Annotated in this window: 46 protein-coding genes and 3 pseudogenes (1 of these 49 running past the window's edge); 29 read left to right on the top strand and 20 right to left on the bottom strand. The window is 69.1% G+C overall.

Annotated elements, in window-relative coordinates; translation table 11 throughout:
* Window positions 1-211, top strand: a pseudogene (locus HCC78_RS33185) (hypothetical protein); the annotation flags it as partial.
* Window positions 212-872: 661 nt separating this feature from the next.
* Complete coding sequence (locus tag HCC78_RS15675) at window positions 873-1667, top strand: hypothetical protein (RefSeq protein ID WP_172329737.1); 795 nt, start codon at window positions 873-875, stop codon at window positions 1665-1667.
* Here the strand turns inward: HCC78_RS15675 and HCC78_RS15680 are convergent.
* A complete protein-coding gene (locus HCC78_RS15680) occupies window positions 1615-2532 on the bottom strand; it encodes a hypothetical protein (RefSeq protein WP_172329738.1) in 918 nt (305 codons plus the stop codon). The two genes, HCC78_RS15675 and HCC78_RS15680, sit on opposite strands and share 53 nt — an antisense overlap.
* 456 nt (window positions 2533-2988) lie before the next feature.
* Window positions 2989-4293 (bottom strand): peptide antibiotic transporter SbmA, encoded by a 1305-nt coding sequence (sbmA, locus tag HCC78_RS15685; RefSeq protein ID WP_172329739.1) that lies wholly within the window; start codon window positions 4291-4293, stop codon window positions 2989-2991.
* Window positions 4294-5244: 951 nt separating this feature from the next.
* Here sbmA and HCC78_RS15690 point away from each other — a divergent pair.
* The 5 genes from HCC78_RS15690 (at window position 5245) to HCC78_RS15710 (ending at window position 9891) form a co-directional block, all read left to right on the top strand.
* Window positions 5245-6078 carry a MurR/RpiR family transcriptional regulator gene (locus tag HCC78_RS15690; RefSeq protein ID WP_172329740.1) on the top strand — a complete coding sequence of 278 codons (834 nt, stop codon included), beginning with the start codon at window positions 5245-5247 and terminating at the stop codon, window positions 6076-6078.
* 182 nt (window positions 6079-6260) lie between these two features.
* The gene (locus HCC78_RS15695; protein WP_172329741.1) at window positions 6261-7289 is read left to right on the top strand and encodes a TRAP transporter substrate-binding protein; all 1029 of its coding nucleotides are present in this window, start codon (window positions 6261-6263) and stop codon (window positions 7287-7289) included.
* 43 nt (window positions 7290-7332) lie between these two features.
* Window positions 7333-7890, top strand: coding sequence for a TRAP transporter small permease subunit (locus HCC78_RS15700; protein WP_172329742.1), 558 nt, complete (start codon window positions 7333-7335; stop codon window positions 7888-7890).
* Complete coding sequence (locus HCC78_RS15705) at window positions 7887-9188, top strand: TRAP transporter large permease (RefSeq protein ID WP_172329743.1); 1302 nt, start codon at window positions 7887-7889, stop codon at window positions 9186-9188. Before HCC78_RS15700 ends, HCC78_RS15705 begins: the two co-directional genes overlap by 4 nt.
* A 1-nt stretch (window position 9189) precedes the next feature.
* Window positions 9190-9891: an aspartate/glutamate racemase family protein gene (locus tag HCC78_RS15710; RefSeq protein WP_172329744.1), complete on the top strand. Its 702-nt coding sequence runs from the start codon at window positions 9190-9192 to the stop codon at window positions 9889-9891.
* Window positions 9892-9947: 56 nt separating this feature from the next.
* Here HCC78_RS15710 and HCC78_RS15715 read toward each other — a convergent pair whose 3' ends face one another.
* From HCC78_RS15715 to HCC78_RS34830, 4 genes and pseudogenes are all read right to left on the bottom strand, one after another.
* Window positions 9948-10556, bottom strand: a complete 609-nt coding sequence (locus tag HCC78_RS15715; RefSeq protein ID WP_172329745.1) for a pyridoxamine 5'-phosphate oxidase family protein — start codon at window positions 10554-10556, stop codon at window positions 9948-9950.
* Window positions 10553-10978 (bottom strand): nuclear transport factor 2 family protein, encoded by a 426-nt coding sequence (locus HCC78_RS15720; RefSeq protein ID WP_172329746.1) that lies wholly within the window; start codon window positions 10976-10978, stop codon window positions 10553-10555. Before HCC78_RS15720 ends, HCC78_RS15715 begins: the two co-directional genes overlap by 4 nt.
* 284 nt (window positions 10979-11262) lie before the next feature.
* Window positions 11263-12230 (bottom strand): annotated as a pseudogene (locus HCC78_RS15725) (transposase); the annotation flags it as partial.
* 1095 nt (window positions 12231-13325) lie between these two features.
* Window positions 13326-14629: pseudogene (locus tag HCC78_RS34830) on the bottom strand (transposase); the annotation flags it as partial.
* Window positions 14630-14888: 259 nt separating this feature from the next.
* On the opposite strand from HCC78_RS34830, the gene HCC78_RS15730 reads away from it, so the two are divergent.
* Complete coding sequence (locus HCC78_RS15730; protein WP_172329747.1) at window positions 14889-16931, top strand: hydantoinase/oxoprolinase family protein; 2043 nt, start codon at window positions 14889-14891, stop codon at window positions 16929-16931.
* Window positions 16932-16936: 5 nt separating this feature from the next.
* The gene (locus HCC78_RS15735) at window positions 16937-18910 is read left to right on the top strand and encodes a hydantoinase B/oxoprolinase family protein (protein WP_172329797.1); all 1974 of its coding nucleotides are present in this window, start codon (window positions 16937-16939) and stop codon (window positions 18908-18910) included.
* Window positions 18911-18959: 49 nt separating this feature from the next.
* On the opposite strand, the gene HCC78_RS15740 is transcribed toward HCC78_RS15735, so the two are convergent.
* The 8 genes from HCC78_RS15740 to HCC78_RS15775 all read right to left on the bottom strand — a co-directional run bounded on the left by HCC78_RS15740 (window position 18960) and on the right by HCC78_RS15775 (window position 29399).
* Window positions 18960-19727 (bottom strand): SDR family oxidoreductase, encoded by a 768-nt coding sequence (locus HCC78_RS15740; protein ID WP_216671182.1) that lies wholly within the window; start codon window positions 19725-19727, stop codon window positions 18960-18962.
* The gene (locus HCC78_RS15745; protein ID WP_172329748.1) at window positions 19724-21721 is read right to left on the bottom strand and encodes a hydantoinase B/oxoprolinase family protein; all 1998 of its coding nucleotides are present in this window, start codon (window positions 21719-21721) and stop codon (window positions 19724-19726) included. Before HCC78_RS15745 ends, HCC78_RS15740 begins: the two co-directional genes overlap by 4 nt.
* Window positions 21722-21724: 3 nt before the next feature.
* On the bottom strand, window positions 21725-23761 hold the full coding sequence (locus tag HCC78_RS15750; protein WP_172329749.1) for a hydantoinase/oxoprolinase family protein: 2037 nt from the start codon (window positions 23759-23761) through the stop codon (window positions 21725-21727).
* A gap of 84 nt (window positions 23762-23845) precedes the next feature.
* The gene (locus HCC78_RS15755) at window positions 23846-24877 is read right to left on the bottom strand and encodes an ABC transporter ATP-binding protein (protein ID WP_172329750.1); all 1032 of its coding nucleotides are present in this window, start codon (window positions 24875-24877) and stop codon (window positions 23846-23848) included.
* Window positions 24874-25875, bottom strand: coding sequence for an ABC transporter ATP-binding protein (locus tag HCC78_RS15760; protein ID WP_172329751.1), 1002 nt, complete (start codon window positions 25873-25875; stop codon window positions 24874-24876). The genes HCC78_RS15755 and HCC78_RS15760 overlap by 4 nt, the downstream gene beginning before the upstream one ends.
* Complete coding sequence (locus HCC78_RS15765) at window positions 25872-26771, bottom strand: ABC transporter permease (RefSeq protein WP_172329752.1); 900 nt, start codon at window positions 26769-26771, stop codon at window positions 25872-25874. Before HCC78_RS15765 ends, HCC78_RS15760 begins: the two co-directional genes overlap by 4 nt.
* Window positions 26768-27745, bottom strand: a complete 978-nt coding sequence (locus tag HCC78_RS15770; protein WP_172329753.1) for an ABC transporter permease — start codon at window positions 27743-27745, stop codon at window positions 26768-26770. Before HCC78_RS15770 ends, HCC78_RS15765 begins: the two co-directional genes overlap by 4 nt.
* 70 nt (window positions 27746-27815) lie before the next feature.
* Window positions 27816-29399 (bottom strand): ABC transporter substrate-binding protein, encoded by a 1584-nt coding sequence (locus HCC78_RS15775; protein ID WP_172329754.1) that lies wholly within the window; start codon window positions 29397-29399, stop codon window positions 27816-27818.
* A 397-nt stretch (window positions 29400-29796) separates the two neighbouring features.
* On the opposite strand from HCC78_RS15775, the gene HCC78_RS15780 reads away from it, so the two are divergent.
* The 13 genes from HCC78_RS15780 (at window position 29797) to HCC78_RS15840 (ending at window position 43224) form a co-directional block, all read left to right on the top strand.
* A complete protein-coding gene (locus HCC78_RS15780; protein WP_172329755.1) occupies window positions 29797-30810 on the top strand; it encodes a GntR family transcriptional regulator in 1014 nt (337 codons plus the stop codon).
* Entirely contained in the window at window positions 30810-31508 is a 699-nt protein-coding gene (locus HCC78_RS15785; RefSeq protein ID WP_172329756.1) for a creatininase family protein, read from the top strand. Before HCC78_RS15780 ends, HCC78_RS15785 begins: the two co-directional genes overlap by 1 nt.
* Window positions 31505-32545, top strand: a complete 1041-nt coding sequence (locus HCC78_RS15790; RefSeq protein WP_172329757.1) for a ketopantoate reductase family protein — start codon at window positions 31505-31507, stop codon at window positions 32543-32545. The genes HCC78_RS15785 and HCC78_RS15790 overlap by 4 nt, the downstream gene beginning before the upstream one ends.
* Before the next feature lie 230 nt (window positions 32546-32775).
* Window positions 32776-33699 (top strand): ABC transporter permease, encoded by a 924-nt coding sequence (locus HCC78_RS15795; RefSeq protein ID WP_172329758.1) that lies wholly within the window; start codon window positions 32776-32778, stop codon window positions 33697-33699.
* Window positions 33700-33702: 3 nt separating this feature from the next.
* A complete protein-coding gene (locus tag HCC78_RS15800) occupies window positions 33703-34590 on the top strand; it encodes an ABC transporter permease (protein WP_172329759.1) in 888 nt (295 codons plus the stop codon).
* Between the two features lie 48 nt (window positions 34591-34638).
* The gene (locus tag HCC78_RS15805; RefSeq protein ID WP_172329760.1) at window positions 34639-36195 is read left to right on the top strand and encodes an ABC transporter substrate-binding protein; all 1557 of its coding nucleotides are present in this window, start codon (window positions 34639-34641) and stop codon (window positions 36193-36195) included.
* A gap of 65 nt (window positions 36196-36260) precedes the next feature.
* Window positions 36261-37514, top strand: a complete 1254-nt coding sequence (locus HCC78_RS15810) for an amidohydrolase family protein (RefSeq protein ID WP_172329761.1) — start codon at window positions 36261-36263, stop codon at window positions 37512-37514.
* Entirely contained in the window at window positions 37511-38479 is a 969-nt protein-coding gene (locus HCC78_RS15815) for an ABC transporter ATP-binding protein (protein WP_172329762.1), read from the top strand. Before HCC78_RS15810 ends, HCC78_RS15815 begins: the two co-directional genes overlap by 4 nt.
* Window positions 38472-39452: an ABC transporter ATP-binding protein gene (locus tag HCC78_RS15820; RefSeq protein ID WP_172329763.1), complete on the top strand. Its 981-nt coding sequence runs from the start codon at window positions 38472-38474 to the stop codon at window positions 39450-39452. The genes HCC78_RS15815 and HCC78_RS15820 overlap by 8 nt, the downstream gene beginning before the upstream one ends.
* Window positions 39453-39460: 8 nt before the next feature.
* A complete protein-coding gene (locus HCC78_RS15825) occupies window positions 39461-40195 on the top strand; it encodes an SDR family NAD(P)-dependent oxidoreductase (protein ID WP_172329764.1) in 735 nt (244 codons plus the stop codon).
* Window positions 40195-41604, top strand: coding sequence for a dipeptidase (locus tag HCC78_RS15830; protein ID WP_172329765.1), 1410 nt, complete (start codon window positions 40195-40197; stop codon window positions 41602-41604). Before HCC78_RS15825 ends, HCC78_RS15830 begins: the two co-directional genes overlap by 1 nt.
* Window positions 41601-42491, top strand: a complete 891-nt coding sequence (locus HCC78_RS15835) for a polysaccharide deacetylase (RefSeq protein ID WP_172329766.1) — start codon at window positions 41601-41603, stop codon at window positions 42489-42491. The genes HCC78_RS15830 and HCC78_RS15835 overlap by 4 nt, the downstream gene beginning before the upstream one ends.
* The gene (locus HCC78_RS15840; protein WP_172329767.1) at window positions 42481-43224 is read left to right on the top strand and encodes an SDR family NAD(P)-dependent oxidoreductase; all 744 of its coding nucleotides are present in this window, start codon (window positions 42481-42483) and stop codon (window positions 43222-43224) included. The genes HCC78_RS15835 and HCC78_RS15840 overlap by 11 nt, the downstream gene beginning before the upstream one ends.
* Window positions 43225-43236: 12 nt before the next feature.
* On the opposite strand, the gene HCC78_RS15845 is transcribed toward HCC78_RS15840, so the two are convergent.
* From HCC78_RS15845 to HCC78_RS15860, 4 genes are all read right to left on the bottom strand, one after another.
* On the bottom strand, window positions 43237-44652 hold the full coding sequence (locus tag HCC78_RS15845; protein WP_172329768.1) for an FAD-binding oxidoreductase: 1416 nt from the start codon (window positions 44650-44652) through the stop codon (window positions 43237-43239).
* Window positions 44649-45572, bottom strand: a complete 924-nt coding sequence (gene dapA / locus HCC78_RS15850; RefSeq protein ID WP_172329769.1) for a 4-hydroxy-tetrahydrodipicolinate synthase — start codon at window positions 45570-45572, stop codon at window positions 44649-44651. The genes HCC78_RS15845 and dapA (HCC78_RS15850) overlap by 4 nt, the downstream gene beginning before the upstream one ends.
* A gap of 127 nt (window positions 45573-45699) precedes the next feature.
* On the bottom strand, window positions 45700-46866 hold the full coding sequence (locus HCC78_RS15855) for an alpha-hydroxy acid oxidase (RefSeq protein ID WP_172329770.1): 1167 nt from the start codon (window positions 46864-46866) through the stop codon (window positions 45700-45702).
* Complete coding sequence (locus tag HCC78_RS15860) at window positions 46863-47498, bottom strand: helix-turn-helix domain-containing protein (protein ID WP_172329771.1); 636 nt, start codon at window positions 47496-47498, stop codon at window positions 46863-46865. The genes HCC78_RS15855 and HCC78_RS15860 overlap by 4 nt, the downstream gene beginning before the upstream one ends.
* Before the next feature lie 307 nt (window positions 47499-47805).
* On the opposite strand from HCC78_RS15860, the gene HCC78_RS15865 reads away from it, so the two are divergent.
* The 5 genes from HCC78_RS15865 (at window position 47806) to HCC78_RS15885 (ending at window position 53104) form a co-directional block, all read left to right on the top strand.
* A complete protein-coding gene (locus tag HCC78_RS15865) occupies window positions 47806-48831 on the top strand; it encodes a TRAP transporter substrate-binding protein (protein WP_172329772.1) in 1026 nt (341 codons plus the stop codon).
* 97 nt (window positions 48832-48928) lie between these two features.
* Window positions 48929-49444 (top strand): TRAP transporter small permease, encoded by a 516-nt coding sequence (locus HCC78_RS15870; RefSeq protein ID WP_172329773.1) that lies wholly within the window; start codon window positions 48929-48931, stop codon window positions 49442-49444.
* 3 nt (window positions 49445-49447) lie between these two features.
* Window positions 49448-50749, top strand: coding sequence for a TRAP transporter large permease (locus HCC78_RS15875; protein ID WP_172329774.1), 1302 nt, complete (start codon window positions 49448-49450; stop codon window positions 50747-50749).
* A gap of 31 nt (window positions 50750-50780) precedes the next feature.
* Window positions 50781-51683 carry a 4-hydroxy-tetrahydrodipicolinate synthase gene (dapA, locus tag HCC78_RS15880; RefSeq protein ID WP_172329775.1) on the top strand — a complete coding sequence of 301 codons (903 nt, stop codon included), beginning with the start codon at window positions 50781-50783 and terminating at the stop codon, window positions 51681-51683.
* Window positions 51680-53104, top strand: a complete 1425-nt coding sequence (locus HCC78_RS15885) for an FAD-binding oxidoreductase (RefSeq protein ID WP_172329776.1) — start codon at window positions 51680-51682, stop codon at window positions 53102-53104. The genes dapA (HCC78_RS15880) and HCC78_RS15885 overlap by 4 nt, the downstream gene beginning before the upstream one ends.
* A gap of 123 nt (window positions 53105-53227) precedes the next feature.
* On the opposite strand, the gene HCC78_RS15890 is transcribed toward HCC78_RS15885, so the two are convergent.
* Window positions 53228-54127, bottom strand: a complete 900-nt coding sequence (locus HCC78_RS15890; protein WP_253949196.1) for a LysR family transcriptional regulator — start codon at window positions 54125-54127, stop codon at window positions 53228-53230.
* Between the two features lie 161 nt (window positions 54128-54288).
* Here HCC78_RS15890 and HCC78_RS15895 point away from each other — a divergent pair, with 161 nt between their 5' ends.
* The gene (locus HCC78_RS15895; protein WP_172329777.1) at window positions 54289-55671 is read left to right on the top strand and encodes a VOC family protein; all 1383 of its coding nucleotides are present in this window, start codon (window positions 54289-54291) and stop codon (window positions 55669-55671) included.
* A gap of 25 nt (window positions 55672-55696) precedes the next feature.
* On the top strand, window positions 55697-57220 hold the full coding sequence (locus tag HCC78_RS15900) for an aldehyde dehydrogenase family protein (RefSeq protein ID WP_172329778.1): 1524 nt from the start codon (window positions 55697-55699) through the stop codon (window positions 57218-57220).
* A 3-nt stretch (window positions 57221-57223) separates the two neighbouring features.
* Here HCC78_RS15900 and HCC78_RS15905 read toward each other — a convergent pair whose 3' ends face one another.
* A protein-coding gene (locus tag HCC78_RS15905; RefSeq protein ID WP_172329779.1) for a pyrroline-5-carboxylate reductase crosses the window boundary here: on the bottom strand, window positions 57224-57671 show its 3' portion. It continues 344 nt past the right edge of the window; 448 of the gene's 792 nt are visible here — the last part of the coding sequence; the start codon falls outside the window, past its right edge; its stop codon occupies window positions 57224-57226.

Consider the following 57671-nt stretch of genomic DNA (forward strand, 5'->3'; position numbering starts at 1 on the left):
GCGGCAGACGGTCGAGCATCCGTTCGGCACGATCAAGGCCTGGATGGGCGCCACGCATTTCACGATGAAGCGCCTGAAGAACGTGGCAACGGAGATGGCGCTGCACGTCCTCGCCTAAAACATGAAGCGGGCGATGAAGATCCTCGGGGTTCAGGCCATGCTGGCGGCGCTGCAAGCCCGCACCGCCGCCGCGATACACGCTGCCGGGTGACACGGGACACCGGCCAAGGCTGTTCCGGCAAGCCGCGCACTGTCGGCAAAACCCGAGTCTTCACACAGCCTGGGCGGCTCATCAAGCATCAAGCGGTCTGGAACAATCCGGCCCGGATGTGCCGATGGAGCCGCCATCGCCGGGCACATTCCGTCCGGGCGGGACCAGTGCTCCGGCGACGCGCCGAGAGAGGCGGCCGGTCCGCGACGGGGCTCCCCGGACCCCGCTGGGGCTCGGCCGCGGACGCGGCCTCCAGACCTGCGGGACCTTCCCGGCATGCCGCGAGGGCTGTCCTGCAGCGAAGACCTTCCCGTCTTTCCTGCGCTTGCGAGAGGCGAGCAATGCAAGGAAGGAGACCCGGCCGCGGCCACGTTCGAGCCTGCCGGAAAGGGCCATGCCGGCGACTCCGGCATCTGCATGCGCCTGCTGCTTTCCGTCTCCGCCGCCGCGCTGCTTGCTGCCGCACCGGCGGTGGCCGACGATGCGCATGACTGCGGCAATCCCCCGGACGGCCAGACCATTATTCTGCTGCCGTCTCCCAGCGTCGGGGCGGGCTACAGCTGCGGCGGCCCGGTAGCGGAGAACAGGGTCTGGCGCAGCTTCGGCAATGGCGCAGTCCAGACCGCGGACGCGGGGGCGACATACACGGTCGTCAAGCCGCATGCCGATAGCAAGGCCGGCAGGGCATCTACGCCCCCACTGTCTGGGTCGAAAATTCAGTCGATTTCACTTTCAACTGCGACAGCTCGGGCAGTCCGGACAATGCCTCGCACGTCTACGGGCTGTAGGTCTCGGCCAAGGGGCGCCCGGCAGGGACGCGGACGGGCACGGCAAGGACGGTCACCGCGGCGGCTATGTCACCATCGGCAACGGCGGTGCCATCACGATCGAGGCCAGCGCGCCCGACGGATTGGAGGCCGGCGCCAATGCGATCAACGTCTCCGCCAATGGCGGCGATCTGGGCTACGAGAATGAAGGGTCCGGCAACCAGAACGGCGGCGACGGCGGGGATGCCAAGGAAATCGCCATCATCGATCAGGGTGGATTCAGCATCGGATCGGCCAGGTCCCGCTTCACCGCCTTTCTGGCGGGCAAGGCGATCAACGCCCGCGGAAAAGGCGGCGCCGACGGCCTGTACAACACCGATGGCGGCTCGGGCATGCAGACCAATGTCTGCAATTGCGGCGATATCTGCATCCGCTGGAATGCCGGTGACAGTACGGCAAACCGGGTCGACGGAATCCATGTCCAGAGCCAAGGCAGCAACCGCAGCGACGCCAACGCCAACGACAACTCCTGTGACGGCGGCAAGGACGAGCAGGGCAAGCAGGTGACGATGGAGAACCGCGGCGGCATCGCGATCGACGTGGAGCTCCTGGCCGGAATCAGCGGCCTGAATGGCATCAACGCGGCCGCCGCGCGGCATCGATCGGCGGCGCCGGCGATCTGGCGCTGAGCTTGGACAGCAAGACGGCCGGGGCGCAGGCGGCGACAGCTCCGAAACGGAGAGCGTGACCCCGGGCGTCAGCACGGTGTCGAATTCGGGCGGCATCGCGGCCAGCGGCCCGGGCGTGATGGGCATCGCGGTGCGCAGCCTTGGCGGCGACGGCGGCGCGGGAGACGGCGAAAGCGGCTCGGCGGGCGGCGGCGGCGGGACCGGAGCCGACTTCACGCAAGTGCTGGCCGGGAATGGCGGCCGGGGCGGTCAGACGCAGATCACCTCGGACATGGCTGTCGCCACCGAAGGCGATTGCGCCAATGGCATGCTCGTCCAGTCCGTGGGCGGCGGCGGGATCGGTGCAGGGCTGGTGCTCGGCTTCGGCGAAGATGGCGGCGAAGGGGACGAAGCGATCACCAACAATTCGGGGAATGTCGCGACGTCGGGCCATGGCGCGAACGCAGTGGTCGCGCAGACCCTTGCGGGCGGCGGCGGCGGCGCGGCAGGCATGTCGGGCGGCATCCTGACCGTCGGCGGCGATGCGGGCGGCAGCGACAGCGACGGCCAAAACACGCCCTTCGACGGCTGCACCGAAATCACCGGCAACGGCAATGTCACCTCCACCGGAGACGCCGCGGACTGTGTCCTGGCGCAGGCGATCGGCGGCGGCGCGGATGCAGACGGCAATTTCGGCTTCGTGGCGGCTACGGTCACCCGGCAGCTGGGCGGTTTCCCGGTCCCGGAAGCGGCCAGCGGCAGCCATGATGTCGACCGCCGCGTCCGCGTTCCGTCCCAATCCGGAACGGCCTCGGCGGATTGCGGCCTCGATGCGCCGGGGGCGCGGCTGCGGCTGGCCTCTTCCGCTGCCTTCGAGAGGGTCCACCTGAAGCCCTCCTTCGATCTCGACATGATCTGCACCCACGCCTCGGGCCGCACGGAAACCGGGGCGGGGATGTTCGATCCCCCGGTGGAGGAAAGCGATCAGCCCACCGTCCTCGCGGCCCCGCGCTGGAGGTCGCAATCCGCTGCGCGACGGAGAACGGCTGGCAGGGGCGGCTCTTCGCGGCGGCGTGCGCCAGCTTCTCCAGCCGGGATGCCTGGACCCGCAGCGCCAGCTTCGACAGCGGACTCGGGCTCAGGGCGCTTCAAGACGGAGCTGCCGATGCAGCTCCAGCCGGGCCGGAGCTGCGCCGGAATCGAGCTGTCTGGCGGCGGCGGGCTGGCGCTGCGGGCCGGGTATTCCGGCAGCATCGGCGAGGACTGCCGGAGCCGCAGCGGCACGGGCTGGCTGGTCAAGCGCTTCTGGCCCGCGGCCCCGGCGACCTCCGCCGGGGCCGCGTCAGCGTTCGATGTCGTGGACCCGCTGGTGGCCGCCCTCCCCGGGTTCGGGATCTGGCAGGTGCTGGGCGAAGCCGCCCTCGGCCTCCTGCTCGATCGGTGCCAGCGCCTCGCCCTTGAAGGCGGCCTCGAAGGCCCGCAGGCGCTTGTAGATCGACAGCATCTCGACGATCGTCGTCCAGGAATTCACCAGGAACTGGAACGAGTTGCTGACCTGGCCGAAAGCCGTCAGGATCTGCTGCCAGATCCCCAGCGTGATCTTGCCCGCCACGATTGTCGGCACCAGGATGATGTTGACGTAGATATTGTCCGCCTGCAGGTAGAAGCCGCGGGCGATGTTGAAATACATGTAGTGGAAGTAGAGCCGGAAGTAGTTCCGGCGCACGTCCGAGAACAGTGCCGCGACCGTCGGCGGTCCTGCGCGGGACGGATCGTCCTCGCCGTGGACCAGCTCCTTGCGGTAGGCCGCCTCGACCCGCTGGTTGAGGAATTCCAGCCCCGGCAGCTTCACCCCGACCGCGGCCAGCAGCACGGTGCCGAAGGCCGCCCAGAAGACCAGCGCGACGAAGAGCGGCTCGGGGATGGCGCCGACCAGCGGCAGCTCGGTGACGTATTGCGACAGGTCCCACAGCACCGGCAGGAAGGCGATCAGCGTCATCAGCGCATCGACCACCGAGACGCCCAGCCCCTCCATGATCGAGGCGAAGCGCATCGTGTCCTCCTGCACCCGCTGCGAGGCACCCTCGATGCCGCGGATCGTCGGCCAGCGGGACATGTAGTAGTCGTTCATCGCGGTGCGCCAGCGGAACACGTAGTGGCTGACGACGAAGCGGGTGATCACGTAGACGAAGGTCGAGACCAGCGCGATCTCGGCGAAGATCACGATCAGCCCGTAGAGCTCTCCCGCGGTCACGGTGCCGCTGCCCGACAGCGCTTCCTGGAACTTGTCGAAGAACGGGCGGCGCCAGTTGTTGATGGCGACGCTGACCTGCACGCCGAAATAGGTGGTGAAAAGGATGAAGGACGAGCCGAGGATCGACCAGACCTGCCAGCGGTGCGGCGAAAGGACGAACCAGGCCGCCGCGAACAGCGCCACCCAGATCACGTAGAAGACGTAGAACCACAGGAAGGACGGCGTCAGGAAATAGCCGATGCCGACGACGGGCCCGGCCTGGCCCGGCAGGTCGAAGCCGAGCGCCGCGCCGATCCGGTCGCCGGGACCGTACCAGATCGCCATGCCGACCGCCGTCCAGGCGAGGACGGACAGGAAGAAGATCCTAGGTTTCGGAAAGAAGGACTCGAACACGCGGACGCCTTCCGGAAAGGGGAGCCTCGAGCGCTCCGGGTTGTGCGGGAAGAGGCGCTTGCCGGGCCCCCGCGGACGATCCTGCCTATTCCGCGGCACTGTCCCAAGTCAAACCGGCTCGCCCGTCACGCCTGCGCAAAGATTCGGGATCAGGGCCTGCCTTCCCGGCAGTGCCGTTCCCTGTCGCCGCGACATTCGGCAGGCCGCGTCCGCTGCCGCAGGGCTGCCCGGTTTTGTCGGCACGGCCCGGGGGAGCACTTGTACCTCCTGAGCCACGTTGCGCCCGGCATGGGCGCCGCCCGCATAGCCGTCCGGAGCGATTTGCACTGTCCGTCCTCTCGCTAGGGATGCGGCAAGGGCGGCGAGGGGTAGTTTCGCGGCGCACCGGGCCCGGACCGTGCCGCGCAGCCTTTTTGCCCTGTCTTGGGCTCGGCGTCCCGTGCCGGGCGACATTGCCGGCGGAACGATCATGCGGCCGACGCAATGCGTGGCGGGGCAAGCCGGTCCCGCCCCGGCTGCTGTCCCAGCCGGGAGGCCTCAGGGAAACCGTAAAGGAAAAATCCGGGTTGCGGCGACCGGCAGGGACGGGCGGAAGAGGGCCCGTTTCAGCGGAGGTGCCCCCGTCCGGCTCGCGGTCGACCCGCCGGACAGCCGTGCCTGGCATGTCGCTGCCAACCGTCCGCAGCCCCCTGGGCAGCGCCGTCCGCTGGGCCGCCGGACTTGCGGCCCGAGCCGTGTCCGCAGGGTCTGCCGGTGCAGCTGCCGCCAGGGCCGGAACGCGTGTGCCCGGCGGATCGGGACCGGAACGGTCCTCCCGGAGAGCCCGCCGCACTTGCGGGCAAACCGGCTCGGGGAAGGCGGCAGGGCGGACCCGTGCCGACGGGGAGATCCGGGCTTTGCAACCCGGCCGCAATGGCATATCCATGAAAATGTGTTTTCCTGGAGCGTGCCATGCAATCCCACTCGTTCCTGTCCCGCGTCCGGCGGAAGCTGCCCGATCTGCACCCGGCCGAGCGCCGCCTCGGCGACCTCATCTGCGACTTCCCGGGAGAGGTCGCCAGCTACTCCGCCTCCGAACTGGCCGCCCTGGCAGGGGTGTCGAACGCCACCGTCAGCCGGTTCGTGAAGCGCCTCGGCTACGCGTCCTACGAGGATGCCCGGCGCGACGCCCGGACCGAAAGCAGCAGCGGGTCGCGCCTCTATACCCGCCAGACCGGGACCGAACCGGCAGCGGCACCCGACTCCTTCATCGAAACCGACATCCGCAATGTCCGCGAGAGCCTCGAAGGCATCGACCGCGCCGCCATCGACGCCCTGGCGGCGCGGATCCTCGACGCGCGCAAGGTCTGGTGCGTCGGCTACCGTGCGTCGAATCCGCTTGCAAGCTACCTGTGCTGGCAGCTTCTCCAGGTGGTCGACGAAGCCGTTCCGGTGCCCGGGGGCGGCCAGACCATGGGCGAACATGTCGCCCGCATGGGGCCCGACGATCTGGTGATCGCGTTCGGCCTGCGGCGGCGCATTGCGGCCTTCGGCGGCCTCCTTGACGCCATCCGCGGCACGGGCGCCCAAGTCGCGCTGATCACGGACGAGGGCGCCCCAGAGGACAGGCAGGTCGACTGGCATTTCCGCTGCGAGACCCGCTCCTCCGGACCGCTGTTCAGCCATGTCGGCGTCATGGCCCTCCTGAACCTCGTGACCAACCGCACGATCGAGTTGGCGGACGATTCGGGCCGGCAGCGCCTGCAGGCGATCGAGAGCATGAACGACCTTCTGAACGAGCTCTGACCGGGCGGACTGCCCGGATCGGAGCGCCCGGCACGAAAATCTGATTACGCATTGTGCAACGAGATTTTCTCCATCAGGAAAATCCGCGGAAATTATGAAAAAATTTTTGCGTCGATATGAAAACATGTTTTCTTGCATCCCAGAACTTTTCCGATCCAACGTCTTCCAGAAAGGACATGCCGATGCGCACCTTCTTCGCCACGACCGCCCTGATCTGCCTTGCCCATGCCGCCGCTGCCGAAACCGCGACGCTGCGCGTCCTGGGACAGCCCGTCGGCTCCGGACTCATCCAGCAGCAGAAGGAACAGCCCTTCTTCGAGAATTTCGCGGAAAACGCCGACATGGACATCCAGGTTGAATACCTGCCGGTCGATGTCGCGGGCATTCCCGATACCGACGGCATGCGCGTGCTGCGCACCGGACTGTTCGACATCGTCTCGGTCCGCAGCCCGCAGGTCAGCCGGGACGAGCCGACCATGCTGGGGCTCGACCTGGTCGGGCTGAACCCAGATTTCGCCGCCGGCAGGGCACATACCGAGGCCTTCCTGCCGACCGTCGACGCGGCCGTCCAGAAACGCTTCAACGCCAAGCTGCTCGGTGTCTGGCCCGCGGGGCCGCAGGTGATCTTCTGCAAGCCCGAAATCGGCGGTCTTGCCGACCTCCAGGGGCTGAAGGTCCGGGTGGGCGACCAGTCCGCCGCCGCCTTCGTTGCCCAGTTCGGCGCCACCGGCGTGCCGATGCCCTTCGGCGAGGTGCAGCAGTCGCTGGCCCGCGGCGTGGTCGACTGCGCGATCACCGGCCCGGCCTCGGCGAATGCGGCGGGCTGGCCCGAAGTCACCACGACCGTGCTGCCGCTGGCGCTCCAGCTCGCGGTGAACGGCTACGCGATCAACCTCGACAGCTGGGACAGGCTGGATGCGGAGCAGCAGGCCAAGCTGCAGGGGGCCATCGGCGCGCTGGTCGACTCCGTCTGGGCCTATTCCGAGGAGCTCTACCAGGACGCCATGAACTGCAATACCGGACAGGAGCCCTGCGAGCACGGCACGCCCTATGCGCTGGAGAGCGCCGAGGTGACCGATGCCGACATCGAGGCGGTCGCCGGTGCCCTGGTCGGCTCGTCGCTTCCGGCCTGGACCAAGCAGTGCAATGCGGTGAACGCAAGCTGCGAGGCCGACTGGATGGCCACGGTCGGCGCGAAGCTGGGCCTCTGATCCCCGCCCGTCCCCTGATCCCCCGCCTAGGAAAGACGACTCCATGCAGACCTACAAACGCGCCTGCGCGATCGTCTTCGGCCTGATGATGACGGCGCTCTGCGCCGTCGTCGCGGCCGAGACGGTGATGCGCAAGCTGCTGAACCATTCCCTCGCCGGCGTCGACGAGCTGTCAGGCTATGCCATCGCCATCGGCGCGCCGCTCTGCTTCGCCGTGACCGCGATCGAGCGCAGCCATATCCGGATCAACCTGCTGCACATGCGCATGCCGCGTGCGGCGCAGGCGGTCCTGAACCTCCTGTCGGCCCTGGCGCTGGCCGCGCTGGCGGTCTTCCTGCTGACCTTCGCCTTCCGCACCCTGCACGAGACGCAGATGTTCGGCTCCGTCGCCCAGACGCCGTGGATGACCCCGCTGATCTGGCCGCAATCGGCCTGGCTAATAGGCATGGCGGTGTTCACGCTGGCCGCGGTCATCCTGGCCGTGCAGGCGGTGCTGCACGCCCTGCGCCGCGACGCGGGGGCCCTTGTGCGGGAGTTCGGCCCCGAGACGGTCGAGGACGAGCTCAGCTCCGAGCTGTCCGACCTGGAGGCGAGGGCATGAGCATCGCCGTCATCTTCGCCGGATTCCTGTGCATGCTCGGGCTGATGTTCCTCTCCATGCCGGTCGCCGTGTCGATCCTCGCGGTCGGCGGCATCGGCGGCTATCTCGCCTATGGCATGCCGCTGGTGGAAACCATGGGCGGGGTTGTCTGGGGCACGCTCAACAACCCGGTGATGACCGCCATCCCTCTGTTCATGCTGCTCGGCGAGCTGCTGCTGCGCGGCGGCATCGCCGACCGGATGTTCGACACGCTGGCCGCCTGGCTGGGGCGCCTGCCGGGCGGGCTGCTGCACACCAATATCGGCACCTGCGCGCTGTTCTCGGCAACCTCCGGCTCTTCGGTCGCCACCGCCGCCACCGTCGGCACCATCGCGCTTCCCGCCCTGGGCGAGCGCAACTACCCGGTCCGCCCCGCCCTGGGCACCCTGGCCGCGGGCGGCACGCTCGGGATCCTGATCCCGCCTTCGGTCAACCTGCTGGTCTACGGCTCGCTGGCCAATGTCTCGGTCGGGCAGCTCTTCATCGCCGGCGTCCTGCCGGGCATCCTGCTGACGCTGCTGTTCTCGGCCTATGTCATGATCCGCTATCCCGATGCCGGGCGAGACAGTTCGGTGCCGGACCTGCCCCCCGCGGAGAAGCGCCGCCTGCTGCGCCACCTGGTCCCTCCGGCCGTCATATTCGGCATCGTGATGGGCTCGATCTACGGCGGTTTCGCCACCCCTACGGAAAGCGCCGCGCTCGGCGTCATGGCGGCCTTCTTCTTCGTCTGGCGCGGCCGCCGCCTGAGCTGGGACCTGCTGGTGAACTGCTTCGTCCAGTCGGCGCGCACCACCGGCATGGTCATCCTGGTGATCGTCTGCGCGCTCCTGCTCAACGTCACGCTGTCGATGACCGGCGGCACCCAGGCAGTCACGCGCTGGGTCACCGGGCTCGGCCTGTCGCAGACCGCGCTGCTGCTTCTGCTGGTCGTCTTCTACGTCATCCTCGGCATGTTCATGGACGCGATGTCGATGCTGGTCCTGACCGTGCCGATCGCCGTGCCGATGATCGCGGCGCTGGGGGTCGATCCGGTCTGGTTCGGGGTCTTCGTCGTGGTGATGTGCGAAATCGGCCTGATCACGCCGCCGGTCGGGATGAACCTCTTCGTGGTTCAGGGCGTGCGCAAGGGCGGGGGCGACTTCAACGACGTGATCCGCGGCGCCACGCCCTTCGTGGCCATCATGATCCTCTTCGCCGGTCTTCTCGTGGCGCTGCCGCAGATCGCCCTGCTGCTGCCCGACATGGCCGCGGGGCGCTGAGATGGAGGCCGCGACGACGCTCTCCCGCACGGCCTCCCGCGGGGCTGCGCAGCGCCTCCTGGTGGTCAATCCCAACGGCAACCCCGAGGTCACCAGGCTGGTCGCCCGAATCGCGGCCTCGGTGGCCGCCCCGGGAACCGAGCTGCGGGTGCTCAACCCAGAAGGCAGCCCGCATTCCATCGAGACCTACGCCGACCGGCTCAGGGCGGAGCCGCTGGCAATCGACCTGCTGGCGCGCAATCCCGGCTATGGCGGCTATGTCATGGCCTGCTTCGACGACATCGCCGTCGATGCGGGCCGCCGGTTCCTCGGCGCGCCGATCGTCTGCGCGGCCGAAGCCGCCATCTCGGTCGCGCGGATGTTCGTCCCGCGCTTCGCCATCGTCACGACGGTGGAAGGCATGGTGCCCGGCATCCGCACGCTGGTCCGGAAACTGGGCGCAGGGGAAGTCTGCACGGTGCGCGCCGCGGGCATCGGCGTGGCCGAGGCGGCGGCAGGCGGCAATGCCATCGCCCGGAGGCTCGATGCGGCGATTGCCGATGCGCGCAATTTCGACGGCGCGGGCGCGGTCATCCTCGGATCGGGCGGGCTGGCGGGCCGGGCGGCGGAGCTGTCGCGTCGGCACGGCATCCCGGTCATCGACAGCATCGAGGCCGCGATCGCCATGGGCGAACTCGCGATGAGGATGGGCAGCCGGGGCTAGCGGGCAGGGACCACCCGCCCGCAGACATGGCCCGGTCCGGCCCGTCCGGAGCCGGGTCATGCCTGCGCCGGGGAAATCGCCGCCAGCCTGGCCTCGAGCTCCGCGATGCGAGCGTCGCGGGACCTCAGCGCGTTCTCGACCTCGGTCTCATCGAAGCGCCGGGGGATGTGCTGCGGGCAGGTCGCGTCCCAAGCCTCGATCCCGAAGAGGATCGCGCGCACCGCCTTCGCTGCGTCCGGTCCGGTTCCGAGCCGAGCCAGCAGTTCCGGGTCGTCCTCGACCACCTGCGCGCGTCCCCAGATCTTGATCCGCAGCCGCCCGGCATGGTTGATCGGGAACAGCACCGCGCGCGGGTTCCCGGAGAGGTTGCCCAGCGTGATGCACTGCCGGTTGCCCCCGCGATCGGCGACGCCCAGCCTCCCGCCGTCCAGCAGCTTCAGGAAGCCCGGCGGGCCGCCGCGATGCTGGGTGCAGGGCGGTCCCCCCGCGCTGGCGGTGCCGAGGAAGACGCTGGCCTGCGCTTCGATGGAGCGCGCCGGATCCGGGGTCACCGCATCGGGCCAAGGGCGTGTCTCCGCCGCCTGCGCATGGAGGCCGCGCGCGCCGCGGGCAGCCTGCTGCGACTTCACCGCATCCGTGAAGACGATGTCCGGCCCCGCGCTCACAGGCCCAGATCGCTCAGCGAGGGATGGCCGTCCGGGCGGCGGCCCTGCGGCCAGAGGAACAGCCGGTCGGTCCCGGCGATTTCCAGGTCGTTGATGCTGGCATGGCGCACCGCCATCAGCCCCCCGGCATCGAATTCCCAGTTCTCGTTGCCGTGGGAGCGCACCCAGCCGCCATCTGCGCGTTGCCATTCATAGGCGAAGCGCACGGCAATGCGGTTTTCCGTGAATGCCCAGAGCTCCTTGATCAGCCGGTAGTCCTGCTCGGCCAGCCATTTGGCGGCCAGGAAGGCCACGATCTCGGCGCGGCCGGCCAGGAAGGCGCTGCGGTTGCGCCAGCGGCTGTCCGGCGCATAGGCCAGCGACACCTTTTCCGGGTCGCGGCCGTTCCAGGGCGCTGTTACGCAAATCAGTTTGCGCGCCATAGCTTCCCTTTTCCCCTGACACACTTATCCCAGCGCCACCGTGATCGGGGGGCGAGGGCCATGAAGCGGTGCAGGAACGAGCGGCAAGCGCCATTGGTCCGAGCGCAGCCTAGAATGCGCGGATCTGGACTTGGGCAACCTGGCGGCCGAAGGTGAGGCCACGCGCCGCCATTGGTGCAAGGTCGATGCCGAACGGACGTCGGCCGCTGCCCGAGCCGCTTCATGGAATTCATCCAATCGCCGGGGAAAAGGTACCCCGGACCCTTTCCCGAGCCGGCTCATATCTCCACCCAGCTCCGGCGGTGATACCCGCTCCAGTTCCGCCACAGCGCCCGGCCCAAGTGCTTCGACGCCCGCAAGATCTCGTTGCGCGCCCGGGTCCCCGCTGTGTCCGGCGTCCAAGGCCTGGCGTTCCGGCGGAGCGGCAGCGAGGAGCGCAGCGAAAAGTCCGGGGACCTTTTGCCCGACGAACCGCCGCTGCACTGAGGGCCGCGATGGCGCGCGTGTCATGGGCGCCGTCGGCGGTGGCGATCTCCCCTTCCGACGGGATCCGGGCAAGCAGGTCCGGCAGCATCCCTCGCCGGTTCGCCCGGACCGGTGGCGTTGAACGGCTCGACATCGTCGGCATTGCCGGAAGTGACTTCGACAGCCCGGATTTCCGGCGTTTCCCCGTCGATGCCAAGGCGGTTCTTGCGCCAGACCCGGCGTTTCGCGGCCCCGTGCCTGTGGCTGTGCCGCTCGCCTTCGCCTTCTGCCTTGGTGCCTGTGCCGTCCGCTGCCCGGCAGGGTATTGCGCAGCAATGCCCGAGAGGGGACGGGCAGGTGCAACGGCCACTTGGAGCCGAGATGCGGAATGGTGACATCCATTGTCCGACGGGCTTTCGCGGCACCGCTGGCGCCACTGTCCGGTCTCGCTCTGCCGCCGCGACGGGGGCTGACGTCCGGCACGGCCCAGCCGAGCCTGGACAGTTCGAGAAGGCTCGCCAGGAAACCGCTCGCAGTGAGCTCGCACCAATGGCGTCTCACCGGCTCACCCTGGCCGAGCGGCCCTGCCAAGAAGCACCTCGACGGTCAGGCAGGCCTGAATCGCGGCACAGCTATATGCCTGCTGGCGGCCACTGCGCCCGGACGGCCTGGCTGTCCGTTGCATCGAGGGATCGAACCAGACGGTCAGAGACCCGCGCTGCCCCAGTGCCTGATCATACGCGTTCCAGTTGGAGGTCCCGCAGGTCGGCTTCGGCGGTCTGCTCATGCCATCTGGCTACGATATTGGATTCACGATGGGATTCCCGAGCCCGCCTTGTGCAACAGGGCAGATCCGGAGGACCGTCCGAAGCGCGAGAACCGGCAGCCGGACATGCTGCGGCCCGGTCAGGAGAGAGGAATCGCAGGGCGCCGCCGACGTCTTCCGCGTGCGGGAGCTTTCGCCCACCGGATCGATTGGCGGACGCGGCAATTCCACTAGCCGCGCGGCAGCGAAGCGTCGGCTGCATGAGTCGACCACCCCAAGCAGAAGGTGGTCGTCGGCGCAGCCGCGCGATCATTTCCCTCCGCGGTTGCCCGCGCGAATTTGCCCGGGAGGCGCCGCTGGGTGCGGCCGCTGTCAGGCGGCCCGCTGCGACACCGCACGGCGAGGCGCCGGACTGGCAGGTTCCGGCCCGGGCCCCGCTGACGGTGCTGGCCGCCGTGCTCGAGAAGTTCGACGGGTGGATTGAGACCACGGGCGCCGGGATCGACCGCCGCGCCAGCGAGAATGCCTCCGCGGCCCATACGGCCCTCAATCCCTCGCCCGGAGGTTCGGCCGTCGGCGCAGACCGGTCCGGACTCTCCGGCATCAGGTCGCCGATGGCCACCCTGGCGCCGCCTCCGGAGATGTTCCGCAAGCGCCGGGCCTTGTCCGCCGGGGGGCATCCCCCGGACTGTTTCTGCATCCTCCTCGCCCCGGCCCGAGGGCGTGCCCCGCCAATGCTCGACGGGCCAGAAAGCGGCGGATCGGCGGTACCCGAAATTGGGCATGCGTCCGCCGGGACGGCACTGCTCGGTGCGGCCAAACACGTCATCATCAAGCGATACCTCCAGGCGTTCACGTGCCCGTACAATTCGGATGCTAGGACAGTTGCCGCCGATGCCGGGACGCGGGGCCGCGGTCGGCGCGGAGCGGGCGGCACGCGACCGGGACGGACCGCATGGGTCCAAATGAAGGCTTGGGTCCTGGCAGGCCTCCGAAAAACCGTGCGCGCGGACGGTTTCCGGCGTTCTGGGCGGGGTGGCGCGATCTTCCGGCCTTTCTCGCCCCCCGGAACCGGTGGCGCGGCGGCCGCCGCCTCGAGATGGCCGGCAGCCGCGGCAGGCGGGCGGGGCTTGCCGCCGCCAGGGTGAGGACGAAGCGGGAGCGCACCCGCTCGGCGCCGCGACGCACGGCCTGCGCCGCGCCGCCCGCCGTCTCGGACCGGCCGAAAGGCTCCTCGAAGCGCTGCCGATGCCTCCGCGACAGCGCGCGGTCCTTGTGCCGCGCGGTCCGTCCGCCGGTGGCCGGGAACCGCTCTTTCTGCGCGGCATGGAGCGCGATGCAGGCCGGCCCGCGACCGGCCACGGACCCGGCGGCGCCCGGAGCTGCCCATCGCGGCGCCACCGGTTCGGGTCCGGCGGGCGGCGGCGCCTCCGTCGGCACCCCCTTGCCGAGCGTCCGCCGCCGGGCCGGGCGAGCGGCGGTGCATCATGCCGAGCGCCGCCCTGCGTTCGGCACGGCCGCCGGCCCGGCCCAGGCCGCCCTGGACGGCAAGCCCGCTGCGCAACCGGCGCGTTCCCCGGACCTGCGGCGGAACACGCCTCATGTCCATCAGCGCGTGCCCGAGGAAGCCCGGCATCGCGCCAGCGCCGGGCGGCTTCCGGCAAAGCCGCGCCTGCGGACCGGGGGCCGGGGCATGCGTCGCGTTGGGACGCTTCCCGCCCCTGAAATCCACGCCTGCATGTCGGCTGCGGCTGGCGGGGCGGGGCATCGGACGGGGTTCCGGACCGGTCCAGCGGGGCGGCGCCGCGTGCCGGAGGATCGCCGCCCTCCTTCGGCCGCATGCTCTTCATCGGCGCCCGGGCCTCCGCCAGCGTGCCGCCGGCCGGGAAATGGCCGTCCGGCAGCAGCGGGGCGGCCTCGCGATGCGCCGGGATGGCGGCCATCGCCGTGCGCGGCATGTCCGTGGCGGGCAGGCGGTCGCGGTGCCTGCTGAAGACGGCCGGACTCCGTCCCGGGGCTGCGCCCGTCCAGGGCCGGAGTCCGTCCGCCGGACAGACGCCCGGGCGCCCTCCGCCCCGGACGGGATCGCCGACGCCCAGGCCGGCGGACCAGCGGAACGGCAGGTCGCCGTCCAGCTGCGCCACCGGCTGCCGTCCGGAGCGGACCGGGAACAGGATGTGCAGCAGGCTCGCATGGACCAGCCGCTCGGGGGCGATCGAGGGACGGCGGAAACCGGCGCAGAGCGCCGCAAGCTCGCCGTCGGGGCCCGCCAGGTCGTCCGCCCTGGGTCTCGGCCACGTGGCGGCTCCATGGCTCGCTCGGCGGCCCGCCGGATCGGGCGCAGCGGATGCCGGGCCGGGACGCGTCCCGAGACCGGCAGAGCCGGACAGCAATCCGTCCGTCCCGCCCGTCCCGCGCATGGCTGTCTCCGCCGAATATCCGCCGAGACGAATCCCGTTCCGCAAACAGCGCCGGGGGAGGACGATTCCAGTACCCTGCCAGACCGGAATGCTCCCATGACAAGCCTTCAGAGCGACGCCGATTGCCCTGGCGAAAATGTTGGTTCGTCCTTCGGTGCGCCACTGTCGATAAGCTGTGGTTATTGACGGTGGCGTATTTCGCCTTGGACCTGCAGCTTCGGGCCCGGCCAGTCTGGGGGCGAGCAGGAGAGAGAGCCCCATGAGCTGGAAACTGGGCGTCGATATCGGCGGCACCTTCATCGATTTCTGCGCCTTCGAGGCGGAAACCAACCGGATCTGCACGCTGAAGGTGCTGACCACGCCCGGCGCGCCGGGGCAGGAGCTGGGCACCGGCATCCGCCTGCTGCAGGACCGCCACGGGGTCGACCCGGGCCAGATCGACGGCTTCATGCACGGCACCACGGTCGGCATCAACACGATCATCCAGCGCAAGGGCGCCAAGCTGGCGCTGGTCACGAATGCCGGGTTCGAGGACGTGATCGAGCTGGCGCGGCTCAGGATGCCGCAGGTCTATTCGCTGTTCTGCACCCGGCCCGAGCAGCTGATCACCCGCGACATGGTCTTCGGCATAGCGGGGCGGATGCTGTCCGACGGGCGCGAAGAGACCGCACCGGATCTGGCCGCATTGCCCGGGATCGTCGAGGCGATCCGCGCCAAGGGGGCGGACGGCGTGATCGTCGCCATGCTGCATGCCTATCGCGATCCTTCGCAGGAACATGCGGTGAAGACGGAACTGGCGCGGCTCGCGCCCGATCTCTACGCCTTCACCTCCGCCGAGGTCTGGCCGGTGATCCGCGAATACGAGCGCACCACAACGGCGATCCTCAACGGCTATGTCCATCCGCGCATCGCCGGCTATCTCGACGGGCTCTACGCCACGCTGGAAGACCTAGGCGCTCCGGCGCAGCCGCTGCTGACCAAGTCGAACGGCGGGCTGATGCGCGCCGAAGAGGGGCGGACCGCCTGCGTGAACATGCTGCTTTCCGGCACGGCGTCCGGCGTGATCGGCGCGGCCTGGCTGGCGCGGCAGGCGGGCGAGGACCGCATCCTGACGCTGGATATCGGCGGCACCTCGGCCGACCTCGCCGTCATCATCGACGGCAAGCCGCAATTCGGCACCGGCGAGATGATCGGGGATTTCCCGCTGCATGTGCCTTCCGTCTCGGTCAGTTCGATCGGCGCGGGCGGCGGCTCCATCGCTTCGGTGGACGGGTTCGGCGTGCTGAAGGTCGGCCCGGAAAGCGCAGGGTCCACCCCCGGGCCGGTCTGCTATGGCCGCGGCGGCACGCAGCCCACCATCACCGACGCCATGGCCGTGATGGGCATCCTCGGGCATTCGGACATCGCCTATGGCCAGCTCTCGATGGATGTGGGCGCGGCGCGGGCCGCCATCGCGCCCCTGGCGGAGGCGATGGGGCGCAGCATCGAGGCGACTGCCGAGGCCATAGTCGAAATCGCCATTTCCGAGATGTTCGTCGAGGTCGAGAAGATGGCCGCGCGCTACGGCATCGACATGCGCGATTTCACGCTGGTGCCTTTCGGCGGGGCAGGCCCCTTGATGGGCGCCTTCCTGGCGCGCGAGATCGGCTGCGCCAAGGTGATGGCGCCGCGCCGCCCCGGTGTGGTCTCGGCGCTCGGCGGGCTGGTCGCGGACCTTAAAAGCGACTTCATCCGGACCGTCTTCGAGGAAGTCGGCCCCGGTGCCATGCCGCGGCTGGCGCGCGCCCTGGCCGAGCTGGAGGCCGAGGGCGAAGCCTGGCTGCGGCAGGGGCAGGGCTTCGACGGTCCGGCGCTCAGCCAAGTCACCGCCGACCTGCGCTATGCCGGGCAGAGCTTCGAGCTGGAAACCGCGCTCGACCCTGCGTGGATCGCCGAGGGCGACGATGCAGCCATTGCCGCCGCCTTCCATGCCCGCCACGAAGAGGTCTACGAGTTCAACGATCCGGGCACGCCGGTCGAGCTGATCAACCTGCGGCTCGTCAAGATCGGCCAGCGTCCGGGGCTGGAGACCCTGCCCGCTCCGCTGACGGAGGCCGAGGCGCAGCCGGACCGGCTGATCGAGGTCTGGCTCGATGGCGCGTGGCGCGAAGTGCCGCTCTTCCTGCGGGAGGCGCTCGAAGCCGGGTACCGCTTCGCCGGTCCTGCCATCGTCGCGCAGGAGGACACCACCTTCGCCATCCCGGCGGGCTTCGCCGCAAAAGTCGACGGCCATCTCAACATCATGCTGGAACAGGAGGCGTGAGCGCCATGCTGGACAAGGTCACCCTCCAGATCCTCGCCAATCACAGCCGCGCGGCGGCCGAGAACATGGCGCATACGCTCTACCGCACCGCGCATTCGACCTTCGTCAAGGAGACCGAGGATTTCACCGTGATGATCCTCGACCCGCAGGGCCGGACCATCGCCGTGCCGATGGACCTGGGCGCGACCTGGCATGTCGGCATCACCTATGACGGCGCGATCGACATGATCGACGATTACCGCCCCGGGGACATCGGCTTCACCAACGATCCCTATTCGGGCTTCGTCGCGACCCATGCGCCGGACACGCATCTGTGGATGCCAGTCTTCCATGAAGGCGAAATCGTCTGCTACGCCGCCGGGCACATCCACAATACCGACATGGGCGGGGCGGTTGCGGCATCATTGTCCAGATCCCTGACCGAAATCCATCAGGAAGGCATCCGCTTCCCGCCGATGAAGCTGGTGAACGGGGGCGTGATGGACGAGCAGGTCATGCGCATCATGACCGCCAATGTCCGCAAGCCCGACCTGAACATCGGCGACACCAAGGCGCTGATCGGCGCGCTGAAGACCGGCGCGAAGAAGGTCGAGGGGATGATCGCCAAGTTCGGCGTGGACACCTTCAGGGCCGGGCTCGACGGCATGCTCGACTATGCCGAGGCGCAGGCGCGCGAAATCCTCGGCAGCATCCCGGACGGGACCTACACCTTCTGCGATTACGCCGACGAGGACTCGCAGGGCGGAAACCCGGTGCGGCTGAAGCTGGCGCTGACGATCCGCGGCGAGGAGGCGATCCTCGACTTCACCGGCTCCGACCCGCAGCTGGCCTCCTCGCTGAACGTCCCCACCGGCTCGGATCCGCGCCATACGCTGCTGATGGTCGGCGTCTACTACGTGCTCTACACGCTCAACCCGAAGATCCTGCTGAATACCGGGCTGACGCGGCCCTTCACCTGCATCGCGCCCGAAGGCTCCGTCCTGAACCCGGTCTTCCCGGCGGCGGTCGGCATGCGCAGCCTTACCTGCGCGCGGCTGCGCTCGCTCATCTTCGGCGCCTTCGGTCTTGCCATCCCCGAGCGGATGCCCGCCGCGCCGGCCGGCTCGTCCTCGATCGTCAACGTGATGACCACCGACGAGCGCACGCGCAAATCGGTGATCGCGGCGATCAATCCGGTGGTCGGCGGCGGAGGCGGCATGCCGCATCGCGATGGCTCGAACGGCTCCGGCGCGGATGCCGCGTACCTGAAGAACACGCCGATCGAGATCACCGAGACCGAGACGCCGGTCCGGTTCGAGCGCTATGGGCTCCTGCAGGACTCGGGTGGCGCCGGGCGCTGGCGCGGCGGGCTGGCCACGGTGATGGAGTTCCGCGTCTTCACCCCCGGCACGCGGATCACCGCAAGGAACCGCGACCGCTCGGTCTTCCGGCCCTGGGGCATCCTGGGCGGCCGCGCGGCGGGGCCGTCGGACATGAATATCAATCCCGGCAAGGCGAACGAGCAGCCGCTGGGCAATACCGACATCGCGGTGCTGCAGCCGGGCGACGTGCTGCATATCCATTCCGCGGGCGGCGGCGGGCGCGGCTCGCCCCTGGAGCGGGAGCCGTGGCGGGTGCTGCTGGACGTGGAGCGCGGCTATGTCTCCGAGGCAGCGGCCTGCGCCGATTACGGCGTGGTGCTGCGGGACGGCGCGGTGGACGAAGAGGCGACGGCGGAGCGGAGGCGGGCGATGGCGCCGCGCATGGGGCAGGGGCATTTCCGCTTCGGTCCCGAGCGCGAGGCCTTCGAGGCGGTCTGGACGCCTGCCGCCTATGACCAGCTGACCGCGATCCTCGACGCACTGCCGCTGCATTGGCGCTTCTTCGCCAAGACCGAGATCTTCCACCGGATGGAGGGCGACGTGATGGACGCGCTCGACGCGGTGCGCGCGGACTTCCCTGACTTCCCCGCGATCCGGCTGGCCGAGGCCGCGGAATGACGAAGGGCGCCCCGGCGAAACCGGGGCGCCCTTTCCATGCGAAGGCGGATCAGCGGATGTAGCTGCCGCCGTTCAGGTCGATGGTCGCGCCGTTCACGGCAATGTTGCCGGGGATCAGGCAGAAGCCGACCGTCGCCGCCAGCTCCTCCGCCGAGACCAGCTTGCCGGTCGGAATGTCCGAGGCGGTCGCGGCATAGCCATGCTCGGCGATATAGGCCTCCGCCATGCCTGCATGGACGAAGCCGGGCGAGACGGTCACGGCGATCACGCCGTCTTGCGACCAGTTGCGCGCCACGGATTTGGTCAGGTTGATCAGCGCGGCCTTCGACGCGCCGTAGGGCAGGTAGTCCTCCATGTAGCCGCGCTGCGCCGCGCGGCTGGCGATGGACACGATCCGCCCGCCGCCATTGGCGCGGAAATGCGGCATCGCCGCGCGCAGCATGTCGGCCGGGGCCAGCAGGTTGACGGCCATCTCCAGCTCCCAGGCATCGCGCCAAGGCCCGTGATCGCCGCCGATCAGCGCCTCTGTCCGCAGCCCGGCATTCATCACCATCCCGTCGATCCGCCCGGCGGCCGCCAACGCGTCCTCCCAGAGCTGCGTCGGCCCCTCGCGGGTCGAGAGGTCGCCCTGCACGATCCAGCCCGCACCGCCGATCTCCGAAAGCAGGCCCTCGGCCCGCTCCCGGTTCGACGCGTAGTGGATCACCACCTTGGCGCCCGCCGCGGCGAGGCAGGCGGTGATCGCCTGCCCGATCCCGCCGGTGGCGCCGGTGACCAGATAGGTGCGCCCGGCAAGGCTGTCAGGCGCAAGGATCACAGCGCGACCTCGGGCAGTTCCGGGAAGCGCGCGCGCAGCTTGGCATAGGCCTCCGTCACCGCGGCGATGTCACCGGGCGCGGCGGGCTGCGCCTCGCCGACCTCGGCGAAGATCGCGTGCTTAGCGAAATAGCGCCAGTTGACCGGGATCCCTGCGAGGATTGTGGTCAGTGCGGCATAGCGCGGACGCGTCCAGACCGCCTCATAGGCCTCGCGGGCAGGGCCATAGCCGGTTTCCGGCGGGCGCGACGCGGCGATCTCGGCGCGCAGAGTGGCGGTGGAGGCCAGGTCGGCTTCGCCCTCGGGGCTGACGATCACGCCGTATTGGGTGCGGGCCTTCTCCACAGAAACGAAGCCCTTGGCGACATCCGCCGCGACCTCCTCGATCGGCCTTGCTAGCGGATCGCCGTAGCCACCGGCGCCCGGCCCCTGCAGCCGGATGATGTCGCCCGGCTCGCAATGGACGATATCGACCGACCCGAGTTCCTCGGGGCTCTCGCCGTCGGGGTTGCGGGTGAAGCGCGAGGCGCGTCCCGCCTGTCCGCCCGCCAGCCCCCAGGCGGTGAAGCGCGAGCGGTCCCGGTTCCGCGCCGTGACCATGGATTGCGGCGCGGCCAGCGAGAATTCCATCTCCAGCGCCGAGCCGCCGCGGTAGCGGCCCGGGCCGCCGGAATCCGGCACCAGCCCGTAGCGCAGGATTTCTATCGGGACCTCGGCCTCGTTGATCTCCACCGGGGTGTTCTTCAGGAAGGACATGTTGGCGCCGCAGCCCTCTGCGCCGTCGGCGAAGGGACCGCCGCCCGCGCCGCCGCCGACCGGACCGATCGAGGCCATGACCGTGCGGCCCTCCTTGGTCGAGGTGCGCACGTTCAGGATGGACACGCCGTTGCCGGGCGAGGCAGGGAGTTTGTCCGGCACGATCTGGGCGAAGGCCCCCAGCACGGCGGTCTGCGCCACGTTCGAAAGCAGCGAGCGCATGCCGACGGCGGCGGGCTTCACCGGGTTCACCACAGAACCCTCGGGCAGGATCGCGGTCACGGGGCGCACGAGGCCGTAATTCAGCATCATGGTGGGATCGAGCGCGTAGAGCGCATACATCACGCCGACCATGGCCAGCGAATGGCGCGGATTGCCACCCGTCGGCATGTTCAGCGACGAGACAAGCTGCGGGTCGGAGCCGGTATAGTCGACCTCAAGCTCGTCGCCCTTCACCCGCAGGGTGACGCAGATCCGGACCGGATAGCCGCCGGTCTGGTCCTCGTCGGCATAGTCCGCGAAGAAATACTCGCCGTCGGGCAGCTCGGAGATCACCGCGCGGCTCTGGCGCTCGGCGTAGTCCATCAGCTCGGCGAGACCCGACTTGAAGCCGGCGGGGCCGAAGCGCTTGACGATGTCCTGCATCTTGCGGACGCCGACCTCGGTGCAGGCGATCTGGGCCTGCAGGTCGCCGTGGTTCTGCTCGGGCAGGCGGACATTGGTCTCGATCAGCGCCAGCAGGTCCTCGTTCAGCTTGCCGTCGCGCAGGAGCCGCATCGGCGGGATGCGCAGGCCTTCCTGATGCACCTCGGTCAGCGTGCGGCTGAGCGAGGCCGGGACCGCGCCGCCGACATCCGTGTTGTGGATGTGGTTGCCGACGAAGCAGACCAGCTCGCCCTCGTGGAAGACAGGCCGCCACATGTGCAGGTCGGGCGCATGGGTGGCGACGAAACCGCTATAGGGATCGGAAACGACGCAAATGTCTCCCTCCTGGTAGTCGAAGCGGTCGATCACGCCGGAATAGTCGAGGCCGGTGTACCAGGTGGCGCCCATCGTGGTCGGCGAAGCGACGGTCAGGCCCTCGGGAGAGAGGATCTGGCAGGAGAAATCCTCGGTCTCCTTGACGAAGGTCGAATGCGCGGTGCGCATGAGCGTGTAGCCCATGCTCTCGGCGGCGGCGGCGCAGAAATTGGCGAGGACCTGGATATTGGCCGCGCGGGGCTGGGTGTCGCGGGGCATGGCTCAGGCCTCCTCGGAGATGCGCAGGTTGGAGAAGCGGTCGGTATCCAGCCGGAAGCCCGGCGGGATCACCGTGGTGGTGTCGTCCTGCAGGACGATGGCCGGGCCCTTCAGCCAATGGCCGGGCTTCAGCTCGGTGCGGCGGTAGAGGCTGACCTCGCGGGCGGCGCCGTCGACGCGGATCGTCGTCTGGCCGATCGGCGCGGCCTCGGCCTCGACCGGCTCGGCGGTCTGCAGCACCGGCTTCGCCGTGGTCCCGGCGATGACGAGGCGCAGCGCGATGATCTGGATCGCGGCCTCGGGGTCGGCATGGCCGTAGAGGCGGCGGTGCTCCTCATGGAAGGCCCCGGTCAGTGCCGCGCCGTCGCCGGCCAGCATCTCGGGGGTCAGCGGCGTCTCGATCTCGAAGCTCTGTCCGCGGTAGCGCATCTCGGCCGAATGCAGGATCGTGTAGTTCCCGGTGTGGCCCTGGTCTTCGACCAGCCACTGCTTCGCGGCCGCCTCCATGTCGCCGAAGGCTTCCGACAGGGAGGGCAGGACCGCAGGCGTCAGGTCGGCATAGACGGTGCGCAGGAAGTCGTTCTTCACGTCGGCGATCAGCCCGCCGAGCGCCGAGAGCACGCCCGGCGTGGTCGGAACGACGACCTCGCGCATCCCCAGCTCGCGGGCGAGGAAGCAGGCCAGCATCGGACCCGCCCCGCCGAAGGCCAGCATGGAGAAGTCGCGCGGGTCGATGCCGAAGCGAGAGACGAGGCCGGAGACGCCCGCGAACATGGACGAGACCGCGATCTCGATGATAGCCTCGGCGGTGTCCTCGACGCTCTGCCCGGTGGCTTCGGCCAGCGGCTCGATGGCCGCGACCGACAGGGCGCGGTCGACGGTGACGGTGTCGTAGCCGAGGCCCGAATGCCCGACCATGCCGAGCGCCACGAAGGCGTCGGTGATCGTCGCCCGAGTGCCGCCCTTGCCGTAGCAGGCCGGGCCGGGGGTGGACCCGGCGCTTTCCGGGCCGACGCGCAGCACGTTCTGGCGGTCGACCCAGGCGATGGAGCCGCCGCCCTCGCCGATCGAGCTGACCGAGACCGAGGGGATGTAGATGCGGAAATCGCCGATCTGCTCGCCGGTGCCGAAGGCGGGCTTGCCGTCCTCGATCACCGCCACGTCGGCCGAGGTGCCGCCGATATCGAGGCTCATGCAATTGCCGATCCCGGCGATCCCGGCAACGTAGGAGGCGCCGATCACGCCAGAGGCAGTGCCCGACAGGATCATGTCGACGCACTGGCTCTTGCCTTCCTCCGCGGTCATCAGCCCGCCGTTGGACTTGGTCAGCCGCGGCTCCGGCGTGACGCCCGCGCCCTTCAGCGCGGCCTGCAGCTGGGTCAGGTAATGCGCGACGCGGGGCTGGACATAGCCGCCGATCACGGCAGTGATCGTGCGTTCGTATTCGCGGATGATCGGCCAGGTCTTCGAGCTGAGGAAGACCGGCAGGCCGGTGGATTCCTCGACGATGGCCGCGACCTGCTCTTCATGGGCCGGGTTGCGGTAGGCATGGATCAGCGCAATGACCACGCCCTCCGCGCCCGCCGCCTTTGCCGAAAGCGCGGCGGTGCGAACGGCCTCGGCATCGACCGGGGTCTTCTCGGCGCCGGTCGCGTCGAGGCGGCCGGGAATGCCCCAGACCATGTCGCGGGTGATCAGGGGCTCGGGACGCTTCGACAGGATGTTGTACATGTCGGGGATCTTCAGCCGCTCGAGCTCCAGCACGTCGACGAAGCCTTGCGTCGCGAAGAGCGCGAGCTTCAGCCCCTTGCGCTGGATCACGGTGTTGATGCCGACCGTGGTGCCGTGGGTGAAATAGCTGATGTCGCCCGGCGCGATGCCGTAGAGCTCGCCCGCGCGGGCGATGCCGCGGGTGACTTCGGCGCCGGGCTCGTCCGGGCGGGAAAAGACCTTCAGCGATTTCAGGTCGCCGGTCTGGTCGTTGAAGAACGCGAAATCGGTGAACGAGCCGCCGATATCGACTCCGACACGATAGGACATGGGTACTCCATAGGGAAAGCGGCCGCGCCTCGGCGGGCCGGAAGGGGATGCCGCGGGGAAGCGCGGCGGAAAGGGGGACGGGGATCAGGCCACTTGTCTTGCCGCGGCCTCCCTGAGTTCCTGTTGCGCGTAATGGCAGGCGGCCCGGCGGCCCGGCGCGACCTCGGCCAGCGCGGGCGCGGAGGCGCTGCATTCGGGCGTGGCGCGCGGGCAGCGCGGGGCGAAATGGCAGCCGGGCGGCGGGTTCAGCGGCGAGGGGATCTCGCCCTCGATCGGCTTGAACTCGACCAGCGCCTCGCCCTCGGCGGCGATCCGCGGCACGGAATCGAGAAGCGCCGCCGTATAGGGATGCGCCGGGCGGTCGAAGACGGATTGCGTCTCGCCCAGCTCGACGATGCGGCCGAGATACATGACGGCCACCCGGTCGGACACATGGCGCACGACGCTGAGGTCATGGGAGATGAAGACGCAGGTCAGCTCCAGCTCGCGGCGCAGTTCGAGGAAGAGGTTGATCACCTGCGCCTGGATCGACACGTCGAGCGAGGCGACGGGTTCGTCGCAGATCAGGAGCTTCGGCTGCATGGCGAGCGCGCGGGCGATGGCGATGCGCTGGCGCTGCCCGCCGGAGAACTGGTGCGGGTAGCGGTGCGACAGCGACGGGTCGAGGCCCACGCGCTGGAACCAGCGCTCCACGTATTTCTGAGCCATGGCCGGCATGACCAGCCCGTGCAGGATCGGCCCTTCGGCCACGGCGTCGCCGACCTTCATGCGCGGGTCGAGCGAGGCGAAGGGGTCCTGGAAGACGGTCTGCACGGCGGTGGTGGTCTTCTTCCCTTGCTCCATCACCGGCAGCCCGTCGATCCGGACGCTGCCTTCGCTGGGCGAATGGATGCCGGCCATGATGCGGCCGAGCGTGGATTTCCCGCAGCCAGATTCGCCGACAAGGCCCAGCGTCTGGCCCTTGGCAAGGTCCAGCGTGACGCCGGAAACGGCCTTCAGACCCGGCGGCGGGCCCTTGCGCGCAAGGCCGCGCGCAATGCGGTCGCCGAGGGTCTGGCGCGAGGTGAAGGTCTTCGAGACGTCCTCGACCTTCAGGTACTGGTCGCGGGGCTTCATGAGGCGGCGCGCTCCTTGTGTTCCGTTCCCAGCGGGTGGACGCAGCGCCAGCCCCGGCGGCCGGCCTGCACCATGTCCGGCTTCGCGCCGCAGGCATCGCTGGCGTAGCTGCAGCGGGGGGCGAAGGCGCATCCCGGCGGCAGCGCGCCCAGCGACGGCATGGAGCCCGGGATCTGGGTCAGCATCTGGCCGGGGACGGTGGCCGAAGGCAGGCTGTCGATCAGCCCGCGGGTGTAGGGATGGCGCGGATCGCGCAGCACCTGGGCCGAGGGGCCCTGTTCGACCAGCCGGCCGGCATACATGACGAGGATCCGCGAGGCGAGCGCCGAGACCACGGCGAGATCGTGGCTGATCCAGATCATCGCCACGCCGTAGTCGCGGGCGAGCGCCTTCATCTCGTGGATGATCTGCGCCTGGATCGAGACGTCGAGCGCGGTCGTGGGCTCGTCGGCCACCACGACCGCCGGGCGGTGCAGCAGCGCGATGGCGATGGCCGCGCGCTGGCGCATGCCGCCCGAAAACTCGTGCGGATAGGATTTCAGCCGCTCCCGCGCGGAGGGGATGCCGACGCGGGCCAGCGCCTCGGCGCTTTTCTCCGCCGCGGCCCTGCGCGACAGCGTCTCATGCGCGGCGAGCGCCATCTCCATCTGCTGGCCGATGGTCAGGAGCGGATTGAGCGTGGCGATCGGGTCCTGGAAGATCATCGCGATCTCCTTGCCCCGGCGCTTGCGCAGCTCCTGCGGGGACATGCCCACCAGCTCGGTGCCGTTCAGCTTCACCGATCCGCCTGCGATCCGGCCCGGCGCGTCGATCAGCCCGAGCAGCGAAAATCCGGTGACCGACTTGCCCGAGCCGCTTTCGCCGACGAGGCCGATGATCTCGCCCGGGCTGAGCGAGAAGGACACGCCGTCCACGGCGCGCAGCGCGCCCTTGGCGGTGGCGAATTCGGTCTGCAGGTTCTCGACTTCGAGAACCGGCTTGCCTGTTTCAGGGGTCATCGGCGCAGCCTCGGGTTCAGCTGGTCGCGGATCTGGTCGCCCACGATGTTGATGGCCATGATGAGGATGATCAGCATCACGCCGGGATAGACCGAGATCCAGTAGCGGCCGCTCATCATGTAGGGGAAGCCGTTGGAGATCAGCATGCCCAGGGAGGGCTCGGTGACCGGCAGGCCGAGGCCGAGGAAGCTGAGCGTGGCCTCCAGCGAGATCGAGGAGGCGATCTGCACGGTGGCCACGACGATCAGCGGCGGCGCGCAGTTGGGCAGCAGGTGGCGGAAGACGACGCGGCGGGCATGCAGAGGCGTGGCCAGTGCTGCCTCGATATAGTCCTTGCGCCGCTCGGAGGTGGCGGCGCCATAGGCGGTGCGGGCGAAATAGGCGTATTGCGCGGCAACGAGCGCGGTCACCAGCTGTGCCTTGCCCTGTCCCAGCAACGCGGAAAGCACGAGCGCCAGCAGGATCGCCGGAAAGCTCAGCTGAAGGTCGACGATGCGCATGATCAGGCTTTCGACCCAGCCGCCGACATAGGCCGCGACCACGCCCAGCGTGGCGCCGATGGCCAGCGCGATGGCGCCGGCCATGATCCCGATCTCGATGGAGATGCGCAGGCCGTAGAGGATGGCCGAAAGCAGGTCGCGCCCCTGCGGATCGGTGCCGAGGATGTGCGTGTAGCCGCCGGAGCCGACGAAGCCCGGCGGGCGGCGGGCATCCATAAGCGAGAGCGAGCCGAGGTCATAGGGGTCCTGCGGCGCGATCAGCGGCGCGAAGACCGCGACGAGGATCAGCAGGACGGTCAGACCAAGTGCAACGGTCGCGGGCTTGTTGCGGCGGAATTCGCGCCAGAAGACCAGCGCCGGCGGGGTCGCCTTCTGCGGGGCGGAAATGTCGGTCATGCGCTCTGCCTTCCCGAACGGATGCGCGGGTCGATCAGCGCGAAGACCAGATCGACGGTGAAGTTGATCATGACGAAGAGGAAGGCGATCAGCACTAGGTAGGCGACCATGACGGGACGGTCGAGCACGCCGATCGAGTCGATGATCAGCTTGCCGACGCCGGGCCAGGAGAAGATCGTCTCGGTCACCACGGCGAAAGCCAGCGTCGAGCCCAGCTCCAGCCCGAAGACGGTGATCAGCGGGATCGAGATCAGCTTCAGCACGTGGCGGCGCAGGATCACGCCCTCGGGAATGCCGGCGGCGCGGGCGAATTTCACGGTGTCCGACAGCATCACTTCGCGGGTGCCCGCGCGCGCCAGCCGGATCATCATGGCGAGCTTGAAGAGCGCCAGGTTGATCGCCGGGAGCACGATGTGGCTGAGCCCGTCAAGCGTGAGAAAGCTCCACTCGATGCCCCAGACGGTCACCGTCTCGCCGCGCCCGCCCGCGGGCAGCCAGCCCAGCGATACGGCGAAAGTCAGGATCAGGATCAGCCCGACCCAGAAGGAGGGAACGGAAAAGCCGAGGATCGACAGGCCCATGATCGCCTTCGACACCCAGCTGTCGGGCTTCACCCCGGCATAGACGCCCAAGCTGACGCCCGCGACGGCGGCGAACAGGATGGAGATCAGCACCAGCTCCAGCGTGGCGGGCAGGCGGCCGCCGATCAGCTCCAGCACGGGGACGTTGTAGACGAAGGAGCGGCCGAAATCGCCGTGCAGCAGGTTCCAGGCGAAGATGCCGTACTGTTCCCAAAGCGGCAAGTCGAGCCCGAGCCGCCGGATCGCCTCGTCGCGCATCGCCTGGGTGGCGTCGGGCGGGATGACGATGTCGACCGGGTTGCCGATCGCATAGACGCCGACGAAGACGATGACCGACATGACGGCCATGACGGCGACGGCCTGGATGGCGCGCTGGATGATGAAACCGAGCATTCGGGCTCCGCAGTCTCAGGGAAGGGCGGCGGCCGGAGGGGAACCCGGCCGCCGCGGGGGGCCAGTCCGGTCAGTCGGCCGGCTGGATGAAATCGGCGAGGGTCTCGCCGTCGACGCGGGGGGTGTAGTCGAGCAGGCCCGCCTTGGCGCCCCAGACCGACTGCAGCTGCACGATCGGGATCAGCACGCGGCTGGCCACGGTGTCGGCCATTGCCTCCTGGAACATGTCGCGGCGCTTGTCCTCGTCCATCTCGGACATGGCGGCCTCGATCTTGGCGTCGAGATCGGGGTTGGAATAGCCGGTGCGGTTATAGGCGCCGAGCCCCTTCTCCTTGTCCGAGCTGTGCACGAGCGAGCCCAGCGTGTAGCCGGCCTCGCCGGTCAGCGTGCCCCAGCCGTTCATCATGACGGAATACTCGCCGCGTGCCTGGGCCGGGAAGTAGACGGTTTTCGACAGCGCATTCACGTTGGTGTCGATGCCGATGGCCGAGAACATCTGGCCCAGCCCCTGGCAGATCGCCGCGTCGCCCGGCAGGCGATCGCCGGTGCAGTAGAGGTCCATCTGGAACCCGTCGGGGAAGCCGGCCTCGGCCAGCAGCGCCTTGGCGCCCTTGGGGTCGTATTCCGGCCACGGGATGTCCGGGTTCGAGCCGAAGAAGCCCTCGGGCATCAGCTGGTTGGCCGGCTTGCCGAGGCCTTCCAGCACGATCTCCACCATGGTGTCGCGGTCGATCGCCTTGCCGAGCGCCTCGCGCACCAGCGGATCGGTCAGCGGGTTCTCCGGCAGGTCCGAGCCGTCCTTGGCACGCAGGCCGGGATATTCGTCGGTGCGCTGGTTCAGCTGCAGGTTCATGATGTAGATGCTGTCGCCGACCACGGTGTCGACGCTGCTGTCCTGCTGCAGGGCGAGATAGTCGATGGACGAGATGTCGGTCGCCAAGTCGACCTGGCCGGATTTCAGCGCGGCGAGGCGCGAGGAGTCGTTCGGCATCTCCTTGCGGGTGACATGCTCCCACGGCGCCGGGCCGCGCCAGTAGTCGTCGTTGCGCTCCAGCACCAGGTCGCCCTTGGGCTCCCAGCTGACGAACTTGTAGGGGCCGGTGCCGACGGTCGCCTTGCCGCTGTTGAAGCCCTCGGCCGAGGTCTCCGGCGTCGAGTAGTCTGCCGCGGCGGTGTGCGAGACGATGAAGAGCCGGACGAAATCGTTCGGCAGGGTCGGCGCCGGGCCTTCGGTATGGATGCGCACGGTCAGCGGGTCGACGATCTCGACGTCGGCGACGCGGCGGACATAGACGGCGGTCGAGGTCGGGCCGGTCACCACCGGGATGCGCTCGATGGAGAACTTGACGTCCTCGGCGGTGAAATCCGAGCCGTCATGGAATTTCACGCCCTCGCGAAGCTTGAATTCCCAGGTCGTGTCATCGATCGGCTCCCAGGAGGTGGCGAGGCCGGGTTCGATCTGCAGGTCCTTATTGGCCCAGACCAATGTATCAAACATGTGCTTGGCGGCTTCGGCATGGCTGCCCAGGGCGGAATAATCGGGGTCGAGTGACTCCGGCCCGCCCCGCACTGCAACCGTCAGATCCTGTGCCCAGACGCTGGACGCGACCAGGAGGGCGAGCGTCGAGAGCCCGCCGAGCTTCATGTAGGCCATTGTGTTTCCCTGTTGTTTTCCGCCGGGGCAGGCACCCCGGACCAGTTCGGCGTCTGGCGCCGGTTGATGTTCGGAAGTCTTCGGCCAAGCCCCGCACAGGTCAAGGAAACTGCGATAGAATTTTCTTGGCGGCGATTAAGCAAAACTTATGGGGCATAGGATTCTTTGGGTCCTTTTCCCGGTGTTCTGCGCTAACACTTTGATTTTGTTTTGATGACTCAAGGATACCGATTTTCGTATCATGGATCGCCGTTTCCTTTCCTGTCGAGGCGGGCGCAAAAAAAATGGGCTGACGGCCAAGAGATTGGGCCTTGGCCGGGGCAATTCCCGCTTCGCTCTGGCCGGAGCGAAATTTCTGTTCTAGCCGTTGGGGGCAAATTACCTTCCGGAGGACGGCATGACGGACGGAACCGCGTCCCATGGCGAGATCGCGGCGCTGCTGGCGGGGCTCGATCGCGGGCTGGACGCGCCGCCCGCGGTGCAGCTGCGCGGCATTCTCGAATACGGCATCCTGATCGGCACGCTGGCCCCCGGCGACCGGCTGCCGACGGTGCGCGAGCTTTCGGCGCTGGCCGGGCTGGCGCCGATGACCGTGGTCAGCACCTACGGCAAGATGAAGCAGGACGGGCTGATCGAGACCCGCGGCAAGGCCGGCACCTTCATCGCCGCCGGGCGTGGCGCGCTGTCCGCCGATAGCCTGCGCAGCTTCACCGACGAGGTCGACCGCCTTCTGGCCCGCGCGCAGGAGCTGGGCATCGGCCCGTCGCGCCTGGCCGAGGTGATCGGATTGCGCGCCCGGCTGCAGCTGGCGCGCCCGCGGCTGGAGATCCTGCTCGTGGGCATGTTCGACACGGCCGTCGGCGACTACCTGCGCCAGATACGGCCGCTGCTCGATCCCGGCGACGGCTTCGCAGGGATGGTGCTGGCGGATCTGCGCGAGCGTCCGCCGCCCGTGAGGCCTGATTTCGCGCTGAGCCCGATGACCCGCCGCGCCGAGGTGCAGGCGCTTCTGGGCGAGGGAGTGGAGGTTGCCGCGATGAGCTTCATCCCCGCCACCGAAACCCGCGTCCGGCTTGCGGCGCTGGAGCCCGGCGCGCGGGTGGTGATGGTCTCGACCAAGCCGCAGCTGGTGCTGCAGATGCGCGCCGAGGCTCTGCGCTTCCTGCCGCATGTCGAGATCCTGCAATGCCTGACGCTGGACGATCCGCAGCTGGAGGCCGCGCTGTCCGAGGCGCAGGTGATCATCCATGCCAGCCGGGCCGACCGGGTGCGCGACGGGCTCCGGCCCGACCAGACCGCCATCGAATACCGCTACACGCCCGATCTGGGCGTGCTGCGGAAGGATATCCTGCCGCGGATCGAGGCGCTGCGCGCCCGGCGGACGGGCAGCCGATCTGAAGGAGACGAGTGATGCTGATTTCGCAGATGAACTGGATGCAGGCAGAGGCCCATCTTGCCCGCGACGACCGTGCCGTGCTGCCCCTGGGCAGCACCGAGCAGCATGCCTATCTGAGCCTCGCGGTCGATGCGATCCTGGCCGCGAAGATGGCCGAAGACGCGGCGGAGCCCTCGGGCGCAGCAGTCTGGCCGGTCCTGCCCTTCGGCATCACCCCCTATTTCGCCGCCTATCCGGGCACGGTGACGCTGCGCCTGGAGACCTATGCGCGGCTCATCGAAGATGCGCTGGAAAGCCTCTACCGGTCCGGCGCGAGGCGGATCGTGCTGGTCAACGGCCATGGCGGCAACAATCCGGGCCAGACGGCTGCGATGGAATGGCTTGCGGGACGTCCGGATGCACAGGTGCGCTGGCACAACTGGTGGGCCGCGCCCGAAACCATGGCGACGGTGAAGGCGATAGATCCGGTCGCCTCGCATGCCTCCTGGATGGAAAACTTCCCCTGGACGCGGCTCCCCGGCGTGGAGATGCCCGCCGAGCAGAAGCCGATGGTCGATATCGACGCGCTGAAATCGCGCGATCCGGTCTCGGCGCGGCTTCTCCTGGGCGACGGCAATTACGGCGGCTTCTACCAGCGCAGCGATGACGACATGGCGCGCGTCTGGGCGGCGGGCGTCGCCGAGACCCGCAAGGCGATCGAGGACTGGACATGAGCGCGCCGGTCCTGATCTGGGGCGCGGGCGCGATCGGCGGCATCCTGGGCGCCTATCTCGCACGGGCAGGCCATGACGTGCTGCTGGTCGATGCCGATGCGGAGCATGTGGCGGCGATGAACCGGGACGGGCTGGCGGTCGAGGGGCCGGTCGATGCCTTCGCCGTGCCGGTCCGGGCTGCCTTGCCGGACGAGGTGGAGGGGCACTTCGACCTGGCCTTTCTCTGCGTGAAGGGGCCGCAGACCGAGGCTGCGGCGGGCCAGCTTGCCCGCGTTCTGTCAACGGACGGCGCGGTGGTCTCGGCGCAGAACGGGCTGTTCGAGCCCTGGCTGGAACGGATCTTCGGGCAGGGCCGGGTGATCGGCTGCTTCGTCAACTATTCCGGCGACTACATCGCGCCTGGCCGCCTGCTCTTCGGGAACCGCGGCAAGATCGCGGTGGGCGAGCTCGACGGCAAGATGACGGCGCGGCTGGCGCGGGTGCGGGACCTGTTCGCGGTGCTCGATCCCGAGTCCGAAGCCAGCCCGCGCGTGATGGACTATCTCTGGGGCAAGATGGGCTATGGCGCGATGCTGTTTGCCACCGCGCTGACCCCGGCCTCCATGTCCGACAATTTCGCGCATCCCGACTTCCGCGGGGTCTTTGCAGGGGTCGCGCGCGAGGTGATGCAGGTGGCGGTGGCCGCGGGAGCCGATCCGCTGGGCTTCAACGGCTATGACCCTGCGGCCTACATGCCCGGCGCCGCGCCGGAAGCGGCGGAGGCCTCGCTCGACGCGCTGGTCGCTTTCAATCGCGCCACCGCCAAGACCCATTCAGGCATCTGGCGCGACATCGCCGTGCGCAAGCGCCGGACCGAGGTCGACTTCCAGGTCGGCGCCGTTGTGGCAGAGGCCGAGCGGCTGGGCGTGGACGTTCCGCTCTGCCGCGCGCTCGCCGCGCTGATCCGCGAGCTGGAGGCCGGGCGGCCGCAGGGCTGGGACGTGCTGGAGGAACTGGCAGGCTATCTGCCCGCTCCATCACGTTCTGCCATGATGTAACATAATTTCCGGCAGCCCATAACCTTCTCCTATGGGCCTGCCGGAAATCCGTATGATACAGCTGCGGCCTTTGCCGCTAGGCTCACCGTTGCAGGGCATACCTTGCCGTCTTGCGCAGCCACGCCGAGGCTTTGATCCGCCCGGCCAGAACAAACTGACCCGCAGCCGTCCAGAGCCTGCCCCGGAGGGGGCGGGGCAGGAGACATCATGCCGCCCGGAGCCGCACCCCCATGCTGAGCTATGTCGCAGGCCGTCTTGCCGCCATCGTGGCGCTTGCCTTCGGGATCAGCGGGCTGGTCTTCCTGATGCTGCGGCTGATCCCGGGCGACCCGGTCATGGCACTGCTCGGCACGCAGGCGGCGAACCCGGAGGTGGTCGAGCGCCTGCGCCGCCAGCTCGGGCTCGACGAGTCGATGGCCTCGCAATACGTCACCTGGCTCGGCAATCTCTTCCGCGGCGATTTCGGCTATTCCTACGGCCAGCAGCGCCCGGTCTCCGAACTGATCGCCGCGAACTTCCCCGCCACGCTGCAGCTTACGGTCTGCGCCCTGTTCCTCTCGGTGCTGCTCGGCCTTGCCATCGGCATCGTCGCCGCGCTGAAGCGCAACCGCGCCGCCGACACGCTGGGCATGGGGCTGGCGCTGGCCCTGATGTCGATCCCGAGCTTCTGGCTCGGCCTCCTGCTGATCCTTCTCTTCGCCGTGACCTGGCCGATCTTCGACGTGGTCGGCGGCACCGGCTTCAAGGGCGTGGTGCTGCCTGCGGTCACGCTGGCGCTCGGCACGGTCGGATTCAACGCCCGCTTCATCCGCTCCTCCGTGCTCTCGGCGCAGACGCAGAAGCACGTCATCACCGCCCGCGCGAAGGGGCTGAGCCGCGCCACCGTCTTCCTGCGCCACGTGCTGCGCAATTCGCTGCTGCCGATCCTGACGGTCGTGGGCATCCAGGTCGGCAACCTGCTGTCGGGCACGGTGGTGGTCGAGACCGTCTTCTCCCGCCCGGGGCTCGGCCGGCTGCTGGTCGATGCGATCCTGTCGAAGGACTACCTGACCGTCCAGGCGGTCGTGCTGATCATTGCCGTCATCTATGCCGGCGCCAATTTCGTGGTCGATCTGTGCTATCCGCTGCTCGACCCCAGGATCGCGAGGCGCTGATCCATGGCAATTGCCGAAACCCTTCCCGCCGACGACAGCGGCCTCGCCGCCAAGACCCCGCTCACGGTCTCCGTCCTGCGCGCCTTCCGCCACCGGTCGCTGGCTGCCGGAACGCTGATCTGCGTGGTGCTGGCGGCTCTGGTGATCTGCGCGCCGCTGCTGACCGGTTTCGATCCGGCGAAGCAGAGCGCGATGGAGACCTTCCAGGCGCCGTCGCTGGCGCACCCGATGGGCACAGACGCCTTCGGCCGGGACATGATGGCCCGCGTCCTCTATGGCGGCCGCGTCACCATGCTGGCCAGCCTCGCCGTCGTCGTCATGGGGGCCATCGCGGGCACCATCCTGGGCCTCGTCGCGGGCTATGCCGGCGGGGCGGCGGGCTTCGCGATCATGCGGCTCGTCGATCTGCTGCTGGCCTTCCCCGGCATCCTGCTGGCGCTGGCGATCACCGCGATCCTCGGGCCGGGGCTCGTGAACGGCATCATCGCCATCTCGATCATCCTCGTCCCGGTCTATGCCCGCCTCGTGGAAGGCGCCACGCGCGAGATCCGCAGCCTGCCTTTCGTCGATGCCGCCATCGTGCTGGGCGCGGGGCCCATCCGGGTGATGGCCACGCATATCCTGCCCAATGTCATGAGCTCGGTCATCGTGATGACCACGACCTGGCTGGGCGTCGCGGCGCTCTGGATCACCGCTCTCGGCTTCATCGGACTGGGCGTGCAGCCGCCGCAGCCGGAATGGGGCGCGATCCTGAATGACGGCCAGATGTTCCTGACGCTGGCCTGGTGGATGACCGTCTTTCCGGGCGTGTTCCTGTCGCTCTTCATCATCGGGGTGAACCTGATGGGCGACGGGCTGCGCGATGTGCTGGACCCGACCATCGCAGACTGAATTTCGAGGGGCGCGAAGACCCCCCAACCCCAACAGTGGAGTAGATCAATGACATCACGAAAGCTTCCCGCCCTGCTGGCCGCCGCCGGCCTCTGCCTGTCCGGGACCGCCCATGCCAACGAGCTGGTGGTCGGCTGGGCCGAGACCAATGACACGCTTAACCCTGTCACCACCGGCAAGCGCAACGTGGGCCCGATCCTGTCGAACATCTTCGACACGCTGGTCTGGATCTCGCCAGACTTCGAGGTCGAGCCGCTGCTCGCCGAAAGCTGGACCGTCTCCGATGACGGGCTGACCTATGTGTTCAAGCTGCGCGAGGACGTGACCTTCCATGACGGCACGCCCTTCAATGCCGCCGCCGTCGTGTCGAATGTCGAGTACATCACCGGCGAGAACACCCAGTCGAAGATCTCGCTCGGGCTGCTGGGTCCCTGCGCCCATGCCGAAGCCACCGGCGAATACGAGGTGACCTTCACCTGCGACGAGATCTACGCGCCGCTGCTGGCGCAGATGGGCGAGCCCTATCTCGGCATGCAGTCGCCCGCCGCCATCGAGGAATACGGCGCCGAACTGGGCCAGCACCCTGTCGGCACCGGCCCCTTCAAGTTCGTTTCCTGGACCCCGAGCCAGAGCATCGTGCTGGAGAAGAATCCCGACTACAACTGGATGGCCGCCTCGCTCGGCCACGACGGCCCGGCGGCAATCGACAAGATCACCTTCCAGATCGTGCCGAACCCGCAGAGCCGCGTGCAGCAGTTCCAGTCCGGCCAGAGCCAGGTCATGCAGCAGACCCCCGGCCTCTACTGGAAGACGCTGACTGCCTCCGGCAAGTACACGGAACTGCCTGTCGAGATCAGCGGCCTGGGCATCTTCGCCCCGATCAACGCCTCGCTCTTCCCGACCGACGACATCCTGGTGCGCAAGGCGATCATGTACGCCGTCGACCAGAAGGCGCTGATCCAGCTGGCCGAGGCCGGGGTCTATCCGCCGAGCTACACGCCGCTCTCGGTCGGCATGCTGGGCCATGACGAGGATGCCGAAGGCAAGTACCCCTACGATCCCGAGAAGGCGAAGAGCCTGCTGACCGAGGCGGGGTGGGAATTCGACGGCACGACCTGGACCAAGGACGGCAAGACGCTGTCGGTGAAGATCACCGCGATCTCCGGCAAGGCGCATTACATGGCGCAGGCGCAGGCGATCCAGGGCTTCCTGTCGGAAATCGGCTTCGATGCGCAGTTCGAGGCGCTGAACGCGCCGGCCTGGCTCGACCTGAACATCGACGGCGGCTCCACGCTGACGCCGTCCCAGTATATCGGCGTCGACCCCGATGCGCTGCATTTCTGGTTCCTGCCCGACCAGTACTTCAACTGGAGCCACTGGACCAATGACGAGCTGACCGACCTGATCTACCAGGGCCGGTCCGAGCTGGACCACGGCAAGCGCGCGGCGATCTACCAGAAGATCCAGGACATCCTTCTGGACAACGCAGTGATCCTGCCGATCCGCCAGAACCTCGACCTGACGCTGGCCGACAAGTCGGTCACCGGCATCACCTGGTCGGGCGGCGGCTTCCAGTATTTCGGCGCTGCATCCATCGCCGAGTGACCTGATCCCGGCCGGTCCCCTTGCGGGGCCGGCCCACCAAGACGACCCGAGGCAGGAGTTTCCCCATGTCCCATTTCCTGAAGGCCGCGCAGCTGATCGACGGCACGGGCAGCGCGCCGCTTCCCGATCCGCTGGTCCAGATCGGAGGCGGCCGGATCCTGTCGGTCGGGCAGGGGCCTGCACCATCGGGCGCAAAGGTGCAGGAGTTTCCCGGCGGCACCATCCTGCCCGGGCTGATCGAGACCCATTCCCACCTGAACCTGCCCGGCAACGGCCTGACGCTGGAAGAGGCGATGCGCGAGGGCGTGGAGGTCATGCTCGCCACTACCATGGGCAACGCCGCCACGGCGCTGCGCGCGGGCATCACCACGATCCGCGATCTCGGCGCCTTCGGCACCACGTCGATCTCGGCGCGCCGCGCCATCGAGCTGGGCTATGCCGAGGGCGCGCGCATCATGGCCTGCGGCCAGCCGATCACCATCACCGGCGGCCATACCTGGTACATGGGCGGCGAGGCGGATGGCGAGGACGGGCTGCGCCTGAAGGTCCGCCAAATGATCAAGGACGGGGCCGATTTCATCAAGGTGATGGGCTCGGGCGGCGGCACTCTGGGCACCATGGCCTGGCGCCCGGCCTACAGCCTGCCCGAGATGCAGGCCATCGTCGGCGAAAGCCACCGCAACGGCCGCATGGTCACGGTCCACTGCCTCTGCGCCGAGGCCATCGACATCGCCATCACCGCGGGCGTCGACCAGATCGAGCATGCGGGCTTCCTCACCGGGCCGGGCACGCAGAGCTATGATCCCGCCGTTGCCGACCGGCTGGCGGCTTCCGGCATCCCCGTCACCTCGACGCTTGCGGTCTGCGGCACGATCCTCAACGCCTTGCGCGCGCTGGAAAGCCCGCGGCCCGACCAGGTGGCCTTCCTCGACCGCTGGGTGAAGACGCTGGCGATGAACATGGATCACGGCCGCAAGCTGCGCGAGGCCGGCGTGCGCTTCGTTGCCGGGACCGATGCTGGCTGGCGCTACACCTCCTTCGACAGCCTCGTGCAGGAGATGGAGCTGCTGGAGCAGATCGGGATGAGCCGCGGCGAGGCGATCCATGCCGCCACCGGCTTTGCCGCAGAGGCGATCCACCTGCACGGCCGCGGCACCATCGCCGAGGGCATGGCCGCCGACGTCATCGTCACGCCGGGCGATCCGCTCGCAGATCTCGACGCGCTGCGCGACCTCGACCTGATCCTGAAGGACGGCCGTTCCATCGCCCCGGCGGGCCGGGCCGCAATGAACCCGGTCGCGGCGAGCTGCCCGGCATGACGGCAGCCCCGGTCCTCTCGGTGCGGGACCTCCGCACCCATTTCGACACGCCGAAGGGCACGGTCCGCGCGGTCGACGGCGTCAGCTTCGACGTGCCCGAGGGCCGCACCGTCGGCATCGTCGGCGAGAGCGGCTCGGGAAAGTCCGTCACCTCGCTCTCGGTCATGGGGCTGATCGACCCGCCGGGGCGCATCGCGGGCGGCGAGATCCTGTTCCGCGGCCGCGACCTGGCGCAGCTGTCCGAGCGAGAGCGGCAGGCCCTGCGCGGCCAGGCGCTCTGCCTCGTCTTCCAGGACCCGATGGCGGCGCTGAACCCGGTCTACCGCATCGGGCGGCAAGTGGAGGAGACCATCCTCGCCCATCATGCCATCCCCCGCCGCGAGGCCGCCGCCCGCGCGGTGGAGCTGCTGCGCATGGTCGGCATCCCCGACCCCGAGGCGCGGGCGAAGGAATTCCCGCACAACCTTTCAGGCGGCATGCGCCAGCGCGTGACCATCGCCATGGCGATGGCGAACAAGCCGGACCTGCTGATCCTCGACGAGCCGACAACCGCGCTCGACGTCACCATCCAGGCGCAGATCCTCGACCTCGTGCGCGGCCTGACCGGCACCACCGTCATGCTGATCACCCACGACATCGGCGTCGTGCGCGAGATGTGCGACGAGGTGGTCGTCATGTATGGCGGGCGGATCATGGAGCATGGGCCGGTCGCCGAGATCACCCGCCGCCCGCGCCATCCCTACACCGCCGGGCTCCTGGCCTCGCTGCCGTCTGGGCGTCTGCGCGGCCAGCGGCTGCAGCCCATCGCCGGATCGGTGCCGAGCCCGCATGCCATGCCGCCGGGCTGTCCCTTCGCGCCGCGCTGCCCGAAGGCGATGGCGCGCTGTGCCGAGGTCCCCGCGATGGCGGAACCCGCGCCGGGCCACCGCGTCGCCTGCTGGCTGGAGGAGACCGTCCATGGGTAAGCATGTCTCCGAAGACGCTCTGGTCTCGATCCGCGACCTGAAGGTGCATTACGGCGGCAAGGGCGTTCTGGCCTCGCAGCGCGCCGACGTGGTGCGCGCGGTCGACGGCGTGACGCTCGACATCCGCCGCGGCGAGACGCTGGGGCTGGTCGGCGAATCCGGCTGCGGCAAGTCCACCTTGGGCCGGGCACTGATGCGGCTGGAGGACCCGCGCGAAGGCTCGATCCTGTTCGAGGGCGAGGACCTTGCCAAGGCGCGGGGCCAGAAACTCCGGGATCTGCGCAAGGACATGCAGGTCATTTTCCAGGACCCGATGAGCAGCCTCGACCCGCGCATGAAGATCCGCCGGATCATCGCCGAAGGGCTGGTGATCGGCGGCGTGCCGAAGGCGGAACGCGACGCCCGCGTCGAAGAGCTGATCGAGATCGTCGGCCTGCGCCGCGAGCATCTCGACCGCTATCCGCACGAATTCTCCGGCGGCCAGCGGCAGCGGATCGGCATCGCAAGGGCGCTGGCCATGCGGCCGAAATTCGTGGTCGCGGACGAACCCGTCTCGGCGCTCGACGTGTCGATCCAGAGCCAGGTGCTGAACCTCTTGTCGGACCTGCAGGACAGCTTCGGCCTGACCTACCTGTTCATCGCGCATGACCTGTCGGTGGTGGAATACATCTCCGACCGGGTCGGCGTGATGTATCTCGGTCGGCTGGTGGAACTGGCCGACACGGCGGATCTCTATGCCAATCCGCTGATGCCCTATACCCAGGCGCTGCTGTCGGCGATCCCCGACCGCGAGGCCGAGACCGGGGAGGCGCGCATCATCCTGCAGGGCGACGTGCCGAGCCCCCGCAACCCGCCATCCGGCTGCCCGTTCCGCACCCGCTGCTGGCGGGCGGAGGCGGCCTGTGCCGAAACAAGGCCGGAATTGCGCGAGATCCGCCCGCGCCACTGGGCCGCCTGCCATTTCGCGGAGTAAGAGAAGACATGGACATTCGTTTCGACGGTCTCAAGGTGGCCGTCACCGGCGCGGGCCACGGCATCGGCCGCCGCATCGCGCAGGATTTCGCCCGCGACGGCGCCGAGGTGCTGGCGCTCGACATCAACGAAGCCGGGCTGGCCGAAACCGCCGGGCCGGGCATCGCCACGGCGGTTCTCGACGTCACCGACCCGGATGCCGTCGCCGCGATCTTCGCGGAGTTCCCGGCCGACGTGCTGGTGCATTCCGCCGGCGGCGTGAAGGGCCAGGCGGGCCGCCCGGTGGAGGAAATCAGCCTTGCCGACTGGCAGGCCATCCTCGACGTGAACCTCACGGGCGCCTTCCTATGTGCGCAGGCGGCGATCCCGGCGATGAAGGCCAGGGGCAAGGGCCGGATCGTGACGATTACCTCGGGCGCGGGGCTGGGGCCCAGCCTGACCGGCATCCAGGCCTATGCCAGCGCGAAACACGGCGAGGTCGGCCTGACCCGCCAGCTGGCGCATGAGCTGGGGCCGCACGGCATCACCGTGAATTCGGTCGCGCCGGGTTTCGTCCGGTCGAACCCCACGACCGAGAAGCAGTGGGAGGCCTACGGGCCGGAGGGGCAGGACCGGCTGGTCCAGGGCATCGCACGGCGCCGGACCGGCACGCCGGAGGACATCTCCGCCATGGTGCTGTTCCTTGCCAGCGGGCAGGCCGACTGGATCACCGGGCAGATCATCCGCGTGGACGGGGGCAAGTGATGGCAACCCTGATTGAGACCACCGAGGCGGCGGCGCTGGCGCGCAAGGCCGAGGTGCAGGACCGCATCGCCCGCTTCGCCGCCATTCCCAGCGTGTCGACCGACCCGGTCTATGCGCCCTTCATGCGCCAGGCCGTGGAGTTCCTGACCGGCTACCTGCGCGACATCGGCTTCGGCGCCGTGACCGTCAACGAGACCCCGGGCCATCCGATCGTCACCGCCGAGTGGATGGGCGCGCCGGGCGCGCCGACCATCCTGGTCTACGGCCATTACGACGTGCAGCCGCCCGACCCTCTGGAGGCCTGGCTGACCCCGCCTTTCGAGCCCGCGGTGCGCGACGGCCGCCTCTACGGCCGCGGCGTGTCGGACGACAAGGGTCCCCTGCTGGTCGCGCTCGGCGCGATGGAGGCCTGGCTGGCCGCGGGCGGGCTGCCGGTGAACGTCAAGCTGATGGTCGAGGGCGCAGAGGAGATGGGCAGCGCCCATCTGGAGGAATTCGTCGGGGCCAATGCAGACCGGCTGGCCGCGGATTTCCTGCTTTCCGCCGACGGCGCGATGTGGCGGGCCGACCTGCCCAGCGTCACCGTGGCGAGCCGCGGCATGTGCGCGCTGAACGTCCATCTCAAGGGCGCGGCCAAGGATCTGCATTCCGGGCGCTACGGCGGCGGCGTTCCGAATGCCGCGCAGGTGCTGATGCAGCTCTGCGCGACGCTGCATGACGATCAGGGCCGCGTTGCCGTGTCCGGCTTTTACGACGGCGTGACCCCGCCGGATGCGGCGCAGCGCGCGGCGCTTGCCGCGCTGCCCTTCGACGAGGCGGCCTTCCTGGCCGGGCTGGGCGTCAAGGCGCCCGCGGGCGAGGCGGGCTACGGCTTTCTCGAGCGCAACTGGCTCAGGCCCACCCTGGAGGTGAACGGGCTGAAGGCGGGCTATACCGGCACCGGCTTCAAGACGGTGATCGGGGCGGAGGCGGAGGCCAAGCTGTCCTGCCGCCTCGTGCCCGGGCAGAGGCCGGAGCGCATCCTCGGGCTGCTGAAGGACCACCTGCGCCGCCATTGTCCGGACACCGTCGCGCTGCGCTTCGAGGAAAAGCCCGGCGGCGCGCATCCCTCGATCATCGCCGAGGACCATCCCGGCGTGCGGCTGGCGCTGGACATCCTGTCGGAAACCTCCGGCCAGACGGCGCGCTGCGTCCGCATGGGCGCGACCATCCCGATCGCCGAGATGGCGCAGCGGGTGCTGGGCATGGGGACGGTGTTCTTCTCCTTCTCCACCGCCGACGAGGATTACCATGCGCCGAACGAGTTCTTCCGGCTGGCGCGGATGGAGGAAGGGCTGACCGCCTGGACGCGCTATCTGGGGCGGCTGGCGGAGATCGATTTCGGCAAGGCGAAGGAGGCGGCGGAATGAACGCGCAGGAACCCTGGCAATGGGACGAGAGCATCTGGCGGGGCAAGGTGGAGCGGGTGCGCGCAGGACGCCCGCTGAAGCCCGCCGCCTGGCCGGACGGCAAGCGCTGCGCCGTGGCGCTGAGCTTCGATGTGGACCATGACACGAACGAGCTGCGCGACGGCGGCGAGAGCATCGGCGCGATGAGCCGCGGCCAGTACGGCAACCGCCAGGGGATCCCGCGGATCATGGACCTGATCCGCCGCCACGACCTCCGCGCGACCTTCTACGTGCCTGCCGTCGTGGCGCTGCTTTACCCGGGCGAGACGCGGATGTTCGCCGCCGAGGGCCACGAGGTCGGCATCCATGGCTGGATCCACGAGCGCAACTCGATCCTGCCCGAGCCCGCCGAACGCGACCTGCAGATGCGCTCCGCCGACACGCTGGAGAAGGTCGCGGGCATCCGCCCGGTCGGCATCCGCACGCCGAGCTGGGATTTCTCGCACCACACGCTGGAGATCACCCGCGACATGGGGCTGCTCTATGACAGCTCGCTGATGGCCGATGTCGACTGCCACGAGCTGCTGCTTGACGGCGAGGATTGCGGCGTGGTCGAGCTGCCGGTCGAATGGATCCGCGACGACGCGGTCTATTTCAACATGAACCGCTTCTCGGCGCTGCGCCCCTACACCCCGCCCGAGGGCGTCTTCGACATCTTCCGCCGCGAATTCGAGGCGGCCCATGCCGAGGGCGGCATCTTCCAGCTGACCATGCATCCCCATGTCATCGGCTACCGCTCGCGCATCTGGATCCTCGAGGAGCTGGTGCGGCTGATCAGGACCAAGGGCGATTGCTGGATCGCCACCCATGCCGAGATCGCCGCCTGGGCGAAAGACCATGCCGCCTGAGCGCAAGGTCGCCATCGTCACCGGCGGCGGCCGCGGCATCGGCCGGGGCTGCGCGCTGGACCTGGCCGCGAAGGGCGCGGATGTGGTGCTGGTCGACCTGATCTCCGGAGATCTCGCGCGCACCGCCGCCGAAATCGAAGCGCTCGGCGCGCGGGTGCTGACCTATGAGGCGGATGTCGCGGACCACGCCGCCGCCGCCCGCATCGCGGGCGAGGTGCACGGGCGCTGGGGGCGGCTGGACATCCTGGTCAACAACGCCGACAAGTCGCAGCCCAAGGGCATCGGCGAAATCACCGAAGAGGAATTCGACCGCACCATCACGGTGAACCTCAAGGGCGCGTTCAACTGGACGCAGGCGGTCCTGCCCGTGATGGCAACGGGCCGGATCGTGATGATGTCGAGCTACAATGCCTACACGGGCGGGGTCACCAGCGCGGTCAGCCGCTTCGCCTACACGGCGGCCAAGGCCGGGCTGCTCGGCATGACCCGGGCGCTGGCAAAGGAGCTGTCGCCGCATGTCCTCGTCAACGCGGTCTGCCCCGGCGTGATCCGCACCGAGCTGACCGGCGCGATGATCGGCGGCCGGGAGGCGGAACTGACGGCCGGGATCAGCCTGGGACGCATGGGCACGCCTGCCGACGTGGCACAGGTCGTGAGCTTCCTGGCGCTCTCCGAGCCCTGCTTCGTCACCGGCCAGGACATTTCTGTCGAGGGCGGCCAGTGGGTGACCTGACCGCCCGGCGCATCACTCCGGGACGACGCGCCCCGGATTGAGGATCCCCTTCGGGTCGAGCGCGGCCTTCACCGTCCGCATCAGCCCCAGCTCCACAGGCGCCTTGTAGCGGCGCATCTCGTCCAGATGGATCGAGCCCACGCCATGCTCCGCGCTGAAGGTCCCGCCGAGGCCGTGCGCGATGTCATAGGCGCGGCGGTCCAGATCGGCCTGCGTGGCTTCCGGATCCGGTTTCGCCGCCCAGTCCGCATGGGAGAACATCGCGATCCAGTGCAGGTTGCCGTCGCCGACATGGCTGACCACCACCTGCTCGGCCTCCGGCCAATACTCGGCCAGCATCGCCTCGGCCTCTGCCAGGAATTCGCCGATCCGCGCCACCGGCACCGCGATGTCATGGGTCAGCCCCATGCCCTCGCGGACATTCGCCTCGGTCACGGTGTGGCGCTGCGCCCAGATCGCCTCGCGCTGGCGCTCGTTCTGGCCGATCACGGCGTCGACCAGCGTGCCGTTTTCCAGCATCGGCTCCAGCGCGGCGGTGAGGCTGTCCAGCATCTCCTCCTCGCTGCGCCCGCCCACGACCTCGACCAGAAGCGACCACGCCGCGCCGTCGGGCAGGGGCAGGGAGAGCTGCGGGAAATGCCGCTGCACGATGCGGATCTGGCTGGCGGAGAGCAGCTCCAGCGCGTCGACTTCGCCGGGAAAGGCGGCGCGCATCGCCTGCGCGGTCGCCAGGACCTCTGCGGTGCCGGTGAAGTAAAGCTGCGCCGTCACCCGCGAGCGCGGCCGGGCGAACAGCTTCAGCGTCGCGCCGGTGACGATGCCCAGCGTGCCTTCGGTGCCGATCATCAGCTGCTTGAGGTCGAGCCCGGTATTGTTCTTGCGCAGGGACCGCAGCCCGTTCCAGACCGTGCCGTCGGCCAGGACCGCTTCGACCCCCAGCACCAGATCCCGCATCGGCCCGTAGCGCACCACCGCCGTGCCGCCGGCATTGGTGGCGATGTTGCCGCCGATCTGGCAGGTGCCTTCTGCGCCCAGCGAAAGAGGAAACAGCCGGTCCGCGGCTTCCGCCGCCTCCTGCACCGCTTGCAGCGTGACGCCCGCATCGACGGTGATGCTGTCATCCTCCGGACTGACCTTGCGGATGCGGTTGAGGCGTCCGAGGCCCAGAACGATGCCCGCGCCGGAGGGCCCCGGCACGGACCCGCCGCAGATGCCGGTATTGCCGCCCTGCGGCCAGACCGGGGTGCCGGTCCCGTGGCAGAGGCGCAGCACGGCAGAAACCGCCTCCACCGTGCCGGGCAGCACCACCGCCCGGGCGCGGCCGGAATAGCGGCGGCGCCAGTCGGTGAAATGCGGCTCCATCTCGGCCCCGCCGGTCAGGACCACGGTATCGGGTATCGCGGCAAGCCGCGCGTCGAAGCTGGTCATGCCGCTTCTCCGGTTGCCAGAGCGGCGCTGCATTCGGCCTCGATCTGCAGTGCGGCGGGCAGAACGTCGCGCAGCCGGGCGACGGTGTCCGGACCCGCGCTGCGCAGCGGCGGCAGCGGCGCGCCCTGCGGCTGGCCGAGGATCTCCAGCGCGGCGCGCAACGGTCCGGGATTGTGCTCGGCATAGAGCGCCGCGACCGCGGGCATCAGCCGCCGGTGCAGAACGGTCGCTTCCGCCATCCGGCCCGACGCCGCCAGCCGGTGCAGCAGCGCCCAGGCCCGCGGGAAGAGGCAGGAGGTCGCCAGCACGCCGCCCTTTGCCCCCATCGCGACATGGACGGGATAGACGTTTTCCTCGCCGGTCAGGATGTCGATCTGCGCCCCGGCCAGTTCCACCACCTTCATCTGCTGCGGCAGGCTGGGCGAGCAGGCCTTCATCGCCGTCACCCGCGTCTCCGCCGCCAGCGCGGCCACGGTTTCGGGCGCCAGGTCGATGCCGGTGCGGTAAGGGATCTCGTAGAGCATCTGCGGAAGCGAGGACGCGTCCGAGACAGCCTTGTAATAGTCGACGATGCCTGCCTGGGTGGGGCGCGCGTAATAGGGCGTCACCACCATCAGCATGTCGGCCCCGGCCGCTTCGTAGGCGCGGGCGGCCTCCAGCGTGTCGCCGATGCCGGGCGAGAGGATGCCCGCAATCACCGGCACGCGGCCCGCCGCGGCGTCCAGCGTCGCTTCCAGCATCTCCTGCCGCTGCGCCACGCTCAGCGCCGTTGCCTCGCCCGTGCCGCCGATCGGGGCCAGTCCCGCGGTGCCCGCCGCGATCATCGACTCCGCCAGCGCGGCGACGGCCTTGCGGTCGATGCGGCCGGTCTCGAGAAGCGGGGTCGGGGTGGCGGTGACGATGCCCGAGAGTCGCAGCATTGGGGGCGGTCCTTCCTGTTGTCCTGCTCCCGTTCTGCGCCGCCGTTGCCGGTCAGGAAAGCGGAAACCGTTTCCTATAGGATAAAATGTGTCGCAAAACGAACGACGCCGGTAAAATGCCCGGATTTCAGGCGACGCGGCGGGCAGCGGGCGCGGCCATTCCGGGCAGATCCGCCTGGTGGAGCCCCGACAGGATCATCGCCTCTTCCAGTTCCTGCAGCAGGCAGCCGAGCGCGGTTTGCGCGCCGTCCTCGCCGGCTGCCGCCAGCCCCCAGAGCGGCAGCCGCCCGGACATCACCCCCGCGGCGCCGGCATGGAGGTACTTGAGAACGTCCAGCCCGTGGCGCACGCCGCTGTCGGCCATCACCGCGATCCGGCCGCCGACGGCCCCGCAAATGTCCGGCAGCAGGTCCAGAACCGCCGGGCAGGCATCGAAATTGCGGCCGCCATGCGAGGAGACGACGATGCCATCGGCGCCGATTTCCGCCGCTTTCACCGCGTCTTCCGGCGCGCAGATGCCCTTCAGCAGCAGCTTGCCGGTCCAGCGGTCGCGGATCCGGGTCACGGCATCCCAGTCGCGCGGCGGAGCGAAGCCGACGCGCGGGTCGCCGGAGGCGCGGGTCAGGGTGGGGCGGCTGCCTTCGGGATAATGGCCATAGGCCGGCATGCCGCCGCGCAGCAGCTCCGGCAGAATCACCCGGGCCGCCCAGGGGGCGTGCAGCGCCACGTCCAGCATGGTGCGGGCGGTCCAGCGGAAGGGCATGCCGAAGCCGCGCCGGTCGTTCCAGTCCTTCCGGATCGGGACCGGCGTGTCGAGCGTCGGCACCAGCACCTCGGCGCCCTGGCCGGCGGCGTGGCGCATGAGGCCGAAGGTCAGCTCCTCGTCGGCCCAGGAATAGAGCTGCATCCAGATCGCCGCCTCGGGAACTTCGGCGCGGATCGCCTCGATCGGCGTCACCGACTGGGTGGAGAGGCAGACCGGCAGGCCCAGCCGCGCGGCGGCACGGGCCATGCGGATCTCGCCCGCGCGCTCCACCAGCCCGGCCAGCGCGGTAGGGGCGATGACGATCGGTGCGGCCATCGCCGTGCCGAGGATTTCCGTTGCCATGACAGGCGGTTCCGCGCCGCGCAGCACCTTAGGGACGATGGTCGCCGCATCCAGGCGCTCCCGGTCGCGGGCCAGCGACAGTTCCGAGGCGACGCCGCGGTCGATATAGTCGAAGACGCCCCGCGGCAGGCGGCGGCGGGCAATGGCGCGCCATTCGGCGAAGCTGCGCGGGGGCAGGGGCGTCATGCGGTCATGACCCAGACGACTTCCGCATCCTCGGGGCCGACCGAGGTCCAGGCATGGCCCGCGGAGGCGTCGTAATAGACCGAGTCCCCGGGACCCATCTCCAGCGGCTGGTAGGCCGAGGTGTGCAGCAGCATCCGTCCCTTCAGCACCATCAGGAAGACCTCGTCATCAGAGCGCGGCAGGGCGGGATAGTCGGCTTCCAGATCCCGCGCGGTCACCTTGGTCAGGACCGGCACCATCTTCTTGTTCTTCATCTCGGCGCAGAGCAGCACGTTGTTGCAGCTCTTCGAGGTATGCGGCGTGCCCTGGCCCGCCCGCGTCACCACGCGGCGGCCCTGCACGGCCTCGCTGCGCTCCGTCTCGGCGAAGAGCTGGGACATCTCGATGCCGAGCCCGGCGACGATCTTCTGCAGGGTCGCCACCGTCGGCGAAAGCTCGCTGCGCTCGATCTTGGACAAGGTGGAGGCGGCGACGCCCGAGGCCCGGGCCAGCGATTGCAGCGACATGGCGCGTTCGCGCCGCAGCGTCTCGATCTGCCGCGACAGCCCGTCTTCGGCTTGGCCGGGGCGCCTGCGCAGGGCGGCCGAAGCCGGCTCGGCCGTTCCCATGAGGTCGTTCCCCTCGCTGTCCATCCGCAGACCCTTTCCTTGCCCTTGCTGTCCAGACGATAGCGAGGATGGAGGCGGCATTTCCACTATCCGAAACAGCAGGCCCGACAGATTCTGCCTGAGATCGCCATTGCAGCCCTCGAAATGGGCGTTCCGGCAGCATTTATGCCTAATTAGCAGGCTAAAAATGCGCCACTATCCTGTAATATCGTAGCCTTTGCGAAAAATTGTTGACGAAAATGCCGGTCCGGCCAGCATCGGTGAGACCAAGACAACGAGACAGGCCCGGCCCGGCGGCCGAGGCCGATCCGGCAACAGGAAGGACCGACCCATGCTGCTCAATTCCCTCAAGGCAGGCACAATCGCTGCGACCTTCGCGTTGGCAGGCGCGCTGGCCCCGGTGCAGGCCGACACGATCCGCATCGGCACCGTCGACGGCGAAGGCAACCTGCTGGACAATGTCTACTGGGCCTATACGGAGGTCTTCGACTCCATCCTGAAGGCGCAGACCGGCGGCGAATACGAGCTGCAGGTCTTCCCGAACGGCCAGCTCGGCGATCTGGAGTCGATGCTGGAGCAGGTCGCGCGCGGCTCGCTGCAGATCGTGGCAGGCATCAGCGCAGGCCACCTGCAGGCCTATACCGACATCGCCGCCGTGCTGGAAATGCCCTACGTCTTCCCCTCGACCGCCGTCGCGCGCGAGGTCATGGACGGCAAGTTCGGCAAGGACCTGTCCGACCGCATCGCCGAGGAGACCGGCGTGCGCATCATTTCCTACCTGCCGTCCGCCTTCCGCAACTTCTCCAGCTCGACCAAGCTGATCAAGTCGCCCGAGGACATGGCGGGCATGAAGATGCGCACCCAGCAGATCCCGATCCACGTGGCGATGGTCGAGGCGCTCGGCGCCAACCCGACCCCGATCGCCTGGTCCGAGCTCTATTCCGCGCTGCAGACCGGCGTGGTCGACGGCCAGGAGAACGCGCCCTACACCATGCTGATGGCGAACCTTCAGGAAGTGCAGAAGTTCTACACGCTCGACCATCACCTGCTGAACATGCCGATCGTGGCGATGAACGAGGACTACTACCAGTCGCTGCCCGACGGCGTGAAGGCGACCATCGACGAGGCGGCAGGCGAGGCGGCCTTCGCGCTTCTCGGCATCGTCAAGGCCAAGGAATCCCAGGACCTTGCCGTGATCGAGGATGCCGGCGTCGAGATCTACCAGCCCTCTCCGGAGGAATTCCAGATGTTCGTCGACAAGGTGCAGGCGCCGGTCGAGACCATCCTCGCCGACATCGTCGGACAGGACCTGATCGACGAGCTGAAGGCGGCCGTGGCCGACGCCCAGGCCGAGTGAGGCCGCCTTGCCCCGCGCCCCGGCTTTCCCCTCTCTCTCCGGCCCGGCGCGGGGCCACTGACGACGCGGGCCGCAAAGGCCTCAAGCGGAGCAATCCATGCTGAACACCCTCGAAAGACTGGCCGATGCGCTCGGCGCCGTGACCTCGGCGCTGGCGCGGCTGACCCTGGTCGGCGTCGCGGCCTGCCTGATCCTGCAGGTCGTGCTGCGCTATGTCTTCAACGCGTCGCTGCCCTGGCCCGAAGAGGCCGCGCGCTACCTGATGATCTGGACCGTCATGCTGGCCGGCAGCCTGCTGGTGAAGGACGAGCAGCTGGTGCGCGTCGATTTCTTCGACCATTTCTGGCCGCACCGCGCGCTGTCGATCCGCAACGCCGTCTTCCGCCTGCTTCTGGCAGGCCTTCTCTTCGTGCTGGTCTGGAAGGGCTGGGACAATGCCGTCTTCGGACAGCGCCGCACCGCCGTGACGATCGGCATCTCCTTCTTCTGGATCTATCTCGCCGTGCCCGTGGGCGGCGCGCTGATGATGTTCCACATGATCGTCCTGGCAATCCGCGACCTGGTGCGCGGCACGCCGCAGACCGGTCCCTCCATCCTTAATGCCGAGGTCTGAGCCATGGAGCATCCCCTCCTGATCACGCTGGGCCTGATGCTGGGCCTGATGGTGCTGGGCAGCCCGGTGATCTTCGCCATCGGCTTTGCCGGTCTCGCCTATTTCTTCGTGAAGCCGGGCATGACCGCCATGCTCGACATCTATGCCCACAAGTTCTTCACCGGCATGGACGTGTTCATCTGGCTGTCGATCCCGCTCTTCATCATCGCGGGCGAGATCATGACCGCGATCGGCATGACCGACAGGCTGGTGAACCTGTCGCGCCTGATGGTCGGCCGCCTGCGCGGCGGGCTGGCCTATGTCAACGTCGTCGGCTCGATGATGTTCTCGGGCGTCTCCGGATCGGCGCTGGCGGACATTTCCGCGCTCGGCCCGGTCGAGATGAAGATGATGGAGAAGGACGGCTACGAGAAGGACTTCGCCGCCGCCGTCACCGTGTCTTCCGCGATCCAGGGACCGATCATCCCGCCCTCGATTCCGCTGATCATGTTCTCGGCTCTGACCAACACGTCGGTCGCCGCGCTGTTCCTGGCCGGCGCCGTGCCGGGGATGCTGCTGGGGCTGTTCCAGATGGCGGTGATCTTCGTCATCGCGCGCCGCCGCGGCTTTCCGACCAACCCGATTGCCGGGCTGAACCTGCAGGTCGCCTTCGGCATCATCCTGCATGCCTTCTGGGCGATCTTCATGCCGCTGATCATCATCGGGGGCATCGTCGGCGGCATCTTCACCGCCACCGAAGCCGCCGCCATCGCCGTGGCCTACGGGCTGGTGATCGGCGGGCTGGCCTACCGCAACCTGTCTCTGAAGGAGCTCTGGGCGATCCTCGACCGCTCGGCGCGCACCTCGGCCTCGGTCTACCTGATCGTCGGCTTCGCCACCGTCATCTCCTGGGTTCTGGCCAACGAGCGCGTGCCGGCCGAGCTGCAATCCATGGTCGAGGCCGCGAACCTGCAGCCCTGGATGCTGCTGCTGATCCTCAACATCTTCTTCCTGGTCAACGGGCTCTGGGTGTCGGACTCGGTGCAGCTGCTCCTGTTCGCGCCGCTCTTCACGCCGCTGCTGGCGGCGATGGGCGTCGACCCGGTGCATTTCGGCGTCATCATGGTGGTGAATGTCATGATCGGCCTGATCACGCCGCCCTACGGGCTGGCGCTGTATCTCGGCTCGTCGATTTCCGGGGTGCCGCTGGGCAAGATCGTCAAGGCGGCCTGGCCCTTCCTCGTCTCCAATCTCGTGGTGCTGGTGCTGGTCACCTACGTGCCCGCCATTCCTCTCACCCTCCCGCGGCTTCTCGGCTTCCTGTGATGCCGCATCCGAACCTCCAAGGACCTCTCCCATGCTGACCAAGGACGACCTGCACGGTCTCTTCACCGCCATCGTCACCCCCTTCACCGCCGAGGGCGCGGTGGATTACGACGCGCTGAAGGCCCTCGTCCGCCTGCAGATCGAGGCCGGCGCCTCGGGCGTCGTGCCGATCGGCGGCACCGGCGAATATCCGGCCCTGTCGCGCGCCGAGCGCGCGGGCATCGTCTCGGCCTGCGTCGAAACCGCCGAGGGCCGCCCGGTCATGCCCGGCGTGCTCTCGACCGGCTTCCATGACGCCGTGGAAACCGGCACCGATTTCGCCAAGGTCGGCGCCGCCGGCGTCATGCTGGTGACGCCCTACTATGCGCCGGGTCCGCAGGAAGGCATGATCGACTACTACCGCGCCTATCGCGACGCGGTCGACCTGCCGGTCATGGCCTACGAGATCCCGCGCCGCACCGGCGTCGCCTTCAAGGCCGAGACCCTGGCCGCGCTGGCCGAGGACGGCACGCTGATCGGCATGAAATACTCCTCCTACGACCTGCCGGAATTCATCCGCGCCGTCTCGCTGGCGGGGGACAAGATGTCGATCCTCTCCGGCGAGGAGCCGCTTTTCGCCACCCATGTCGCGCTCGGCGCCAAGGGCGGCGTGCTGGCCACGGCGAACATGTATCCCGGCCACTGGCTGAAGGTCTTCGAGACCGCGGCAAACGGCGACCTGAAGGCCGCCGTGGCGCTCTCCAACGCGCTCGGTCCGGTGATCGACGCGGTCTTCCGCGAGACCAATCCGGGTCCGCTCAAGGTCTACATGGAGATGTGCGGCGTCAAGGCCGGCCCGGTGCGCCGCCCGCTGATCCAGCCCTCCGACGAGACCCTCGAAGCGCTGAAGGCGGCCTTCGCGGGCTTCGGCGCGGCGGATCTCGCCGCGGCATGACCCAGGTGCTCGAGCAGGGCCTTGCGGATGACCTCCTCGGCCTTCTCGGGCCGAAAGGGGTCCGGACGGGGGCCGAGATGGCCCCCTGGCTGACCGATTTCCGCCACCGCATGACCGGCACGGCCGCGGCGGTGGCGCTGCCGGCCTCCACCGCGGAGGCGGCGGCCGCGGTGCGCGCCGCCACATCGCGCGGGCTGCCGGTCTTCCCGCAGGGCGGCAATACCGGGCTCTGCTACGGCGCCGTGCCGAAGGACGGGCTGGTGGTCGCTCTGCCGCGGATGCGCGGCATCCGGCATTTCGACCGCGCCTCCGGCCTGCTGACCGTCGAGGCCGGCATGACCCTGACAGAGGTGCACGACTTTGCCGCCGCCGAGGGCCTGCAGTTCCCGCTGCATCTGGGCAGCGAGGGCACGGCACAGATCGGCGGGCTGATCTCCACCAATGCCGGCGGCACGGGCGTTCTGCGCTATGGCGCGATGCGCGATCTGGTGGCGGGAGTGGAGCTGGTGCTGGCCGACGGGCGCGTGCTCGACGATCTTGCCGCCCTGCCTAAGGACAACCGCGGCTATCCGCTGCGCCATATGGTGGCCGGAGCCGAGGGCACGCTGGGGCTGGTGACCGCGGCGACGCTGCGGCTCACGCCGGCGATGCAGGACCGCGCCCATGCCTGGCTGGCGGTGGACACCGCGGAACAGGCGCTGGAACTGGCCGCGCGGCTGCGCGCCGCGGCAGGGGACGTGCTGGAAGCGCTGGAGCTTCTCGACCGCGCCCAGGTCAGCTACGTCCAGCGCCACATTCCGGGCACGCGGATGCCCTTTGCCGCAACGCCCGCCTGGTCGCTGCTGGTGGAGCTGGCCTCCGCCCGCGCCGATGCGGGCATGCAGGGGCTGCTGGAATCCGCGCTGGAATCCGCCTTCGAGGACGGGCTGATCGCCGATGCGGTGATCGCGCAGAGCGAGGGGCAGGGCGCCGAGATCTGGCATTTCCGCCATTCGGTGACCGAGGCCAATGCCCGCGAGGGCGTTGGCGTCGTCATGGACACCTCCGTCCGTCCGGGGAAGATCGCGCAGTTCATCGCCGAGGCCGATGCCGTCGCCGCCGCGCGCTTCCCGGAGGCGGAACGCGCCATCACCGCCCATATCGGCGACGGCAATGTCCATTACATCGTGATGTTCCCGCACGCCCTCTGGGCACGCCACAAGGATCCGATCGCGAAGGAGATGGAGGTCGAGACCGCCATCCATGACGTGGTCGCCCGGCATGGTGGCAGCTTCTCGGCCGAGCACGGCATCGGGCGGAAGCTGGCTTCCGAGATGGCGCGCCTCGGCGATCCGGTGCGGCTGGAGATCCTGCGCGGCATCAAGGCAGCCTTCGACCCGCAGGGCCTGATGAATCCCGGCGTGCTTCTTCCCGGCGCGTGACACCCGCCCCCGCACGGGACCGCCCGTGGCCTGGCGGAGCCCGACCCGGCTGCCCTGGGGACAAGGGACCATGGGGCAGCCGGGTCGGGCCTTGCTGCCCCTCCGGCCGCCGCGCCCCTGAGGTCAGCGGGCGAGCGGACGGAACTGCACCTGGGTCAGCAGCCAGCTGCGCAGATCGGCGCCCGCCTCGGGGCGTCCTTCCGGCTGGGCGATGTAATACGCCATCTCGGTCGCCATCGGCATGTCGAGCACGACTTTCAGCGCCCCCGCGGCGATCTCCTCCTCGATCAGGTAGCGCGGCAGCAGCGCATGGCCCAGCCCGGCACGGGCTGCCTCGATCGCCGGGGCGAACTGGTCGAACCAGTGGCCCTCGCGCGGGCGCGGCGGCTCGACATCCGCCCGGGCGAACCAGTCCGGCCAGAGATCGGGCCGCTCGCCGACATGCAGCCGCGGCGCTTCGGCCAGATCCGCCGGGCCGCGCAGCACCGCCTCGGCCAGCGTTCCGCCCGCAACAGGCACCACGATCTCGCTGCACAGATAGGTGCAGCGCGCGCCCGGCCAGACCGGATGGCCGAAATGGATCGCCAGGTCGCAGCCCGCGCCGTCCAGCTCGAACACCTCGCCGCGGGTCGTCAGGTCGACCTGCAGTCCCGGCCGCTCGGCCAGGTACCCCGCCAGCCGCGGCATCAGCCAGCGCGTGGCGAAGGTCGCGGGCGCGTTCAGCCGCACCATCCGCCCGGCGCCCGGTTCGGCCCCGGCATGGCGCATCGTGGATTCCGCCATCTGCAGCAGCCGCGCCGCCTGCGCCCGCAGCACCTCGCCCGCCGGGGTCGGCAGCACGCGGCCGCGCACCCGCTCGAACAGCGGCTTGCCGAGCTGCGCCTCCAGCTCGCGGATCTGGCGGCTGACCGCGCTCTGGGTGAGGGCCAGCTCTTCGCCCGCGCGGGTAAAATTGCGGTGCCGCGCCGCGCATTCGAAGGTCTGCAGCAGCTTCAGGTCGGGCAGGTTGCGGCGTTCGAGCATCAGACGGCTCCGGCTAGAGGCGATGCCGCCATTTGCCATGGGCATGCCATTCGGCACAAGCCATTCCCATTGGGAATGAAGGCATGTGCAACTGTCGTTGGCGGGCAGCGCCCCGGACACGCTAGGGTGCGGGCAAGCGGCAGAGGACTGCAGGACACGCCATGACCCTTTCCCATATTTCCCCCGACGAAATCCGCGCGCGGTTCGCCCGCGCCATGTCCGGGATGTACCGCGCCGAGGTGCCCGCCTATGGCACGCTGGTCAGCCTGGTCGCGGCGGTGAATGCCGGGACTCTCGCCACCGATCCGGCCGAGAAGGCGCGCCTGGATGCCCTCGGCGAATTCGACCGCATCAGCGAGGAGCGCCACGGCGCCATCCGGCTGGGCACGGCGGAGGAGCTGGCGACCATGCGCCGGCTGTTCGCGGTGATGGGCATGGTGCCGGTGGGCTATTACGACCTCTCGGTCGCGGGCGTCCCGGTGCATTCCACCGCCTTCCGCCCGATCGATCCGGCATCGCTGGCGAAGAACCCGTTCCGGGTCTTCACGTCGCTCCTGCGGCTCGACCTGATCGCGGACGAAGCCCTGCGCGCCGAGGCGGCGGAGGTGCTGGAGGCGCGCCGGATCTACACCCCCCGCTGCCTCGATCTGATCGCGAAGGCGGAGGCCGAGGGCGGCCTGTCCGAGGCGGATGCGCAGGCCTTCGTGGCCGAAGCGCTGGAAACCTTCCGCTGGCACGCCGAGGCCAATGTCACCCAGGCCCTCTACCGCCGCCTGCATGACGCGCACCGGCTGGTGGCGGACGTGGTCAGCTTCAAGGGACCTCACATCAACCACCTGACGCCGCGCACGCTGGATATCGATGCGGTGCAGGCGCGGATGCCGGGCGAGGGGATCGCGCCCAAGGCGGTGATCGAGGGCCCGCCGTCGCGCAAGGTGCCGATCCTCCTGCGCCAGACCTCGTTCAAGGCGCTGGAAGAGGCGGTCGATTTCCTCTCCGACGGCACCAACGCGCCGGGCAGCCACACCGCCCGCTTCGGCGAGATCGAGCAGCGCGGGCTGGCCCTGACGCCGAAGGGGCAGGCGCTCTACGACCGGCTGCTGGCCGAGACCCGCGCCAAGGCGACGCCGAAGGCCGACGGCTCGAATGCCGCCGAGTATGTCGCCGCGCTCGAAGACACTTTTGCCGCCTTCCCCGACGACCTGGAGACGCTGCGGCTCGAAGGCTACGGCTATTTCCGCTACTCGCCCGTGGGCGACGCCACCGAGGCCGACCTGTCGCGCAGCGCGGCGGAGCTGGTCGCGGCCGGCATGCTGCGCGCCGATCCGATTACCTACGAGGATTTCCTGCCGGTCTCCGCAGCGGGCATCTTCCAGTCGAACCTGGGCGACGGCGCGGCGCAGGCCTTCGCTGCCAATCCCAACCGCGCGCGCTTCGAGGAAGACCTCGGCGCGCCGGTCACCGATCTCCACCAGCTCTATGCCGAGGCCGAAGCCGCCTCGCTGGCCCGCGCGCGCGCCGATCTGGCCCGCGCCGTGGCGTGACCCCATCAAGGACAAGGACCTGACCATGCTGACGAAACCCCTTTCGACCGTCACCCGCGAGACCATGGAGGCCTGCGGAGTCGCTGCGGCGCTGGATGCTGCCGGCGGCATGGCCGTGATCTCGCCGGTCACCGGCGAGCCGGTCGCGACGCTTGCCACGCATTCCGCCGGCGAGGCCACCGCGATGGTCGCCAAGGCCTCGGACGCCTTCCGCAAGTGGCGCATGGTGCCCGCGCCGCGCCGGGGCGAGCTGGTCCGGCTCTATGCCGAGGAGCTGCGCAAGGCCAAGGAAGACCTCGGCCGCATGGTGTCGATCGAAGCCGGCAAGTCGCCGTCGGAAGGCCTCGGCGAAGTGCAGGAGATGATCGACATCTGCGATTTCGCGGTCGGCCTGTCGCGCCAGCTCTACGGCCTGACCATCGCCACCGAGCGCCCCGGCCACCGCATGATGGAAACCTGGCATCCGCTGGGCGTCGTCGGCATCATCACCGCCTTCAACTTCCCCTGCGCGCCCTGGTGCTGGAACTCGGCGCTGGCGCTGGTCTGCGGCGACCCGGTGATCTGGAAGCCTTCGGAGAAGACCCCGCTGACCGCCCTGGCCTGCCAGGCGGTGCTGGACCGCGCCATCGCGCGCTTCGGTTCGGACGCGCCCGAAGGGCTGAGCCAGGTGCTGGTCGGCGGGCCGGAGCTGGGCGAAGTGCTGGTCGAGAGCGACAAGGTCTCGCTGATCTCCGCCACCGGGTCGACCCGCATGGGCCGGATCGTCGGTCCGAAGGTCGCGGCGCGCTTCGGCCGCTGCATCCTGGAACTCGGCGGCAACAATGCGGGCATCGTCTGCCCCTCGGCCGACATGGACATGGCGCTGCGCGCCATCGCCTTCGGCGCGATGGGCACCGCGGGCCAGCGCTGCACCACCATGCGCCGCCTCTTCGTACATGAAAGCGTCTACGACCAGATCGTGCCCGCGCTGAAGAAGGCCTATTCCTCCGTCACCGTCGGCAACCCGCTGGAGACCTCCGCGCTGGTCGGCCCGCTGATCGACAAGGCGGCCTTCGACGGAATGGCCAAGGCTCTGGAGGAAGCGGCAGCCATGGGCGGGATCGTCCATGAGGGTGGCCGCGAGGCCGTCGGTCCGGACACGTCCTACTACGTGAAGCCCGCAATCGTCGAGATGCCGGTCCATGACGGCCCGGTGCTGCGCGAAACCTTCGCGCCGATCCTCTACGTGATGAAATACGCCGATCTGGACGACGCCATCGAGATGCACAACGCGGTGGGCGGCGGCCTCAGCTCGTCGATCTTCACCACCGACCTGCGCGAGATGGAGACCTTCCTGTCGGCCCGCGGCTCGGATTGCGGCATCGCCAACGTCAATATCGGCACCTCGGGCGCCGAGATCGGCGGCGCCTTCGGCGGCGAGAAGGAAACCGGCGGCGGGCGCGAGTCCGGCTCGGACGCCTGGCGCGCCTACATGCGCCGCGCGACCAACACGATCAACTACTCGAAGGAACTTCCGCTCGCCCAGGGCGTGGTCTTCGACATCGACTGAGGCTCAGGAGGCGCGGGACATGTCCCGCGCCTTTTCCGTCGCTGCGTCGAGCGCCTCCCGGACGGCGCCGTCGAACCCGGCATCGCGCGCGGCCTCCATGGCCGCCGCCGTCGTTCCGGCGTAGTCGATGAAGTCCTGCACCAGATCCCCGGCCTTGCCGATATTGCCGGCAAGCATCTGCGAGGCGTCGCAGACCACCGCCTCGGCCGCGCGGTGAGCGATCCGCTCGGGCAGCCCGGCCCGCAGCGCCGCCGTGCTCAGCGCATTCGCAAGGAGCGCGCTCCAGGCCGGGCCCGATCCCGCCAGCGCCGTCAGCACGTCGAGCTGGTCTTCGCTGTCGATCTTGTCCTCGCGCCCCGTCGCGCCGAGGATGCGCGCCGCCAGCGCCTTGTCCCCTTCCGTCACCGCATCGCTTGCGACCCAGGGCGCGTAGCTGCGGCCGATTTCGACG

It is taken from the genome of Mangrovicoccus sp. HB161399 (assembly GCF_013184745.1).
Taxonomy (GTDB): Bacteria; Pseudomonadota; Alphaproteobacteria; order Rhodobacterales; family Rhodobacteraceae; genus Mangrovicoccus.

What these genes read in the sequence shown, in the direction of transcription:
- HCC78_RS15900 (WP_172329778.1), top strand. Translation starts at nt 55,697, where the DNA reads ATGCTGACGAAACCCCTTTCGACCGTCACCCGCGAGACCATGGAGGCC.
- HCC78_RS15710 (WP_172329744.1), top strand. Translation starts at nt 9,190, where the DNA reads ATGGAGGCCGCGACGACGCTCTCCCGCACGGCCTCCCGCGGGGCTGCG.
- HCC78_RS15805 (WP_172329760.1), top strand. Translation starts at nt 34,639, where the DNA reads ATGACATCACGAAAGCTTCCCGCCCTGCTGGCCGCCGCCGGCCTCTGC.
- HCC78_RS15700 (WP_172329742.1), top strand. Translation starts at nt 7,333, where the DNA reads ATGCAGACCTACAAACGCGCCTGCGCGATCGTCTTCGGCCTGATGATG.
- HCC78_RS15675 (WP_172329737.1), top strand. Translation starts at nt 873, where the DNA reads ATGCCGATAGCAAGGCCGGCAGGGCATCTACGCCCCCACTGTCTGGGT.
- HCC78_RS15815 (WP_172329762.1), top strand. Translation starts at nt 37,511, where the DNA reads ATGACGGCAGCCCCGGTCCTCTCGGTGCGGGACCTCCGCACCCATTTC.
- HCC78_RS15875 (WP_172329774.1), top strand. Translation starts at nt 49,448, where the DNA reads ATGGAGCATCCCCTCCTGATCACGCTGGGCCTGATGCTGGGCCTGATG.
- HCC78_RS15885 (WP_172329776.1), top strand. Translation starts at nt 51,680, where the DNA reads ATGACCCAGGTGCTCGAGCAGGGCCTTGCGGATGACCTCCTCGGCCTT.
- HCC78_RS15695 (WP_172329741.1), top strand. Translation starts at nt 6,261, where the DNA reads ATGCGCACCTTCTTCGCCACGACCGCCCTGATCTGCCTTGCCCATGCC.
- HCC78_RS15770 (WP_172329753.1), bottom strand. Translation starts at nt 27,745, where the DNA reads ATGCTCGGTTTCATCATCCAGCGCGCCATCCAGGCCGTCGCCGTCATG.
- HCC78_RS15890 (WP_253949196.1), bottom strand. Translation starts at nt 54,127, where the DNA reads ATGCTCGAACGCCGCAACCTGCCCGACCTGAAGCTGCTGCAGACCTTC.
- HCC78_RS15690 (WP_172329740.1), top strand. Translation starts at nt 5,245, where the DNA reads ATGCAATCCCACTCGTTCCTGTCCCGCGTCCGGCGGAAGCTGCCCGAT.
- HCC78_RS15795 (WP_172329758.1), top strand. Translation starts at nt 32,776, where the DNA reads ATGCTGAGCTATGTCGCAGGCCGTCTTGCCGCCATCGTGGCGCTTGCC.
- HCC78_RS15895 (WP_172329777.1), top strand. Translation starts at nt 54,289, where the DNA reads ATGACCCTTTCCCATATTTCCCCCGACGAAATCCGCGCGCGGTTCGCC.
- HCC78_RS15730 (WP_172329747.1), top strand. Translation starts at nt 14,889, where the DNA reads ATGAGCTGGAAACTGGGCGTCGATATCGGCGGCACCTTCATCGATTTC.
- HCC78_RS15750 (WP_172329749.1), bottom strand. Translation starts at nt 23,761, where the DNA reads ATGTCCTATCGTGTCGGAGTCGATATCGGCGGCTCGTTCACCGATTTC.
- HCC78_RS15835 (WP_172329766.1), top strand. Translation starts at nt 41,601, where the DNA reads ATGAACGCGCAGGAACCCTGGCAATGGGACGAGAGCATCTGGCGGGGC.
- HCC78_RS15865 (WP_172329772.1), top strand. Translation starts at nt 47,806, where the DNA reads ATGCTGCTCAATTCCCTCAAGGCAGGCACAATCGCTGCGACCTTCGCG.
- HCC78_RS15840 (WP_172329767.1), top strand. Translation starts at nt 42,481, where the DNA reads ATGCCGCCTGAGCGCAAGGTCGCCATCGTCACCGGCGGCGGCCGCGGC.
- HCC78_RS15825 (WP_172329764.1), top strand. Translation starts at nt 39,461, where the DNA reads ATGGACATTCGTTTCGACGGTCTCAAGGTGGCCGTCACCGGCGCGGGC.
- HCC78_RS15755 (WP_172329750.1), bottom strand. Translation starts at nt 24,877, where the DNA reads ATGAAGCCCCGCGACCAGTACCTGAAGGTCGAGGACGTCTCGAAGACC.
- HCC78_RS15845 (WP_172329768.1), bottom strand. Translation starts at nt 44,652, where the DNA reads ATGACCAGCTTCGACGCGCGGCTTGCCGCGATACCCGATACCGTGGTC.
- HCC78_RS15810 (WP_172329761.1), top strand. Translation starts at nt 36,261, where the DNA reads ATGTCCCATTTCCTGAAGGCCGCGCAGCTGATCGACGGCACGGGCAGC.
- HCC78_RS15765 (WP_172329752.1), bottom strand. Translation starts at nt 26,771, where the DNA reads ATGACCGACATTTCCGCCCCGCAGAAGGCGACCCCGCCGGCGCTGGTC.
- HCC78_RS15790 (WP_172329757.1), top strand. Translation starts at nt 31,505, where the DNA reads ATGAGCGCGCCGGTCCTGATCTGGGGCGCGGGCGCGATCGGCGGCATC.
- HCC78_RS15785 (WP_172329756.1), top strand. Translation starts at nt 30,810, where the DNA reads ATGCTGATTTCGCAGATGAACTGGATGCAGGCAGAGGCCCATCTTGCC.
- HCC78_RS15780 (WP_172329755.1), top strand. Translation starts at nt 29,797, where the DNA reads ATGACGGACGGAACCGCGTCCCATGGCGAGATCGCGGCGCTGCTGGCG.
- HCC78_RS15800 (WP_172329759.1), top strand. Translation starts at nt 33,703, where the DNA reads ATGGCAATTGCCGAAACCCTTCCCGCCGACGACAGCGGCCTCGCCGCC.
- HCC78_RS15760 (WP_172329751.1), bottom strand. Translation starts at nt 25,875, where the DNA reads ATGACCCCTGAAACAGGCAAGCCGGTTCTCGAAGTCGAGAACCTGCAG.
- HCC78_RS15820 (WP_172329763.1), top strand. Translation starts at nt 38,472, where the DNA reads ATGGGTAAGCATGTCTCCGAAGACGCTCTGGTCTCGATCCGCGACCTG.
- HCC78_RS15830 (WP_172329765.1), top strand. Translation starts at nt 40,195, where the DNA reads ATGGCAACCCTGATTGAGACCACCGAGGCGGCGGCGCTGGCGCGCAAG.
- HCC78_RS15870 (WP_172329773.1), top strand. Translation starts at nt 48,929, where the DNA reads ATGCTGAACACCCTCGAAAGACTGGCCGATGCGCTCGGCGCCGTGACC.
- dapA (WP_172329769.1), bottom strand. Translation starts at nt 45,572, where the DNA reads ATGCTGCGACTCTCGGGCATCGTCACCGCCACCCCGACCCCGCTTCTC.
- HCC78_RS15860 (WP_172329771.1), bottom strand. Translation starts at nt 47,498, where the DNA reads ATGGACAGCGAGGGGAACGACCTCATGGGAACGGCCGAGCCGGCTTCG.
- HCC78_RS15855 (WP_172329770.1), bottom strand. Translation starts at nt 46,866, where the DNA reads ATGACGCCCCTGCCCCCGCGCAGCTTCGCCGAATGGCGCGCCATTGCC.
- HCC78_RS15720 (WP_172329746.1), bottom strand. Translation starts at nt 10,978, where the DNA reads ATGGCGCGCAAACTGATTTGCGTAACAGCGCCCTGGAACGGCCGCGAC.
- HCC78_RS15775 (WP_172329754.1), bottom strand. Translation starts at nt 29,399, where the DNA reads ATGGCCTACATGAAGCTCGGCGGGCTCTCGACGCTCGCCCTCCTGGTC.
- HCC78_RS15705 (WP_172329743.1), top strand. Translation starts at nt 7,887, where the DNA reads ATGAGCATCGCCGTCATCTTCGCCGGATTCCTGTGCATGCTCGGGCTG.
- HCC78_RS15735 (WP_172329797.1), top strand. Translation starts at nt 16,937, where the DNA reads ATGCTGGACAAGGTCACCCTCCAGATCCTCGCCAATCACAGCCGCGCG.
- dapA (WP_172329775.1), top strand. Translation starts at nt 50,781, where the DNA reads ATGCTGACCAAGGACGACCTGCACGGTCTCTTCACCGCCATCGTCACC.
- HCC78_RS15745 (WP_172329748.1), bottom strand. Translation starts at nt 21,721, where the DNA reads ATGCCCCGCGACACCCAGCCCCGCGCGGCCAATATCCAGGTCCTCGCC.